52 protein-coding genes and 1 riboswitch (1 of these 53 cut by a window edge) are annotated in these 57,671 nt (G+C 39.8%); of the genes, 22 read left to right on the top strand and 30 right to left on the bottom strand.

The window, feature by feature from the left end:
- The first annotated feature begins 76 nt into the window (after positions 1-76).
- Positions 77-730, top strand: coding sequence for a bifunctional tRNA pseudouridine(32) synthase/23S rRNA pseudouridine(746) synthase RluA (gene rluA / locus ACTH6U_RS08450; RefSeq protein WP_294106804.1), 654 nt, complete (start codon positions 77-79; stop codon positions 728-730).
- A 217-nt stretch (positions 731-947) separates the two neighbouring features.
- Here rluA and djlA read toward each other — a convergent pair whose 3' ends face one another.
- On the bottom strand, positions 948-1,763 hold the full coding sequence (gene djlA / locus ACTH6U_RS08455; protein WP_294106802.1) for a co-chaperone DjlA: 816 nt from the start codon (positions 1,761-1,763) through the stop codon (positions 948-950).
- A gap of 222 nt (positions 1,764-1,985) precedes the next feature.
- Between djlA and lptD the strand changes: the two genes are divergently transcribed.
- The 6 genes from lptD to apaH all read left to right on the top strand — a co-directional run bounded on the left by lptD (position 1,986) and on the right by apaH (position 8,728).
- Positions 1,986-4,334: an LPS assembly protein LptD gene (gene lptD / locus ACTH6U_RS08460; RefSeq protein WP_441832045.1), complete on the top strand. Its 2,349-nt coding sequence runs from the start codon at positions 1,986-1,988 to the stop codon at positions 4,332-4,334.
- Between the two features lie 68 nt (positions 4,335-4,402).
- Complete coding sequence (gene surA / locus ACTH6U_RS08465; RefSeq protein WP_294106800.1) at positions 4,403-5,719, top strand: peptidylprolyl isomerase SurA; 1,317 nt, start codon at positions 4,403-4,405, stop codon at positions 5,717-5,719.
- On the top strand, positions 5,703-6,695 hold the full coding sequence (gene pdxA, locus ACTH6U_RS08470; protein WP_441832007.1) for a 4-hydroxythreonine-4-phosphate dehydrogenase PdxA: 993 nt from the start codon (positions 5,703-5,705) through the stop codon (positions 6,693-6,695). Before surA ends, pdxA begins: the two co-directional genes overlap by 17 nt.
- Positions 6,692-7,501 (top strand): 16S rRNA (adenine(1518)-N(6)/adenine(1519)-N(6))-dimethyltransferase RsmA, encoded by an 810-nt coding sequence (gene rsmA / locus ACTH6U_RS08475; protein WP_294106796.1) that lies wholly within the window; start codon positions 6,692-6,694, stop codon positions 7,499-7,501. Before pdxA ends, rsmA begins: the two co-directional genes overlap by 4 nt.
- A 19-nt stretch (positions 7,502-7,520) precedes the next feature.
- Positions 7,521-7,898, top strand: coding sequence for a Co2+/Mg2+ efflux protein ApaG (apaG, locus tag ACTH6U_RS08480; RefSeq protein ID WP_294106794.1), 378 nt, complete (start codon positions 7,521-7,523; stop codon positions 7,896-7,898).
- 2 nt (positions 7,899-7,900) lie between these two features.
- On the top strand, positions 7,901-8,728 hold the full coding sequence (gene apaH / locus ACTH6U_RS08485; protein ID WP_441832008.1) for a bis(5'-nucleosyl)-tetraphosphatase (symmetrical) ApaH: 828 nt from the start codon (positions 7,901-7,903) through the stop codon (positions 8,726-8,728).
- Between the two features lie 111 nt (positions 8,729-8,839).
- Here the strand turns inward: apaH and folA are convergent, their stop codons facing one another.
- Positions 8,840-9,334 carry a type 3 dihydrofolate reductase gene (folA, locus tag ACTH6U_RS08490; RefSeq protein WP_294106791.1) on the bottom strand — a complete coding sequence of 165 codons (495 nt, stop codon included), beginning with the start codon at positions 9,332-9,334 and terminating at the stop codon, positions 8,840-8,842.
- A gap of 172 nt (positions 9,335-9,506) precedes the next feature.
- Between folA and ACTH6U_RS08495 the strand changes: the two genes are divergently transcribed.
- The gene (locus tag ACTH6U_RS08495) at positions 9,507-10,121 is read left to right on the top strand and encodes a LysE family translocator (protein ID WP_294106789.1); all 615 of its coding nucleotides are present in this window, start codon (positions 9,507-9,509) and stop codon (positions 10,119-10,121) included.
- A gap of 134 nt (positions 10,122-10,255) precedes the next feature.
- Here the strand turns inward: ACTH6U_RS08495 and ftsP are convergent, their stop codons facing one another.
- The 7 genes from ftsP to nudF form a co-directional block, all read right to left on the bottom strand.
- A complete protein-coding gene (gene ftsP / locus ACTH6U_RS08500; RefSeq protein WP_441832009.1) occupies positions 10,256-11,662 on the bottom strand; it encodes a cell division protein FtsP in 1,407 nt (468 codons plus the stop codon).
- 429 nt (positions 11,663-12,091) lie between these two features.
- Positions 12,092-12,820: a 1-acylglycerol-3-phosphate O-acyltransferase gene (locus tag ACTH6U_RS08505; RefSeq protein ID WP_294106785.1), complete on the bottom strand. Its 729-nt coding sequence runs from the start codon at positions 12,818-12,820 to the stop codon at positions 12,092-12,094.
- 158 nt (positions 12,821-12,978) lie between these two features.
- Complete coding sequence (parC, locus tag ACTH6U_RS08510; RefSeq protein WP_434719941.1) at positions 12,979-15,228, bottom strand: DNA topoisomerase IV subunit A; 2,250 nt, start codon at positions 15,226-15,228, stop codon at positions 12,979-12,981.
- Between the two features lie 39 nt (positions 15,229-15,267).
- On the bottom strand, positions 15,268-17,163 hold the full coding sequence (gene parE / locus ACTH6U_RS08515) for a DNA topoisomerase IV subunit B (RefSeq protein WP_294106781.1): 1,896 nt from the start codon (positions 17,161-17,163) through the stop codon (positions 15,268-15,270).
- Between the two features lie 147 nt (positions 17,164-17,310).
- Positions 17,311-17,892, bottom strand: a complete 582-nt coding sequence (gene yqiA / locus ACTH6U_RS08520) for an esterase YqiA (RefSeq protein WP_294106779.1) — start codon at positions 17,890-17,892, stop codon at positions 17,311-17,313.
- 7 nt (positions 17,893-17,899) lie between these two features.
- Positions 17,900-18,739, bottom strand: coding sequence for a 3',5'-cyclic-AMP phosphodiesterase (gene cpdA, locus ACTH6U_RS08525; protein ID WP_294106777.1), 840 nt, complete (start codon positions 18,737-18,739; stop codon positions 17,900-17,902).
- A 251-nt stretch (positions 18,740-18,990) separates the two neighbouring features.
- Positions 18,991-19,629 (bottom strand): ADP-ribose diphosphatase, encoded by a 639-nt coding sequence (gene nudF / locus ACTH6U_RS08530; RefSeq protein WP_294106776.1) that lies wholly within the window; start codon positions 19,627-19,629, stop codon positions 18,991-18,993.
- 330 nt (positions 19,630-19,959) lie between these two features.
- Between nudF and tolC the strand changes: the two genes are divergently transcribed.
- The 3 genes from tolC to ACTH6U_RS08545 all read left to right on the top strand — a co-directional run bounded on the left by tolC (position 19,960) and on the right by ACTH6U_RS08545 (position 23,617).
- Complete coding sequence (gene tolC, locus ACTH6U_RS08535; RefSeq protein ID WP_294106774.1) at positions 19,960-21,345, top strand: outer membrane channel protein TolC; 1,386 nt, start codon at positions 19,960-19,962, stop codon at positions 21,343-21,345.
- 403 nt (positions 21,346-21,748) lie between these two features.
- Positions 21,749-22,450: a DUF1190 family protein gene (locus ACTH6U_RS08540; protein ID WP_336430461.1), complete on the top strand. Its 702-nt coding sequence runs from the start codon at positions 21,749-21,751 to the stop codon at positions 22,448-22,450.
- A gap of 6 nt (positions 22,451-22,456) precedes the next feature.
- Positions 22,457-23,617, top strand: a complete 1,161-nt coding sequence (locus tag ACTH6U_RS08545) for a glutathionylspermidine synthase family protein (RefSeq protein ID WP_441829324.1) — start codon at positions 22,457-22,459, stop codon at positions 23,615-23,617.
- Positions 23,618-23,942: 325 nt separating this feature from the next.
- On the opposite strand, the gene ygiD is transcribed toward ACTH6U_RS08545, so the two are convergent.
- Entirely contained in the window at positions 23,943-24,746 is an 804-nt protein-coding gene (gene ygiD, locus ACTH6U_RS08550) for a 4,5-DOPA dioxygenase extradiol (RefSeq protein ID WP_441832010.1), read from the bottom strand.
- A gap of 165 nt (positions 24,747-24,911) precedes the next feature.
- The gene (gene ribB / locus ACTH6U_RS08555; RefSeq protein ID WP_441832011.1) at positions 24,912-25,565 is read right to left on the bottom strand and encodes a 3,4-dihydroxy-2-butanone-4-phosphate synthase; all 654 of its coding nucleotides are present in this window, start codon (positions 25,563-25,565) and stop codon (positions 24,912-24,914) included.
- Between the two features lie 156 nt (positions 25,566-25,721).
- Positions 25,722-25,873: riboswitch (FMN riboswitch) on the bottom strand.
- 211 nt (positions 25,874-26,084) lie between these two features.
- Between ribB and ubiK the strand changes: the two genes are divergently transcribed.
- Positions 26,085-26,354 carry a ubiquinone biosynthesis accessory factor UbiK gene (gene ubiK, locus ACTH6U_RS08560; protein ID WP_294106764.1) on the top strand — a complete coding sequence of 90 codons (270 nt, stop codon included), beginning with the start codon at positions 26,085-26,087 and terminating at the stop codon, positions 26,352-26,354.
- 478 nt (positions 26,355-26,832) lie between these two features.
- Entirely contained in the window at positions 26,833-28,236 is a 1,404-nt protein-coding gene (locus tag ACTH6U_RS08565) for a cytochrome-c peroxidase (protein WP_294106762.1), read from the top strand.
- 189 nt (positions 28,237-28,425) lie between these two features.
- On the opposite strand, the gene hldE is transcribed toward ACTH6U_RS08565, so the two are convergent.
- From hldE to ACTH6U_RS08580, 3 genes are all read right to left on the bottom strand, one after another.
- A complete protein-coding gene (gene hldE, locus ACTH6U_RS08570; RefSeq protein ID WP_294106760.1) occupies positions 28,426-29,853 on the bottom strand; it encodes a bifunctional D-glycero-beta-D-manno-heptose-7-phosphate kinase/D-glycero-beta-D-manno-heptose 1-phosphate adenylyltransferase HldE in 1,428 nt (475 codons plus the stop codon).
- A gap of 108 nt (positions 29,854-29,961) precedes the next feature.
- On the bottom strand, positions 29,962-32,814 hold the full coding sequence (glnE, locus tag ACTH6U_RS08575) for a bifunctional [glutamate--ammonia ligase]-adenylyl-L-tyrosine phosphorylase/[glutamate--ammonia-ligase] adenylyltransferase (RefSeq protein WP_441832012.1): 2,853 nt from the start codon (positions 32,812-32,814) through the stop codon (positions 29,962-29,964).
- Positions 32,815-32,826: 12 nt separating this feature from the next.
- A complete protein-coding gene (locus tag ACTH6U_RS08580; RefSeq protein ID WP_294106756.1) occupies positions 32,827-33,789 on the bottom strand; it encodes a CYTH domain-containing protein in 963 nt (320 codons plus the stop codon).
- Between the two features lie 272 nt (positions 33,790-34,061).
- Here ACTH6U_RS08580 and ACTH6U_RS08585 point away from each other — a divergent pair, with 272 nt between their 5' ends.
- The gene (locus tag ACTH6U_RS08585) at positions 34,062-34,679 is read left to right on the top strand and encodes a TIGR04211 family SH3 domain-containing protein (protein WP_294106754.1); all 618 of its coding nucleotides are present in this window, start codon (positions 34,062-34,064) and stop codon (positions 34,677-34,679) included.
- Positions 34,680-34,683: 4 nt separating this feature from the next.
- A complete protein-coding gene (locus tag ACTH6U_RS08590; RefSeq protein ID WP_441832013.1) occupies positions 34,684-35,928 on the top strand; it encodes a multifunctional CCA addition/repair protein in 1,245 nt (414 codons plus the stop codon).
- Positions 35,929-35,968: 40 nt separating this feature from the next.
- Here the strand turns inward: ACTH6U_RS08590 and folB are convergent, their stop codons facing one another.
- Entirely contained in the window at positions 35,969-36,328 is a 360-nt protein-coding gene (gene folB, locus ACTH6U_RS08595; protein ID WP_294106748.1) for a bifunctional dihydroneopterin aldolase/7,8-dihydroneopterin epimerase, read from the bottom strand.
- Between the two features lie 107 nt (positions 36,329-36,435).
- Here folB and plsY point away from each other — a divergent pair, with 107 nt between their 5' ends.
- The gene (gene plsY / locus ACTH6U_RS08600; RefSeq protein WP_441832014.1) at positions 36,436-37,092 is read left to right on the top strand and encodes a glycerol-3-phosphate 1-O-acyltransferase PlsY; all 657 of its coding nucleotides are present in this window, start codon (positions 36,436-36,438) and stop codon (positions 37,090-37,092) included.
- A gap of 415 nt (positions 37,093-37,507) precedes the next feature.
- Positions 37,508-39,040, top strand: a complete 1,533-nt coding sequence (locus ACTH6U_RS08605; protein ID WP_441832015.1) for a methyl-accepting chemotaxis protein — start codon at positions 37,508-37,510, stop codon at positions 39,038-39,040.
- 83 nt (positions 39,041-39,123) lie between these two features.
- On the opposite strand, the gene tsaD is transcribed toward ACTH6U_RS08605, so the two are convergent.
- Positions 39,124-40,143 (bottom strand): tRNA (adenosine(37)-N6)-threonylcarbamoyltransferase complex transferase subunit TsaD, encoded by a 1,020-nt coding sequence (gene tsaD / locus ACTH6U_RS08610; RefSeq protein WP_294106741.1) that lies wholly within the window; start codon positions 40,141-40,143, stop codon positions 39,124-39,126.
- 330 nt (positions 40,144-40,473) lie between these two features.
- Here tsaD and rpsU point away from each other — a divergent pair, with 330 nt between their 5' ends.
- The 4 genes from rpsU to rpoD all read left to right on the top strand — a co-directional run bounded on the left by rpsU (position 40,474) and on the right by rpoD (position 44,587).
- The gene (rpsU, locus tag ACTH6U_RS08615) at positions 40,474-40,689 is read left to right on the top strand and encodes a 30S ribosomal protein S21 (RefSeq protein WP_001144069.1); all 216 of its coding nucleotides are present in this window, start codon (positions 40,474-40,476) and stop codon (positions 40,687-40,689) included.
- 122 nt (positions 40,690-40,811) lie between these two features.
- Positions 40,812-42,557, top strand: a complete 1,746-nt coding sequence (dnaG, locus tag ACTH6U_RS08620; RefSeq protein WP_434719934.1) for a DNA primase — start codon at positions 40,812-40,814, stop codon at positions 42,555-42,557.
- 64 nt (positions 42,558-42,621) lie between these two features.
- Complete coding sequence (locus ACTH6U_RS08625) at positions 42,622-42,789, top strand: hypothetical protein (protein ID WP_294106725.1); 168 nt, start codon at positions 42,622-42,624, stop codon at positions 42,787-42,789.
- Complete coding sequence (gene rpoD / locus ACTH6U_RS08630; RefSeq protein WP_294106723.1) at positions 42,740-44,587, top strand: RNA polymerase sigma factor RpoD; 1,848 nt, start codon at positions 42,740-42,742, stop codon at positions 44,585-44,587. Before ACTH6U_RS08625 ends, rpoD begins: the two co-directional genes overlap by 50 nt.
- Positions 44,588-44,675: 88 nt before the next feature.
- Here the strand turns inward: rpoD and ACTH6U_RS08635 are convergent, their stop codons facing one another.
- From ACTH6U_RS08635 to ACTH6U_RS08645, 3 genes are all read right to left on the bottom strand, one after another.
- Positions 44,676-46,136 carry an MFS transporter gene (locus ACTH6U_RS08635; RefSeq protein WP_441832016.1) on the bottom strand — a complete coding sequence of 487 codons (1,461 nt, stop codon included), beginning with the start codon at positions 46,134-46,136 and terminating at the stop codon, positions 44,676-44,678.
- Between the two features lie 152 nt (positions 46,137-46,288).
- Complete coding sequence (locus tag ACTH6U_RS08640; RefSeq protein ID WP_434719932.1) at positions 46,289-46,687, bottom strand: hypothetical protein; 399 nt, start codon at positions 46,685-46,687, stop codon at positions 46,289-46,291.
- Positions 46,677-48,020: an MFS transporter gene (locus tag ACTH6U_RS08645; RefSeq protein ID WP_441832017.1), complete on the bottom strand. Its 1,344-nt coding sequence runs from the start codon at positions 48,018-48,020 to the stop codon at positions 46,677-46,679. Before ACTH6U_RS08645 ends, ACTH6U_RS08640 begins: the two co-directional genes overlap by 11 nt.
- 97 nt (positions 48,021-48,117) lie before the next feature.
- On the opposite strand from ACTH6U_RS08645, the gene ACTH6U_RS08650 reads away from it, so the two are divergent.
- Positions 48,118-49,014, top strand: coding sequence for a LysR family transcriptional regulator (locus tag ACTH6U_RS08650; RefSeq protein ID WP_441832018.1), 897 nt, complete (start codon positions 48,118-48,120; stop codon positions 49,012-49,014).
- Between the two features lie 50 nt (positions 49,015-49,064).
- Here ACTH6U_RS08650 and ACTH6U_RS08655 read toward each other — a convergent pair whose 3' ends face one another.
- The 11 genes from ACTH6U_RS08655 to ACTH6U_RS08705 all read right to left on the bottom strand — a co-directional run.
- Positions 49,065-50,360, bottom strand: coding sequence for an MFS transporter (locus ACTH6U_RS08655; RefSeq protein WP_294106714.1), 1,296 nt, complete (start codon positions 50,358-50,360; stop codon positions 49,065-49,067).
- 84 nt (positions 50,361-50,444) lie between these two features.
- Positions 50,445-50,909 carry a RidA family protein gene (locus ACTH6U_RS08660; RefSeq protein ID WP_434719929.1) on the bottom strand — a complete coding sequence of 155 codons (465 nt, stop codon included), beginning with the start codon at positions 50,907-50,909 and terminating at the stop codon, positions 50,445-50,447.
- 9 nt (positions 50,910-50,918) lie between these two features.
- Positions 50,919-52,079: a M20 family metallopeptidase gene (locus ACTH6U_RS08665; protein WP_441832019.1), complete on the bottom strand. Its 1,161-nt coding sequence runs from the start codon at positions 52,077-52,079 to the stop codon at positions 50,919-50,921.
- Between the two features lie 15 nt (positions 52,080-52,094).
- Entirely contained in the window at positions 52,095-53,162 is a 1,068-nt protein-coding gene (locus tag ACTH6U_RS08670; protein ID WP_441832020.1) for an alanine racemase, read from the bottom strand.
- Between the two features lie 11 nt (positions 53,163-53,173).
- Positions 53,174-53,833, bottom strand: a complete 660-nt coding sequence (locus ACTH6U_RS08675) for a helix-turn-helix transcriptional regulator (protein WP_294106707.1) — start codon at positions 53,831-53,833, stop codon at positions 53,174-53,176.
- A gap of 542 nt (positions 53,834-54,375) precedes the next feature.
- Positions 54,376-54,675 (bottom strand): HdeA/HdeB family chaperone, encoded by a 300-nt coding sequence (locus ACTH6U_RS08680; protein WP_294106705.1) that lies wholly within the window; start codon positions 54,673-54,675, stop codon positions 54,376-54,378.
- Positions 54,676-54,857: 182 nt separating this feature from the next.
- Positions 54,858-55,079, bottom strand: a complete 222-nt coding sequence (locus ACTH6U_RS08685; RefSeq protein ID WP_294106703.1) for a HEAT repeat domain-containing protein — start codon at positions 55,077-55,079, stop codon at positions 54,858-54,860.
- 206 nt (positions 55,080-55,285) lie between these two features.
- The gene (locus tag ACTH6U_RS08690) at positions 55,286-55,876 is read right to left on the bottom strand and encodes an ATP-binding cassette domain-containing protein (RefSeq protein ID WP_441832046.1); all 591 of its coding nucleotides are present in this window, start codon (positions 55,874-55,876) and stop codon (positions 55,286-55,288) included.
- 14 nt (positions 55,877-55,890) lie between these two features.
- Positions 55,891-56,667, bottom strand: coding sequence for an ATP-binding cassette domain-containing protein (locus ACTH6U_RS08695; RefSeq protein ID WP_294106701.1), 777 nt, complete (start codon positions 56,665-56,667; stop codon positions 55,891-55,893).
- The gene (locus tag ACTH6U_RS08700) at positions 56,661-57,473 is read right to left on the bottom strand and encodes an ABC transporter permease (protein WP_336430380.1); all 813 of its coding nucleotides are present in this window, start codon (positions 57,471-57,473) and stop codon (positions 56,661-56,663) included. Before ACTH6U_RS08700 ends, ACTH6U_RS08695 begins: the two co-directional genes overlap by 7 nt.
- Positions 57,470-57,671, bottom strand: partial view of an ABC transporter permease gene (locus tag ACTH6U_RS08705; RefSeq protein WP_336430376.1) — the 3' portion only. Its footprint extends 767 nt past the window's final position; the window shows 202 of its 969 coding nt (coding positions 768-969); its start codon lies off the right edge, out of view — the gene reads right to left on this strand; its stop codon occupies positions 57,470-57,472. The genes ACTH6U_RS08700 and ACTH6U_RS08705 overlap by 4 nt, the downstream gene beginning before the upstream one ends.

The raw sequence follows: 57,671 nt of genomic DNA on the forward strand, positions 1-57,671 counted from the left end.
GAGCATACACAAGTATGTGACCCAAGGGGCTGAGTGAAGCCAACACCCCTACAACTTGAAGTATGACGGGTATTTTATGATGTTACCTTATGATCCACCGACCGATCCTTGGCTCTATGTCCTCTACCAGGACGACCACATCATCGTTGTCAACAAACCAAGCGATCTACTCTCTGTGCCAGGTAAAGCGCCTGAGCACTTTGACAGTATTATGAGCCGAGTACAGCGTGATTATCCGACTGCTGAATCTGTTCATCGCTTAGACATGGCTACGAGCGGTGTCATGGTCGTTGCTCTTCATAAAGCGGCTGAGCGGGAACTTAAGCGTCAATTTAGAGAAAGGGAACCCAAAAAGCACTATATCGCTAGGGTGTGGGGCCATTTAGAAAAAGAAGAAGGATTGATTGATTTACCGTTGATTTGCGACTGGCCAAACAGACCAAAGCAAAAAGTGTGTTTCGAAACAGGAAAATCAGCGCAAACGGAATATCAAGTATTAGAATATGAAGAACAAGCTACTCGCGTAAGATTATCACCAATTACAGGCCGTTCACATCAGCTACGTGTTCACATGTTAGCGTTGGGACATCCTATCTTAGGGGATAGATTTTATGCTCACGATGAAGCTAAAGCATTAGCTCCTCGTTTACAGCTTCACGCACAAGCGCTTTATATCACTCATCCTGATTATGGCACGCCGATGCATTTTAGCTGCGAGCCAGATTTTTAATTCTATTCAATCGATTGATTATGCACTATATAATCAAAGCCGTAGCTAGATACTACGGCTTGATGAGCATTATTTATATCAATATATTTTTCGTAACCATACGCACCAAAAACACCCCGTGTTATCGCTCGGCTACTCAGGGAGCCTGAAAAAATATGTGCCCCGAATAACCGAGTGAAGCCAACAACACTTCGGCACGAAATATGATGGGTATGAATTATTTGAAGCCACGCTCTTTCTTCACAAGATCATAAGCTGCTTGAATTGATTGCGCTTTTTGCTTAGCTATTTCCATCATTTCCGGTGGTAAACCTTTTGCGACTAATTTATCTGGATGATGTTCAGTCATCAGCTTACGGTAGGCGCGTTTAATTTTTGTTGGATCGTCACTCGGAGACACGCCAAGCACTTTACAAGCATCTTCAAGGGTAGGTCCACTTGATTGCTGATAATAGCCACCTGATTGCTGCTGCGAATAACCCTGACCAAATTGACGGCCACTTTGGATCATATCGAGGAACTGTTCAAACTGAACTTTTGAAATACCCAATTCTTCGGCAATAATAAACAGCACTTTTCTTTCATTCGGATGCAAGTTGCCATCCGCGAAAGCAGCTTGCAATTGAATTTCCAGAAACATCTGAATCAAGTCAAATCGACCGTAACATGCCATACGTAATTGCTTGAGGACATCTCTCAATGGAAAGTCTGGTGATTTACCTTCTCTAAAAGCCTGTTGAGCAGCTTTTCGTGTCTCACCATGAAGTTGCATTCTATCCATTAAATTTGTAGCGAGCTGTATATCAGTCTCGGTTACACGCCCTTTTGACTTGGTTAAATGACCAAGAATTTGAAAGGTGCTCGCAAAGAAAATAATCTGCCTGTCACGCTTATTCATGCCACCCGAAAATTTACGTTGTGCGGATGCTTTATCAAATCCGTGCCCAATAATTAAACCAACTAAAGCGCCCCAAAACCCTAAACCAGAGACGATTGCCAGTATGACACCAATAATTTTGCCCCAATAGTGCATATATCCCTCAATTCTTCAATGCTCAGAATGCAATTTTGCATTATCATACTATTCATTTTGCTGTTATGCATAACAACTATGTTCATAAACTATGTTCATAACGACTATGTTCTAACTACCCACACGTAAAGTTTATGATTATACTGGCGCAAAGTAATTGGCTAAGTTAGTCTTTGAGCGTTTGCCGACTATGCCTACTCTGACGGAACCGCATATTTAATGATGAAGAAAAGTTACCCAACAATACTTGCCACCATGGTGTGGGCGGCAATTTATAGTCAGCAAGCCTATGCTGACCTCGCTGAGCAATGCATGCTGGGCGTGCCGGTTTATACTAAACCAATTATTAAAGGCGATCCCAACACCTTGCCTATTCAAATAACAGCAGAAGATGTTCAAGGTGAATATCCAAACTTTGTTGAATATAAAGGCGATGTTGATATACAACAGGGAAATCAGACATTAACCGCTGATAACGTTAAGCTCACACAAACTCAAGCAACAGGTGCTGAACCTGTTCGTGAAGTCACTGCGACGGGTAATGTTCATTATGATGACCCGCAAATTATCCTAAAAGGCCCTTCAGCTTGGTCTAATTTGGATAATAAAAATACTGATGTAAATGATGGTAACTACATGATGGTAGGCCGTCAGGGTCGCGGTGACGCAAAAAAAATGAAAATGCGTGGAGAAAACCGCTATTCCATCATGGAAAACGGGACTTTCACCACCTGCTTACCGGGAACCAATAGTTGGAGCATCAAAGGTTCTGAAGTCATTATCGACCGTGAAGAAGAAGTTGCAGAAATTTGGCATGCACGTTTCCGTGTAGGTGATGTACCGATTTTTTATAGCCCATACATGCAATTGCCAATTGGAAATAAACGCCGCTCCGGTTTCTTAATTCCAACAGGAAGTTATTCCTCTAATGATGGATTAGAGTTTTCTCTGCCTTATTATTGGAATATTGCACCTAACTACGATGCCACTATCACACCTCAGTTTATGACTCACCGAGGTGTTAAACTCAATAATGAATTCCGTTATTTAGTTGCGCCGGGGACAGGAACGGTTGCATTCGACTTCATCAACCATGATCGTGCCTATATTAAAGATAAAGAAAGTAACAAACGTGATGCTCGAGATAGTAATGACCGTTGGCTATTTTATTGGAATCATTCAGGTACCTATAACCAGCATTGGAACTTCAATGCTGACTACACCAAAGTGAGTGATCCTCAATACTTTACTGATTTTAGTTCTCAGTATGGTAGTACCACTGACGGCTATGCGACACAAAAATTCAGTACAGGCTATTCGGATACTAACTGGAATGCTAAATTAACTCATAAACAATTCCAAATTTTTGTTGATGACCCTAACCGACGTGCTTATAAAGCCGAGCCACAGCTGGATTTAAACTTTTATAAAAATAACTTAGGGGCATTTGATGTTCATACCTATGCACAAGCAGCGCGCTTTACGAGCGTAGGTAAAAATAACCCTGATGCGACGCGTTTACATCTTGAACCTGAGGTAAATTTACCTTTATCAAATGGTTGGGCGAATATGAACAATAGCTTCAAATTGTTCGCCACGCATTATGACCAAGATATTCCTAGCACTAATAAAGATAGCAACTTAGAAAAAAATATCACTCGTGTCCTACCAATGTTTAAAAGTGACGCGAAAGTTGTTTTCGAAAGAGATCTTTACCAAGGCAGTGATTACGTACAAACATTAGAGCCTCGCGTTCAATATTTGTATATTCCGTATAAAGATCAAGACAACATCAATAACTTCGACTCCTCATTATTACAGTCGGATTATAGCGGTTTATTCCGTGATAGAATTTATAGTGGTCTTGACCGTATTGCATCAGCAAATCAGTTTACAACTGGTGTAACAACCCGCCTGTATGATGATGCACTTGCGGAACGTTTTAATTTCTCTGTTGGGCAAATTTACTACTTCGAGCGCCCTCGCGCTGGTGATACTAACCGCCCAATTGATGATAAAAGTAATACGGGTTCACTACTGTGGGCCACTGACACAATGTGGCGTATTGACGAAAACTGGGGCATTCGTGGTGGATTGCAATATGACCGCCGCCTAGGTAATGTCACTATGGGTAATGCGGTAACTGAATATCGTTTCGACGCAGATCGCTTAATTCAATTGAATTATCGTTTTGTGGATCGTGATTATATTCAAGCTACCGTACTCAAAAAAGACACACTACCTGAGTACCAGCAAGGTATTTCACAAATTGGTACAGTTGTTAGTTGGCCGTTAAGTGAGCGTTGGGGCTTTGTTGGTTCATATTATTACGATACAAAACAACAACAATCTGCAAGTCAGCTTGTTGGACTGCAATACAATACATGCTGTTGGGCAGTCAATCTTGGCTATGAACGTAAAATTGTAGGTTGGCAAAATGATAAGCTCAACAGTGAATATGATAATAAATGGTCAATCAATGTTGAACTTAGAGGCCTAAATAACAATCATAGTTTAGGTAGTCAGGAAATGTTAAGTAAAGGTATTATGCCTTATCAACGTGCTTTCTGATAAAAGACAATTTGAATATCACGATTACCCCGCTTTTGCGGAATCAAAATCAATTTTATAGGACCATTATGAAGAATTGGAGAACGCTTATCCTGGGGCTGATGTTCACAAGCTCTGCTACTTTAGCTGCGCCACAGCAAATGGATAAAGTGGCTGCGGTCGTCAATAACGGAGTTGTGCTGGAAAGCGACGTCCAGAATATGATCAACACGGTTAAATTGAACGCACGCGGTGCTGGCCAACAAGTTCCTGATGATCAAGCTCTTCGTCATCAAATCGTTGAACGTCTGGTGATGGATAACATCATGTTGCAAATGGCAAACCAAATGCAAATCAACATCCCAGAAGAAGCGGTTAATGCGACGATTGCAGATATTGCGCGCCAAAACAACATCACCGTTGAGCAAATGCAAAAACGCTTAGTAGCTGATGGCATCAATATGGCTCAGTATCGTAGTGAAATTCGTAAAGAGATGCTGATTTCAGAAGTTCGTAATAACGAAGTTCGTCGCCGTGTGACCATTTTGCCACAAGAAGTTGATTCTCTTGCTGAACAAATGAATTCACAAGCCAACTACGAACAAGGCATGAATCTAAGCCATATCTTGATTCCATTACCTGAAAACCCAACCCAAGAACAGCTACAAAAAGCGGAAGCTTTAGTGAATAAAATTTTAGCTGAACTGAAAAAAGGCGGTGACTTCGGTAAGCTCGCTATTGCCTATTCAGCAGACCCACAAGCGCTCAAAGGCGGTAATATGGGTTGGTCACGTTTACAAGAACTCCCAGTTGTATTCGCTGAACAACTGAAAAATGCTAAAAAATCTGACATTGTAGGCCCTATCCGTTCTGGTGTGGGGTATCACATATTGCGTGTTAATGACATCAGCGGTGGTAATCAACCCATTTCAGTCACTGAAGTGAAAGCTCGCCATATCTTGATTAAATCATCACCAATTATGGATGATACGCAAGCAAGACAAAAACTGGTGCAAATTTCACAAGATATCCGTAGTGGAAAAATTTCATTTGAAGATGCAGCGAAAGAAAACTCAGAAGATCCGGGTAGTGCACTGAAAGGTGGTGAATTAGGTTGGAATATGCCTGATGTATACGACCCTGCATTTCGTGATGCGTTGATGAAACTGAATAAAGGTGAGCTAAGCCAACCTGTTCCTTCAAACTTTGGCTGGCATTTAATTCAGTTAGAAGATACGCGTAATGTTGATAAAACAGATGCAGCGAAAAAAGATCAAGCCTATCGTTTACTGTTCAATCGCAAGTTTAATGAAGAAGCACAAACTTGGATGCAAGAGCAAAGAGCCTCTGCTTATGTAAACGTCATCGATGGTCGTGATAGCCAAAAAGATGAAAAAACTAATTAAGCCAATTGTTATAACCCCCGGTGAACCTGCCGGGGTCGGTCCTGACTTACTCATTCATCTCGCTCAAATGCAGTGGGATGTTGAGTTAGTCGCTTGTGCTGACCCAGATTTACTTCTCACTAGAGCTAAACTTCTTAACTTACCTTTAGTACTAAAAAATTATTCCGCGAATATATGCTCAGAGCCACAAGCCCCCGGAAGTTTATCGATTGTTCCTGTTCGCTTAAACGCTACAGTCACGCCCGGTATCTTAGATGTACAAAACGGTGACTATGTCGTTCAAACATTAGCAAGAGCTGCTGATGGCTGTTTAAGCGGTGAGTTCTCCGCCATTGTGACAGGTCCAGTACATAAAGGAATAATCAATGACGCAGGTATTCCTTTTAGTGGCCATACTGAGTTTTTCGCACAAAGAAGTCATTGCGACCGCGTCGTTATGATGCTTGCCACGCAAGAACTACGTGTTGCATTAGCCACAACACACCTCCCATTAAAAGAGGTGTCTGATGCTATCAGCGAGCAAAGCTTGCAAGAAGTTATTACAATTTTGCATCATGATTTACAATCCAAATTTGGTATTAAAAATCCCAATATCTATGTTTGCGGCCTCAATCCTCATGCAGGAGAAGGCGGCCACATGGGCACAGAAGAAATTGATACCATCATACCCGCACTCGAAAACTTGAGAAAAAAAGGAATAAACCTCATAGGTCCACTTCCTGCTGATACATTATTTCAGCCCAAGTATTTAAATGACGCAGATGCCGTACTGGCGATGTATCACGATCAAGGCCTTCCTGTGCTAAAATACCAAGGTTTCGGCAGAGCGGTGAATATCACCCTAGGCCTGCCGTTTATCCGTACTTCTGTCGACCACGGCACAGCGCTAGAATTAGCAGGTACGGGTCATGCCGATGCGGGAAGTTTTATCACCGCATTGAAGTTAGCTATCCAGATGACACATAAGAATTCATGAATAATAGAGTCCACCAAGGGCACTTTGCCCGTAAACGTTTTGGTCAAAACTTTTTAACTGACCAATTTATTATCGACAGTATTGTAGATGCAATGAATCCGCAACACGGCCAGTCTGTTGTCGAAATTGGCCCCGGCCTAGGCGCATTAACAGAGCCTGTTGGTAGCCGAATGGATAAAATGACGGTCATTGAAATTGACCGTGATCTTGCTGCCCGTTTACACGTACACCCACAGCTTAAAGATAAGCTAACGATCATCCAGCAAGATGCGATGAAAGTCGATTTTAGCGAGTTAGCTAAAGAAGCTGGGCAACCACTGCGTGTATTTGGCAATCTGCCGTACAATATTTCTACACCATTAATGTTTCATTTATTCACTTTTACCGACTCCATTGCCGATATGAGTTTCATGTTACAAAAAGAAGTGGTGAATAGATTAGTTGCAGGTCCAGGTAGCAAGGCATTTGGTCGTCTGAGCGTAATGGCTCAATATTATTGCCATGTAATGCCTGTCTTGGAAGTACCACCAACTGCTTTTACACCCGCACCGAAAGTAGATTCAGCCATCGTTAAGCTTATTCCACATCGTGAAATTCCATATCCTGTTAAGGATATTAAATTTTTAAGCCGTGTTACAACGCAGGCATTCAATCAGCGCCGTAAAACAATCCGTAATAGCTTAGGTGATATATTCACAGTTGAAGAGCTCACTATGCTAGGTATTGATCCAGGCACTCGCGCTGAAAATATCTCTGTTGAAGCTTATTGTAAAATGGCAAATTATCTTTCTAATCGTTCAGTATAGAATATTGAAGGAGGGCACTATGCTTAATGAACCGAATGTGAGCATCAAAGTTCAAAGTGTCTATATAGAGAGTCAATCTCAGCCGGAAGTTGCCCGTTATGTTTTTGCGTATACCATTTGCATCCGCAACTTAGGCCGAGAAACAATACAACTGATGAGCCGTTACTGGCTCATTACTAATAGTGATGGCCATAAAACTGAAGTTCAAGGTGAAGGCGTTATCGGTGAACAACCGATTATCCATCCTGGGACTGAATATCGTTATACTAGTGGTGCTGTGCTTGAAACACCAATGGGTACAATGGAAGGTTATTACGTCATGATTAGCGGTCGGGGTGATAATTTTCATGTCGATATCCCTGCTTTCCGCCTCGCTATACCAACGCTGATTAATTAATTATGTCTACATATATTATTGGTGATATTCACGGTTGCTATCGTGAACTACGCGATTTACTTGAAAGTGTTAATTTCGATCCACAACAAGATACAGTATGGTTAACAGGCGACTTAGTTGCCCGTGGACCGGAATCTCTTCAAGTATTGCGCTATGTTAAAAGTCTGGGTACATCTGCTCGCATAGTCCTTGGCAATCATGATCTTCACCTATTGGGGATCTTCTGTAAAATTAGTCGTAATAAACCCAAAGATAATCTTGATGAATTATTAAATGCACCAGATATCGATGAGTTGATTAATTGGTTACGCCGCCAACCTCTGTTACAGATTGATGAAGAGAAAAAAATAGTCATGACCCATGCAGGTATTACACCTCAATGGGACATAGGCACAGCACGTATGTGCGCAAGGGAAGTTGAGGCTGTATTATCCAGTGACGCTTACCCACTCTTTATTGACTCTATGTATGGCGACATGCCAAACAATTGGTCAGACAGCCTTATGGGCTTAGCACGTTTGCGTTTTAGTACTAATGCATTAACGCGTATGCGTTACTGCTTTCCAAACGGACAGCTTGATATGGTCTGTAAAGAAACACCAGATAGAGCCCCCTCTCCACTTAAACCGTGGTTTGCACTACCGAGTAAGATCCCTGAAGATTACGCGATCTTTTTTGGTCATTGGGCTTCGCTAGAAGGAAAATTCGCACCTGAGCACATCTATCCAATGGATACAGGCTGTTGCTGGGGAAGCGATTTAACCTTATTTCACTGGGAAACCAAACAGTTTCACAGACAACAATCATATCAAAAACGTCGTAAAGAATAAGTTAACTCGCTAATATTTAAATGTAATCAGTAAATATTGAGTTAAAAAGCAATAAAAAATGGAGCTAAATGCTCCATTTTTATATTCAATAATTAACTGATCAAATTAATACTAAACTCTTTTATTCAATATCTCAAAACAAACGCCATGCGTATTGTTTTCATCAGCTTCATGAAATTCCGTGAATTCTGAGTCCCACTCATCAGGTTCATAAATAGGAAAATGAGTATCACCGATAACTTCCGCATCTACATGTGTCAGATAAAGTTTGTTTGCGAGTGGAAGAAATTGTTGATATACCTTACCACCACCGATAACCATCACTTCGTCGGCGCCTTCAACGGCCTGAGCAGCTGCGAGAGCTTCTTCAACCGATGTTACCCAAATAACACTGCTATCCGCACCAGGTTGGCTACTTAATACAATATTAACACGCTGTGGTAATGGACGACCAATTGACTCATAAGTAACACGCCCCATGATCACTGGTTTATTTAAAGTATTACGTTTAAACCAAGCCAGATCGCCAGGTAAATTCCAAGGCATTGCTTTTTCCATGCCGATAACCTGATCGATCGCCAATGCTGCGATTAAGCTAATATTCATCTAATCACCTTAGAAGCTAAATATAAAAATTGTGCACACTATACGGAAACAGAATTGCTACGTCGACTAAATTTAAACTTCCTTAAACAAGAACCAATAACTTATACTCGGACAATAAAATTTAATAGTCAGAATAACATTAAAAAACAAATCATAACAAAGAGATCGTAAAATGTACGAAACCACTATCATGATTGCCACTATTGCAACCCTTGGCATGCTTTCTCCAGGCCCTGATTTTTTCTTGATCATTAAAAATGCAGCTCGCTATCAGCGTTCTGCCGCACTAATGACAGCACTAGGTATTATCGTTGCGATTGCATTACACATGACTTACTGCGTCGCAGGGCTCGCCGTATTAATAACCACAACACCTTGGCTATTTAATATTTTAAAATATGCAGGTGCTGTCTATTTAATTTGGATTGGCATTAAAAGTTTACTACCTCAATCAGGTCAGCATGTTGACTTAAATAATACTCAACATGAAATAGTCTCATTTAAGAAAGCCTTTATGCAGGGATTTCTATGTAATGTATTGAATCCTAAAGCTACACTGTTTTTTCTGGCAATTTTTACGCAGGTATTAAGCGTTGACTCAACCTTTAATGAAAAACTTTGGTTTGCCTTTATTATTTGGGGCTTGGGTGCTATCTATTGGCCAATACTGGTATTTCTTATCCAAAGCGCACCAGTTCGCAGAGGTTTATCTAAAGTGCAAAAATATGTCGATAGAGTACTGGGCGTAATTTTAATTGCATTCGGAATTCGTGTCGCCCTGAGCTAATGACGATATTTAGCTAATCAAAAGTAACCACTAGCAGTAAGCTCGCGACTAGATCATTTGATCGCTAATTAACCAAAATTAAAACGAATAAAAGCAGGCATTTCGCCTGCTTTTATTTTGTAATACGTATCTTGTTACTCTTGCGGCGTCACAACAAGTTGACCCACTGATCCTAAATCCGCTTTTTCCAAGTTTTGACTATAGAATAAAAATGGAAAATGATTATAAGATGGCTGCATCATTTGAACCAATAATTCAGTTCGTCCATCAACCCAAACTGTGTCTTTCCAACCAAAATCTTCTGGTTGAGTTGGCTGACCATTACGATTAATCACTTTAAAACGTACACCTTCAATATGAAATGCTTGAGGTACACTACTCGTCACAGTCCAACGCTCCCAGCTACCTTGACGGCTGGTGATATCCACTCGGTTGGTGTCAATCGTCACATTATTAATACCATATGGTTCATCAAGACGAATATCACGATTAGTAATCGACGATGTAACCTGCGTTTTATCATCCACGAGCTGCGTAGGTAAACCATCTGTGACTAATGACATTAAACCCGTTGCTTTAATCGTTAAAACATTCGTTGAAATTAATGAAGACGATGGTTCAAACAGCCCTTTGACTCTATCCATAAAGGTTGCCGACTCACCAGCCGTGATTGTTAGCTCTTGCGTTTTTGCCATATCAATCAATACTTCTCTACGCTCCCCTGGCGCGAGAGGTAATTCTTGAATATTTACTGGAGCCGTCAAAAATCCTTGGTCTGACGCTATCATCGCAAACGGCCTACCATCACTGATTTTCATCACATAGCGTCTAGAATTCGAGGCATTAAGTAACCTTAAACGGATCCAACCACGGGAAACTTCAAGGTAGGGATCTTGAACACCATTGACTAATAATGAATCACCAATAAAGCCATTTTCATCAGCCTGATATTCAGGCACACCAAAGTTATCTAATCGTTTATCTTGAATAATGATAGGAAAATCATCAACGCCATAATGTTTTGGTAAGCGTAAATTTTTACTCGATTCATCGTCAACTATCCACATGCCAAGTAGACCATTATGAATCTGCTCTCCCATCTTTCCTTGGGTGTTCGCATGATACCAAAGTGTGGCTGCATTTTGACGAATAGGGATCACCGGCGACCAATCCGCATTGGGTGAAATCAGTCTAGCCGCACCACCAACTTGCGTCCCCGTGATTTGTAAACCACTGATCGTCATTGATACAGCATCAGGCAACCTATTACTGTAAATCAGTTTTAGATCATCGCCATCTTTTACTCTAATTGTTGGTCCAGGTGATGACCCATTAACTCCCCATACATCAGCAGAATACTTGCCATCAAAAGACCAATGTATTTTCTGTAATGTTAAAAATAGAGGCTGACCTGAGCGAGATTCTAATAATGGTGGAACCGGAAGTAGGGTTGTTCCATTAGCACTAGCATTACTAGGCACATAAGACATACACAAAGCCATCCCTGCAATAAGAAGGGACTGACACCGACTGAATGACATAAATTCTCCGCTAAACAAAAATTCCAGCGCTTATTATTATTAGATATTTTAAATTACAAGCCATTTATATGGCTAATTTTAGGTTAGCGCCAGCAATATCACGCCTTAGACGCAATGATTTTATACTGAAATAAAATTTGGTGTCATGATATCGCGAAAAAAGATTAAACTCTAAAAATATCTTTGCAAATAATTAAAATTTAACTAATTGGAATATAAATAATAAGGGTATTTAGGTAAAACAATTGAGGCTGACAAGAGGAAAAATTGAAGTTGTCCCAATAAACAGACAAAAAACATGATCCCAACCATTAAAATGGTCATTTAGAAATGTTTATTATTTAACGAGTTAGACTCTTAATAAGTAAAGTTGCAGATGGAAAGCAAAACAAAACTCACCCACCAACAACTTTAAATACGATTGCTATCTTATTGCTTATTCAACTCAGCAACTTCCCTATCTAGCTCTTTTATCTTAGCTTCCATCAAGCGATGACAATATTCGGATAATTCTCTCACTTGCTCGCGAGTGTATTTTGACGTGTCTATTGGATCGAGCATTTCAACAATGACATAACCATTATTCCAACGATTAAGTTTAATCTTTCCTTCTGTGCTAGAAACACAAACAGGAACAATAGGCACACCTGCTGCTATTGCTGCATGAAAGGCACCCGTTTTAAACGGCAATAAACCGCGACCACGGCTACGAGTGCCTTCGGGAAACATCCAAACTGATATTTTACGTTTAATAATTTGATCTGAAACCTGTGAAATCGTATTATGCGCCTTTGATCGGTTTCCTCGGTCAATAAGGATATTGCCCGTGATCCAATATAAAAAACCAAAAAACGGAATAAATAATAGACTACGCTTACCTACCGTTACCGTTCTTGGTTGAACCCCATTAGACATGGTTACCATATCGTAATTATTTTGGTGATTACCAATATAAATACTGGGCCCATAATTTTTCGCCGCTGGAGGTATACGGTCTACCAGTTTAATGCCTAACACTTTATGCAGTTTTCCAAACAAATGTGAAAAGGTCATCACATGTTTTGGATTACGAGGGCTAAGTAAACAATAAATTCCGCCAACAACACAGACCAATATTGTATATATCAAAACCAAAATCGCTCGAATAAGCGCTAACATACTCTTCCTCAAATCGTTAAAACTCCCTCAAAGCTATTCAGCCTACACAGATACATTGCGAACGTATTTTACGCCCCGAATCACCTATTTTAATGTTCATCGGGGTAGTTTTAATCTCCGCGTGTCGCTGTTTAAACAACTTAGGGATATTATTAATTTTAGTCTACAGAATCAATCTCGATCCGCTCTATATTATGAAGCCCGCGTGGTAGAGATGTTCCTTTACGTCCACGCTCTGAACGATATTTCTGTAAATCTTCTGGCTTAAATTTCAGTTTTCGCTTGCCATAATAAAGCGTCATCGAACCTTGACTAGGTAAAACCATCAGCCAAGTCAATAGATCTTCGCCACTTGCAGCCTGAGAACCCGTAATATTGATTATCTTATTACCTTTACCCTTTGAAAGCTGCGGCAAATCGGCAACTGGGAATATCAACATACGCCCAGCTTTGGTAATTGCCAACAAGAGATCTTCTTGTTCGTTATGCAGCTCAATAGGTGAGAGAACTTTTGCATTTTCAGGTAATGATATTAAAGCCTTACCGGTTTTATTTTTAGTCACCAAATCGCTAAAGGTACAGATAAAACCGTAACCCGCATCGGATGCCATTAAATATTTTTGCTCTTCAGGCGCCATTAGAACATGCTCAATAGACGCGCCTGGTGGCAATGTAAGTTTACCGGTTAGAGGCTCGCCTTGGCTACGTGCTGACGGTAATTCCAACGGGTCAATCGCGTAGCTACGCCCTGTAGTATCAAGGAACACTGCAGCTTGATTAGTTTTTCCTCGGGCCGCCTCTTTAAAGCCATCTCCTGCTTTATAACTCAGGTTAGTAGGCTCAATATCATGCCCTTTTGCACTACGCACCCAGCCCATATCAGATAACACGACAGTAATTGGCTCTGACGGTAGAATTTCGTGCTCACTCATCGCTTTCGCTTCTTCACGCTCGTGCAATGGTGAACGTCGGTCATCACCATATATTTTTGCATCAGCCTGAATTTCTTTTTTGATAAGTGTATTCAGCTTACGTTCGGAACCTAAAATACTTTGTAGTTCATCGCGTTCTTTCGCGAGTTCATCTTGCTCACCACGAATTTTCATTTCTTCGAGTTTAGCTAAATGACGGAGTTTTATCTCCAGGATCGCTTCCGCCTGTGTATCGGAAATATTAAAACGCGACATTAAAACAGGCTTCGGTTCATCTTCTGCACGAATGATTTCAATGACTTCATCAATATTGAGATAAGCAATTAATAAACCATCTAAAATATGCAGGCGTCTTAAGACTTTTTCTAATCGATGGCTTAAACGATTTCGAACGGTTTGGCGCCGATAAACTATCCATTCGTTCAGGATCTCAACCAATCCTTTTACTGATGGTCGATGATCTAAACCAATCATATTCAGATTGACGCGATAACTTCTTTCTAAATCGGTCGTTGCAAACAAGTGAGTCATCACTTGCTCTAAGTCAACGCGATTACTTCGAGGAACAATCACTAAACGTGTTGGGTTCTCATGATTAGATTCATCACGTAAATCCTCCACCATAGGTAATTTTTTCGAACGAATTTGGCTTGCGATTTGTTCTAAGATTTTAGCGCCGGAAACCTGATGAGGTAATGCGGTAATAACTGCATTACCATCCTCTTTTTCCCAAATTGCGCGCATACGCACAGAGCCTTTCCCCGTTTGATAAATCTTTCGAAGATCATGAGGAGAAGAAATAATCTCCGCTTCGGTTGGGTAATCAGGCCCCGGAACAAACGTCATAACATCATCAAGCGTTAAGGTTGGTTTTTCCAGCAAAGCAATAACAGCATTAGCGACTTCTCGCGCATTGTGTGGTGGAATATCTGTCGCCATTCCCACCGCAATACCCGTCGTACCATTAAGTAGAATATTTGGTAAACGCGCTGGCAACATTTTAGGCTCATTTAATGTGCCATCAAAGTTAGGCACCCAATCAACCGTGCCATGAGCAAGTTCACTCAACAACGTTTCTGCATATTTAGATAAGCGAGATTCGGTATAACGCATGGCAGCAAATGATTTAGGATCATCCGGTGCCCCCCAGTTACCTTGCCCATCAACTAATGGATAACGATAAGAGAATGGCTGAGCCATCAAAACCATAGCTTCATAGCAGGCACTATCACCATGAGGGTGATATTTACCTAATACGTCCCCGACGGTTCTCGCCGATTTTTTATATTTTGCCGCATTGCTCAGTCCGAGTTCAGACATCGCATACACGATACGACGCTGGACAGGTTTTAGTCCATCGCCAATAAAGGGTAACGCCCTATCCATGATGACGTACATCGAATAGTTCAGATAGGCGCTCTCAGTAAAGGCGTGGAGCGGTAAGCGCTCTACGCCATCATGAGTAATTTCACTCATTGAATACGTTCCTTACTCTTTCTCATCACATGGAGGATGTTAAACATCAATTTCTGCCATATCGCCTTTTTCTTGCAACCAATTACGGCGGTCTTCAGAACGTTTTTTCGCCAAAAGCATATCCATAACAGCAAGAGTTTCTGGATAATTTTCATCATCGATGACTAGCTGAACAAGGCGACGCGTATTTGGATCTAGCGTCGTTTCACGTAGCTGAAGTGGGTTCATTTCCCCCAAGCCTTTAAAACGTTGTACGTTTGGTTTGCCTCTTTTACGGCTTAACTTGTCAAGAATTGCATTTTTTTCGCTTTCATCTAAAGCGTAGTGTGTCTCTTTACCCAAGTCGATACGATATAACGGAGGCATTGCCATATAGACATGCCCTGCTTTCACTAACGCAAGGAAATGGCGCACAAATAATGCACACAGTAGTGTCGCAATATGTAATCCATCGGAGTCCGCATCCGCAAGAATACAGACTTTACCGTAGCGAAGCTGGCTAAGATCTTCACTATCAGGGTCCATACCAATGGCTACTGAGATATCATGGACTTCTTGTGAAGCTAATACCTCATCAGAAGAGACTTCCCAAGTGTTTAAAATTTTACCGCGCAACGGCATAATAGCTTGATATTCACGATCACGAGCCTGTTTAGCAGAGCCACCAGCAGAGTCCCCTTCCACAAGAAACAACTCTGTCATGCTTAAATCTTGCGAACTACAATCCGCTAATTTGCCCGGTAAAGCTGGACCGCTAGTTAATTTCTTACGAACCACTTTTTTCGCAGCACGCATACGGCGTTGTGCGCTGGATATTGCCATTTCAGCTAACTGTTCTGCAACTTGAACGTTTTGATTCAACCACAGACTAAAAGCATCTTTGAGAACACCGGAAACAAAGGCCGCACACTGGCGAGAAGAGAGACGCTCTTTCGTTTGCCCAGCAAATTGCGGGTCTTGCATTTTAACTGAAAGAACGTAAGCGCAGCGTTCCCAAATATCATCCGCCGATAATTTAACGCCCCGAGGTAAGATATTGCGAAATTCACAAAACTCACGCATCGCATCAAGTAAGCCTTGGCGCAAGCCATTAACGTGAGTTCCCCCTTGAGCAGTTGGGATTAAATTAACATAACTTTCAGTAAGTAATTCGCCACCTTCTGGTAGCCATAACAATGCCCATTGAGCGGCTTCCGTTTCACTAGAAAAATCACCTGTAAACGGTTTTTCTGGCAATGTTTCTAGTCCATCGACTGACTCCATTAAATAATCAGTCAATCCATCCGTATAGCACCAGCTTTGCTCAGTATTATTGAGCTGATCCTTAAACGTAATTTTCACGCCAGGGCATAAAACTGCTTTTGCTTTTAGGTTGTGCATTAAACGCGAAACTGAAAATTTAGGACTATCAAAATAGCTAACATCTGGCCAAAAACGCACGCTAGTACCCGTGTTACGTTTGCCACAGGTCCCTATAACATGCAGTTCTTCTACTTTGTCGCCATTTTCAAAAGCAATTTGATGAATTTGTCCATCACGGCGTACTTTAACTTCAATACGTTTTGATAATGCATTTACAACAGAGATACCAACCCCATGTAATCCACCTGAAAACTGGTAATTTTTGTTTGAAAACTTACCACCGGCATGAAGCTGGCTTAAAATAAGCTCAACAGCAGAAACTTTCATTTCGGGGTGAATATCAACAGGCATACCACGCCCGTCATCAATAACTTCTAATGATTGGTCGGGATATAAAATAACCTCGATGTGCCCCGCATGACCTGCTAAGGCTTCATCGACACTGTTATCAATTACTTCTTGTGCCAAATGATTCGGTCGACTGGTGTCAGTATACATACCAGGACGACGACGAACAGGCTCCAAACCACTGAGAACTTCAATGTCCTCTGCGTTATAACTAGATTGAGTCATATTGTCATTCTGCGGTAATAGGTGATTAGTTGAATTATACTCGCCATACACCAAGTTGCATGTATCTTGAATCATTAGGTCTATATATGTTAAACAATTCAACTAGTAAGTTACTGTTGATAATAACAGTGTATATGCGTTTTGACACTATTTCTCTGCTAAATCCAGAAAATGTATCATTTGAGGGAAGTAAGCTTCAAAACCAACAAATGCATGATTACCGCCAGATTCAACTGTTTGTTTACTCTTAGAAAGATAGGCAACAGCTTCACGATAATCGAGTACTTCATCACCCATCTGCTGTAATAACCAAATCAAATTAGGCGATCTTAGCTGCTCAATATGCAGGGACTTTAACTCATCTATGTGCTTAGATTCCAGTAGATATTTTTCTTGTGTATAAGGATTCGTGTTCTCCCCTAAATAATCTTGCAGTAGATCAAAAGGGCGAACGGCTGGATTAACTAAGACGGCAGGCAGTTGATAACGCTCAGAAAACCAAATAGAAAAATATCCCCCAAGGGACGAACCCACTAAACCTATTTTCTCATGCTGATGCTGCATAATAATATCATTTAAGACAACTTCAGCTTGCTTTGGGTAATTGGGTAATTGCGGCACAATCATATTGATATGTGGATAATTTTTTTCAACCCATTGTTTTAGGCTACTCGCCTTAACCGACTGAGGTGAACTATTAAAACCATGTATATAAAGTAGTGTCGACATAAGCTAATTAGTAACCATCTGAATTTAAGTCAGGGTTAAACTCTCTTGTCTCTAAACGATGAACAACGGTATTAACCTGCCTTTTACCTTGCGCATCTACCGTCAATTCAAGATAGCGCCAACCCGGCGCAACAGTATCCAATGCAAAATTAGTGCAATGTGGCTTAAACTGCACACAAGTAGATGGCGTAGCCAACAAGCGAATACCATGCCAATATTCATCCATCTCTTGGTGAATATGCCCACACAGCATTGCTTTAACATTTGAATATTTTTTTAAATAATCAGCTAAAGTATGTGAATTTCGAAGACTATGTTGATCAAGCCATGTACAGCCTGAAGATAGCGGGTGATGATGCAACATGATAATCGTTGTACGTTCTGGCTCATTATCTAAACAACACTTCATCCACTCCAATTGCTGTTCGGATAACTCACCGTGTGCAACATCTTGTAGTTGGCTATCAAGCATCAAAATCTGCCATTCTTTATCAATCAAAATTTGCTTTGCACTCGATATACCAGCCACTCTTAGGGATTCAACCATTGCTGGTGGATAATCATGATTGCCGGGTAACCAAACGCAAGGCGCAGATATTCTTTCAATACCCGTCGCAAAATGTTGATAAGCTTTCGGAGATTGATCTTGGACTAAGTCCCCTGTTGCCACAATGAGGTCAATAGGTAGATTTTGTTCTATAATAGCATCAAGTACCGCTTGATAACTTCGGTAAGTGTTAATCCCTAAAAGGGTATTTTCCGTATCAGCAAAAAGATGCGTATCAGTAACCTGTAAAATTCTCACGACTTTCGAGTTCTTTGCAGTCACTTCAAGCTGGCTGTCCAAAAGTATTCCTTTTCCTTAAATATTATTTATACCCTAACTTATTCTATTCACTATAACTATTCTAAATAATTTAAGTTGTAAGAAGGCAGCAAATGAAGCTATCCCAAGGAGCATACATCAGTATGTGACTTGTGTTGCTGAAAACGGCCAACGAACTTACAGCTTGAAGTATGACGAGTAATTTGAAGTATGACGAGTAATTAGTTAAATATCTGCCAATTAGCACACACTTCCCTAAGATTAATTGTTATTTAAAACAGATTCATCCATTTTTCATAAAGTTTTTGATAATTGAGCTGTAACCACTGAATTGCGATTACCGTTGCTGCGTTATCAATCGTACCATTTTCAACCCACTGATAAGCTTGCTCACGGCTGACCACGTGTACTCGAATATCTTCATTTTCAGTCTTCAAGCCATGAATACCGTTAGCTTTAGTACTATCTACCTCACCGATATAAACATGCATACGCTCGGTAGTGCCGCCTGGACTAGAAAGATAGCTAAGCGCTTTTTCAGCGCGCCCTATTGTTAAACCGGCTTCTTCAATAGATTCACGGCGAATGACATCTTCTGCTGATTCATTCAGTTCAATCATACCGGCCACTGCTTCAAGTAGCCAAGGTGTCTCACTCGTCTCGATGGCAGGCAAACGAATTTGCTCAATTAAAACAACACTATCAGTTTTAGGGTCATAGGGTAAAACAACGCCTGCGTGCCCGCGTTCGAAAACTTCCCGTGTTATCTCATTACTCCATGAACCTTCAAATAATCGATGGCGAAAACGATATTCAGTCATTTGAAAAAAACCATTAAATAATTTACGCTTAGATATTATCTCAATATCTTTTTTACCATATTTAACAGGTGATTCTGTTTTATCTACCATCATGTTCTCCTGAGATCTTAATTTCCTGATTAAGGAAAAATTGTGGATTAAAACAGTTTTTGAGGTTTTTTAACCTCAAATGAGGTAATGTTTAAACTATTAAGACAAAATGGCACAAAAGGCTACCGTTATCATAAGCGATCCTCTGTTACAATGAGCGCCATTATTCATATATATGAGCAACAATAAGCCTATTTATTATTGTCTCTAAAACTGTTGATATTATAGGAGTAATAATTAACTCCTATAATATCAGTAGCAACTATCAAACATCATGATAGATTTAGACAACAGGCTCAACATAATTTGCTGTTTAATCAAGGAATCCAAATGAAGAAACTGCTTCCCCTCTTTATTGCAATGAGTTTTGTGGGTCTCAGTGCCAATAGCTATTCAGAAGATTTACTACAGGTTTACCAAAAATCGAAAGAAAGTAACCCTGAGCTCAGAAAAACATTAGCAGAACGTAACCAAGCTTTTGAGAAAATCAATGAAGCGCGTAGCCCATTATTACCGCAATTAGGCTTAGGTGCTGGTGCTACCTATGGTAGCGGCTATCGTGATGCAAGAAATACAGAGAGTAATGGTCTAAATGCATCATTAAAATTATCTCAAACCGTTTTTGATATGTCTAAATGGCGTCAACTGACCCTGCAAGAAAAAACAGCAGGCATTTCTGATGTAACTTATCAAACTGGTCAACAACAACTTATTTTAGATACAGCAACCGCGTATTTTAACGTGTTGAAAGCTATTGATGCTTTATCTTATATTGAAGCAAATAAAGAAGCTGTTTATCGCCAATTAGATCAAACAACTCAACGCTTTAATGTCGGTTTAGCAGCAATTACTGACGTGCAAAACGCCCGTGCTAACTATGATAGCGTTATCGCTCAAGAAGTTGCTGGCCGTAATGACTTAGAAAATGCGGTAGAAAAATTACGCCAAGTCAGTGGTGTTTATTACGTGCAACTTGCATCACTGAATATCGATCGTTTTAAAACAACTGATCCTGATAACGTTGATGTGATTTTAAAAGAAGCAGAAGAACGTAACCTTAGTTTGCTCAGTGCGCGTTTAGCGCAAGATGTTTCACGTGAAAATATTCGTTTAGCTGAAACAGGCCATATGCCAACGGTAAGTCTTGATGCTTCAACGAGTGTCACCAATACGAATAACCACGGTAGCGGCTACGACAACTTATCTAATAGCGCACGAAACAGTTATAACGGTCAAAATAGTATCGGCTTAACCTTGAGTGTACCTATTTATTCAGGCGGCGCGACTAGCTCACAAGTTGAACAAGCACAGTACGGTTTCCAAGGTGCAAGTGAGCAACTTGAAAGCATTTATCGTAATGTTATTCAGCTCGTCCGTTCATCTTATAACAACATTTCATCATCTATCAGTAGCATCAACGCCTATAAACAGGTGGTTGTTTCTGCTCAGAGCTCTTTAGATGCAATGGAAGCCAGTTATCAAGTGGGAACCCGTACGATTGTTGATGTATTAACAGCGACGACTGCGCTTTATCAAGCAAAACAAAGTCTATCTAACGCACGTTACGACTACATGATTAACCAACTGAATATTGAATTTGCTCGCGGTACATTGAACGAAGAAGATATTGCTCGTCTCAATGCAAGCTTAGGCAAAGAAATTTCAACTGCGCCAAATAGTATTATTCGTAATATTGATGCGCCAAAAATTCAATAATCTTGAATTAATGAAAAATAACCCGCTAAATTTGCGGGTTATTTTTTATCTGAAATCCATCACATACTATCTAATACGATAAAAATGCAGTAAAAATCGTGTTTTAACGATATTAGATCCGTTACCTTAGTTTTCAACCACTCTTTTTATAAAATTCAGCCAATTCCCAACTAGCTAATCATCTCGACACATCAAAACTCAGTATTGATTAATTAACTGATTTAAAACAAAAATAATAAATTCATTAGCCGAGTTATGAGAATTAAACACTAAAAAATGGCATAAATTTATAAAAATGATAACTTCGCCCTATTTATACTATATTTCTGCTTTAATTTTCAGCGTATTTCACCTATCCTAGAGTGAGGAAATTAACATCTTACTTTTATTCAGGGCAATTACCATGACCATGAAGCGCACCAAAAATATTAATCAAAACGCCTTCCGTAAGTCTTGGCGTTCATATCGTTTAGCGCCTGTCGCTGTAGCGGTCAGTGCTGTATTTATGCTTTCCGCCTGTGAAGAAAGCGACGAAACAGTATCTCTGTATACTAACGCTCAAGATTGTAGCCAAGCAAATCCATCGCAAGCTGAGCAATGTACAATTGCTTATAACAATGCTTTGCAAGAAGCAGCAAAAACCGCGCCTAAATATGCAACTCAAGCAGACTGTATTGCTGAGTTTGGTGAATCAATGTGTACCCAAGCCCCCGCTCAAGCAGGTATCGCAGGAACTAGCTCAACAAATGGCGAGCAAACTGCACAAGCTCAAAGTGGTGGCGGCAGCATGTGGATGCCATTAATGATGGGCTACATGATGGGTCGTATGATGGGCGGTGGCGCTGCATCTCAACCACTATTTAGTTCCAAAAACCCAGCGAGCCCAGCCAATGGTAAATTTGTTGACTCAACAGGTAAAAGCTATGGTTCTGCAACTGCCGGTGGCCGTTCAATCAGTGTACCAAAAACAGCTATGGCACCTAAACCGCCAACAACTTCAACAGTCACTCGTGGTGGGTTTGGTGATAGCGTGAATAAGCAAGCAATGGCTCAACGTTCTTCTTCATCTTCAAAATCAACCTCTTCCCGTTCAATGGGTGGTTGATAAGTAATGAAACGCGTCCCTATTGTTGAGCGCCCTAATTGGCGTGAAAAAGCGTCTGAGTTTGGTTTTGAATTTCACACTATGTATGGCGAACCATACTGGTCTGAAGATGCCTACTATCAATTCACCACCGCTCAAATTGAAGAGCTTGAAGATGCAACCACTGAGTTACATCAAATGTGCTTGAAAGTTGTTGAGCGCGTGGTTGAAAGCGATGAACTACTTGCTCGTTTTCAAATTCCTAAGCATTGCTGGGAGTTCGTACGTAGCTCTTGGAAAAGTGAGCAACCATCACTGTACTCAAGACTTGATCTCGCCTATGACGGTGTAAATCCACCTAAATTGCTTGAGAACAATGCAGATACGCCAACCTCTTTGTATGAATCTGCATTTTTTCAATGGATCTGGTTAGAAGATCAAATTGAAGCCGGAAAACTGCCTGAAAACGCCGATCAATTTAACAGTATTCAAGAACAGTTGATCGAACGCTTTACTCAGTTAAAAGATCAATACGGTTTTCGTCTTCTGCATATGTCTTGTTGCCGTGATACGGATGAAGACAGAGGCACCGTACAATACTTGCAAGATTGTGCTAATGAAGCAGGCGTCGCGACTGAATTTTTATATATTGATGAAATTGGTCTTGGCGAAAAAGGTGAGTTCTCCGATACACAAGATCAGGTTATCAGTAACCTGTTCAAGTTATATCCTTGGGAATTTATGCTAAGAGAAATTTTCTCAACCAAATTGCAAGATGCTGGCGTTCGCTGGTTAGAACCTGCATGGAAGAGTATTATTTCCAATAAAGCGCTATTACCGATGCTATGGGAAATGTTCCCAGATCACCCTAACTTGCTAGCAGCTTATTTCGCTGATGGCAGTAAACCTGAACTCGATAGTTATGTCATTAAGCCACTTTTTTCTCGTGAAGGGGCTAATATCAAAATTATCGAACACGGCAAAGAAATTGCAGCTGCCGATGGTCCATATGGTGAAGAAGGTATGATTATTCAGCAATTCCATCCACTTCCTCAATTTGAAGGTAGTTATACTTTAGTCGGAAGCTGGCTCGTGAATGATCAAGCCGCAGGGATCTGTATTCGTGAAGATAAAGAATTGATCACTCAAGATTTATCGCGTTTTTACCCGCACACGATCATCGACTAAGACTCAAGCAATAAATATCCCTAGCCCAAAAAACAGAATAGATCTGTATTTGGGCTTTTTTATGCACTTTTGCCCGTTTTGTCTCACATCCCTAAATAATTCGAGATACGAGTTAGAACCACATACAGATATCTTAAAGAAAGTTTTCTTGTTTTTTTAGACTTTCCATCTAAAAAGTTCGAAGCGTTCCCTAAATAATTCGAGTTACAGGTAGGCGGCAAGCGAAGCTATCCCGATGAGCATACATAAGTATGTGATTCGGGTAGCTTTGTGTAGCCAACACCCCTGTAGCTCGAAGTATGACGGGAACTATCTAAACAAAGAATTAGCCGATAACAACAGACATCATACTCAACGACCCCGAAACCACCCCCTCGATAGGAACTGAAATAGGCTCACTGCCATCCCATGCGCCTAAAATTGGTAGAATCGGTAAAAAATGCTCTGGCGATGGATTAGACAACTTACCATCTTCACGATCTAAAGCTTTGCTCAATGGATGTGGTTTTTCATGGCTATTCAAATTATCATAAACAAACCGTTCAAATGTAAGTGCCCAAGGATAAGGTTCGGCAGCTGAATTTTGCCAATTCATCGCTCTTAAATTATGCACCACATTACCACTCCCCATAATTAGCACACCTTCATCTCTTAGGCTTGAGAGCTTTTGACCTAACTCATGGTGCCACGCAGCGGGCTTCGAGCCATCAATACTCAATTGCACAACTGGGATGTCCGCTTGCGGATACATACGGACTAAAATTTCCCACGTTCCATGATCTAAACCCCATTCAGTTTTATCTAAAAAAATATCTTGTGGAGCTAATATCTCTGCTACTCGCTTAGCCAGTTCAGGAGAGCCTGGCGCAGGATACTGAATTTGATAGAGCTCATCAGGAAAGCCACCAAAATCATGAATTGTTTTAGGTTTTTGCATTGCCGTAATAGCAGTTCCATTGGTATACCAGTGCGCCGAAATCACCAAAATAGCGTTTGGTCTTGGTAACGTTTTGCCCAATTCTTCCCATGCTTTGGTGTATGGATTATCTGCAACCGCATTCATTGGGCTACCGTGACCAATAAAAACAGCAGGCATTCTATTTGTGTGTTCAGAGGTATTGATTGACATGATAATTAAACTCCACTCAAAAGTGATTCTATTATCAGCATACGCTTTTTAGCGTGAAACACAGTGGGGTAATTATGAGTATGATCATCAAAAAAATTGAAAAGGCCACAAAGGTGTGCAACTTCATGGCCTAGCGCTATATGCTTAACGTATTAACTGACTAACTTATCCTGCTTTTTTAGCCATTTGCTCACGGTAATTAACGAGATCTTCAATCGTCACAACCGTTAAACCGTGCTCTCTTCCGAAAGCAACAACTTCAGGTGTGCGAGCCATTGAACCATCTTCATTCGTCAATTCACACAAGACACCCGCCGGTTTGAAACCTGCCATTGTTGCCAAATCAATTGATGCTTCCGTATGACCGCGGCGCGCCAACACACCACCTTCACGTCCACGTAATGGAAATACGTGTCCAGGGCGGTTAATATCTGCCGGCACTGCATTGTCTGCGATAGCGGTATGGATAGTCGTGGTACGATCCGCCGCAGAAACGCCCGTTGTAACCCCTTTCGCAGCTTCAATCGTGACAGTAAATGCAGTTTGGTTTTGGCTAGTGTTATTTTCCACCATCATAGGGATATCAAGTTGTTTGCGACGTTCTTCGGTAATACATAAGCAAACAATCCCGCTGCTATAGCGAATAGTAAATGCCATTTGTTCCGTCGTCATTGTTTCGGCAGCAAAAATAAGGTCGCCTTCGTTCTCACGATCTTCATCATCAAGAACAAGAATACCCTTACCTTGGCGTAGTGCTTCTATAGCATTTTCAACACGTTCGTTCGGGTTACCGAATTCTGAAAGTAGCGTCTGATTCATGGTAAAAACCTCTTAAAAATGTAAATTATTTAGTTACCAGAATCAGGGCAGTCTTAGGAGTACGAGAAATGATGAATAGATAAATGAGCCATCGCCATTTATAAATTCAGGTATGCAGAACAATATTGTGCTAAATAGCACAAACATGCAGATACAGTTAATTCTCTCCCATCCGGACTATAACCGTCGGCTCCAGATTTACACTGGATCTGCTGACCTTTACCACCAAAATGATAAAGCGCTCGCGGGCTTCATGCTCGATGCATGTTACCGCCGGTGGGGACTTACACCCCGCCCTGAGATAAACGCAATTAATATAGCGCCAATATTTCGACTGTGCAACGATGAAAATCAATATTGGAGAACTACTCACATTTTTCGTCAATAAAAATGAATGACTTAGTCGATAATGAGCGAAACCAGAACTATGATGCGTAAAGGGAATAAAGAGGTTTATTGATTGCCCTGCAAGTATTAAACTACTGAAAACCTTTTTACTAAAAATTTAAGGACCCGCGAATGCTCGATCCGAAAAAACTTGAACAAGTTGCACGTCAAATCCAAGGCGCTTTACCACAAGGTGTCCGTGATTTAGGTGAAGACTTTGATAAAAAACTACGCTCACTATTACAATCACAACTTGGCAAACTTGATTTAGTCAGTAGAGAAGAATTCGATATTCAGACTCAAGTTTTATTGCGTACTCGTGAAAAACTCATGCAAATGGAACAGCGCGTTAGTGCACTGGAAGCACGTTTTAATGACGATAACGTGACCGAAGAAAAGTAAGCTCATTAATTGACGGGTAAAGTGATTTCAATTAATGAGTCACTTTATTTGAAAAATTCAAATAGATATTTAGCTATAAAACTATTTAAGCTATATTCATATGTATTTGAGGGTTTATAAAATATAAAGAAAAATATTTTTTCTCTTTTTAATTATCTTAAAAAATAACGTCTATATTGAGATTACATTTCGTGCCGTAATTCCCATTAAGCCTCAGATAATAAAAACACTAAAAAACAAATAATAATCAATTTGTTAGCTGTAATTTAAAATATCTCTTTATTATCTATTTAATCCTTATAATCTGTATTCACAATATTATTTTTTTAATCAATAGGTAAAAGCTATTTTATCAATCGATTAAACCAATGGCTATCTTTGATAAAAATCAAATCTAATTATATTAATTTATCCATTATAGGGTGTTGTCTATAAATTAATTAAAAATAATTAACCGCAATATCTCAAGGATAGTGTAATGAAAAAACTTACTCGTATTACGGTTGCCATCGTATTTTTGCTTTTATTTGGTTATTTCGGATTATCGGGCTATGTCTGGTATCATGATAATCAACGAAAGCTTAATAACGACATTCCCGCTTCAACGCTAGCGGAAAATACTCAAATCCTAAACTTTTTTAATGAAAAAGGATGTGATTACTGCCATACCCCGTCAACTGAATTACCCGCCTATGCATCGTTCCCAATCGCTAAACAATTAATGGATTATGATATTCAACTTGGCTATAAATCCTTTAATCTTGAAACTGCTCGCGCAGCACTAATATCTGGGACAGCGGTTCCACAAAGTGAGCTAAATAAAATTGAATGGGTTATGCAAAATCATACAATGCCCCCTACTCGCTATGTCGCTCTTCACTGGGCAAGCAGTGTAAGTGATGAGGAACGCGCTAATTTACTTAGCTGGATAGCAAACCAGCGCAAACAGTATTATGCAAGTGCGGATACGGCAAAAGAGCACCTTAATGAACCCATTCAGCCCATTCCACAATCAATCGAAGTAGACGAACAAAAAGTTGCTCTTGGCTTTCGTCTTTATCATGACTCACGCTTATCAGGAGACAGCACAATATCCTGCGCGCACTGCCATGCATTGAATGCAGGGGGAGTTGATGGTCGTAAAACATCCATTGGTGTTGGTGGCGCAGTAGGACCAATCAATGCACCAACCGTCTTTAACTCCACATTTAATGTTGAACAATTTTGGGATGGAAGAGCACCTACCTTACAAGTACAAGCTGGTGGCCCACCATTAAATCCAATTGAGATGGCATCTAAATCTTGGGATGAAATCATAAGTAAATTAGATAAAGATACCGTTTTAAAACAAGATTTTAATATCGTTTATCCTGAAGGATTTACGGGAGATACCATCACTGATGCGATTGCTGAATTTGAAAAAACATTAATTACGCCGAACTCCCCATTTGATAACTGGCTACGGGGTGATGAAAATGCGTTAACTGCTCAACAAAAACAAGGTTATCAGCTATTTAAGGAAAATAAATGTGCAACATGCCATGGTGGTGTGATCCTTGGCGGCCGCTCTTTTGAACCTCTCGGTCTGAAAAAAGACTTTGAATTTGGTGAATTACACCCGGCAGATATTGGTCGTATGAATGTGACCTCAGATGAGCGGGACAAGCTTCGCCAAAAAGTCCCTACTTTGCGTAATATTGCCTTAACAGCACCTTACTTTCACCGTGGTGATGTCGCCACAATGGATGAAGCTGTCAAATTAATGCTACGTTATCAAGTTGGTACTGAACTGCCTCAAAAAGATGTCGATGACATTGTGTCCTTCCTTGAGAGCCTAACGGGTGTATATACCCCGTATGTGCAACAAAGTAAAGCACACTAGCCTTTGATACTCATTAAATAATGTATAGCACCACAAACCATCAGCGTGGTGCTATTTTTTAAATTGTCATTAGTCATTTCTATCATCGTCTTTTCCATGGCGTAATTTTGGTTACACGCAAAAAAAAGCCCAATTTTGGCATCACACCAAGATTAGGCTCTATTAACAACCATAATTAATCCAAATTAATTAGCTTGTTTTCATGATGTTTTTAATAATATTTGTGGTGGAAATACCATCTTCAAAATTAAGTACCATAACCTCACCACCTGCTGCCCAAACCTCTACACTACCCGCGATATCTTCTGGGCGGTAATCACCACCTTTGACTAAAATATCAGGCAAAATTTCAGCAATTAAACGTTGTGGGGTATCTTCTTCAAACGGTACAACCCAATCGACGGCACCGAGAGCACCAAGTACAATCATACGCTGCTCTAATGGGTTAACCGGACGCGTTTCACCTTTCAAACGACGGGTTGAAGCATCACTGTTAACCGCCACAATTAACCTATCACCGAGCTTACGGGCATTGGCTAAATAAGAAACATGACCAGCGTGAAGAATATCAAAGCAGCCATTTGTCATAACTACGCGCTCACCACGCTGCCTTGCATTTGCAACCGCGAGCTTTAATTGATTTTCATCCATCACACCAAAACCGTTATCCGCTCGACCTCTGATGGCATTTTCAAGCTCAATAGGTGAAACCGTTGAAGTACCGAGTTTACCCACCACAACACCCGCTGCCGCATTGGCTAATGCGCAGGCCTCATGCAATGGGCGGCCTGAAGCGATTGATGCCGCTAATACGCCAATAACCGTATCGCCAGCACCAGTTACATCAAAGACTTCTTGTGCTTCTGTTGGCAGGTGTAAAGGCGCTTCGTCACGACGAATTAGACTCATGCCTTGTTCAGAGCGAGTAATTAACAATGCGGTCAAATCTAAAGATTCAAGCAATTGCATGCCTTTTTCTTCCACATCTTGATTATCTTTACAGCGACCCACAATTGCCTCGAACTCAGTCATATTAGGCGTCAATAATGTGGCACCGCGGTAGCGCTCAAAATTATTTCCTTTCGGATCAATCAAGACAGGCACACCCGCTTTATTCGCTAACGCTATCATTTTTTCAACTTGCGTTAGTGCGCCTTTCGCATAATCAGAAAGCACTAGCGCGCCAATATGCGGTAACGCTTGTTCAATGCGCTCTAACATTGGCTGAGCGTCTACGTTTTCAAAACCTTCTTCAAAATCCAATCGAATTAATTGTTGGTTACGCGATAAAACACGCAATTTAGTAATGGTTGGATGAGTAGGAATAGCCACAAAGTCACAACGAACTTTGACTGTGTTTAAGGTCTCAGTTAGTGCTTTTGCCGCATCATCAATGCCAGTCAGCCCAACAAGGCGTGAATTTGCACCTAATGAAGCAATATTCATCGCTACGTTTGCCGCGCCGCCAGGACGCTCTTCAACCATTGTCACTTTAACAACCGGAACAGGAGCTTCTGGTGAGATCCGATTAGTCGGCCCATGCCAATAACGGTCTAACATGACATCACCAACAACTAGTACACCTGCTTGTTTATAATCAGGAAGTGTTACTTTCATCCCGTACTCCAGTTTTAAAAGAAATCTGATAATGAATAGCGCCAATATTAGCATATTGGATAATATCAGCTACAACTCAAATTGTTTAGGATATTAACCCGTCATACCTCAAGATATTGGCCCTAAATAGCGAGCCCAACTCTCAAGCACTAATTTTCTTTCATTTGAAAAACGGCCAATATCTACACGACTAGGAAGCGATTGCAACGATAAATGGTGAAGCTCATCACGTAGGGTGACATAGGCATGCGTTAATGCATCCGCTTCATCTTGAGGCATCAAATCATTTTTCGCCATTAACTCAAAAATACGTACATTATCTGACCACTTCGTTAAGACATCCTTCTTTGATGCAAAACGTAATACCAAATATTGTGCGATAAACTCAATATCCGTAATGCCGCCTGGGTCTGCTTTTAAATCAAATAAACTCTGTTCATGGCTGCCTAAATGCTGATGCATTTTCAAGCGCATATCACGCACTTGTTGGCGTAATACATCGGGGTCACGCACGGTACAAAGTGTTTCATGACGAATTTGATTAAATTTTTGCTGTAGCTGCGTATCCCCAAATACCATTCGCGCACGGATCAAAGCTTGATGCTCCCACGTCCATGCTTCATGTTGTTGATATTCGCCAAAAGATTGGATAGTACTCACCAACATACCTGACTCGCCAGAAGGTCTTAAACGTGCATCAACCTCATATAAAACACCCGAAGTCGTTCTAGTACTAAAAAGATGAATTATTCGTTGCGCGACACGTAAATAAAACTGCCATGCATCGATAGAGCGTTCCCCGTTAGTCACGACGTTTATTGGGCAATCAAAAATGAAAACTAAATCAAGATCAGAACTATAACCCAGCTCCCATCCCCCAAGTTTCCCATAACCTAATACCGCAAAACCATATTGTTTTTCATCTTGTTGCAATAAATGAGCTGGTTCGCCGTAGCGTTTTGCCATTTTCTGCCATGCTTGATGCACAACAGCATCAATAATAGCTTCTGCCAAATAAGTCAGATGATCGCTTACTTTCATCACAGGTAAAACGCCAGAAATATCTTCTGCTGCAATGCGCAAAAGTTGAGCCTGCTTAAATTGGCGTAATGCCTCGAGCTGCTGTTCTTCATCATCTTCTGGCACACGCATTAAATATTGACGCAATTCATCACGATAAGATGTTAAAGGTAAAGGTTGATATAAAGATTGAGGATCAAGAAGTTCATCGAGTAATAATGGATGCTGAGCCAATTGTTCGGCTATCATTGGTGAAGCCGCACATAAGCGGATCACATGAGTTAGCACCTCATCAAACTCAAGCATCAGTTCAAGGTAAGTGGTTCTACTAACAATACTGAGTAGCAATGGAGTCATCCGCTCAATGACCTGCCCTGCATCATCTCTCTCACCCACTTTTGCGAGCAATTTTGGCATCAATTCATCAAGCACATCACGCCCTCTCGGGCCTATTGTGCGTTTATTCAAATCATGACGAAACATCAAAATGGCATGAATAATTTTTTGTGCAATCTCTTCATCTGCTGACGGCAAATATGTTGCAAGTTCTTCTTTAGATAATTCACTTTGCCAAAGGGTGATATAAATTTCATCACAAGTATTGGTATCGTCGGCTTCATCATCTTGACCGATTTGCTCAGTAAAAATATGATGCACTGCGGCCATTTTTTGCGTCAAAGCTTGATAAAATGCGTGCCAATCGGTAAAACCCATTCCCCACGCAATTCGAGTTTGATTCAAATTATCGTCTGGTAAGGTTTGTGTTTGTTGATCGTCAATACTTTGCAGCAAATTTTCAACACGACGCAAGAAAATGTAGCTATCTTCTAAGATAACTACCTGTTCATCGGGTAAAAGAGTTAAATCACGAATAGCTTGTAATGTAGCAAATAAAGATTGGGATTGTAAAACAGGTTCTCGGCCACCCCGTATCAACTGAAATACTTGAGAAATAAATTCAACTTCACGGATACCACCTGCGCCTAATTTAATATTATTCACTAAACCACGGCGTCTGACTTCCCGTTCAATCATATTTTTCATATTACGCAAAGATTGAATAACACTGAAATCAATATAGCGACGGTAAACAAAAGGGCGTAATAACTTACGTAAGCTATCCGCATAATGCAGGCTATCAGGCCCCATAATGCGTGCTTTAACCATCGCATAACGTTCCCAGTCTCTCCCCTGCTCTTGGTAGTAATCTTCAAGTGCAGAAAAGCTGAACACCAGTGGCCCGCTATCACCAAACGGACGCAAGCGCATATCGACTCGATAAACAAAGCCCTGAGCAGTCACTTGATCTAACACACGAATAAGCTTTTGACCTAATCGCGTAAAAAACTGTGCATTATCAAGTTCTTTACGTCCCCCTCGCGTCACTCCATTTTCTGGATAAGCAAAGATTAAATCAATGTCAGATGAAAAATTAAGCTCTCGCCCACCCAGTTTACCCATTCCAAGAACGAGTAAAATTTGCGGATAACCTTCACTATCACAAGGTGTACCCCACGATTGGCAGCACTCGTGATACAACCTGTCTCTAGCCGCGACGATTAAAGCTTCGGCGAGTTCACTAAGCTGTTGAATTGTCTCTTTTTGCGAACATGTTTCTAATGTTTGCATCCAGGCAATACGCACCAATACTTGATGACGAAAAGTGCGTAATACCTGCATTAGATGTTCTTCATTCGAAACAGATAATACATCCTCTTTCAACCAATCGGCATAATGTTGCCACTCATCTGCTTGAGGTGGTTGAACACGAATTTGTAGCAAAAAACGTGAATGAGCCAGTACCTGTTTAAGCGCAAAATCACTAAACGATAAAAAGTGAAGTTCTTGCTCACTGAGCGGCAGTAACTCGCTCGCTTGTTCTGTTAACTGACTTAAAATACGTTGACTATTATTTTGCAGCAACTGAGGAAAAGGATGCATTTCATCAATACCTTATGGAACATCTGAATAAGTTAAGGCGATCAACCATTGTATAAATGCTAATTTACATTTTAGCCAAGGACTACTATAGCAAAAGGTATCGGCACTCATACTTTCATCAGCCACATTTAAGCGCAGTTGCTCAAGGGGAGTGTCATGAATAAAGTGCGGAGCTGAATTTTGATAATGAATTAAAAAAGCCTGAACAAAACGTAAAAACTCTTCTAACCCTTGCCTTGCATGATTACCATCCGCTAACCAATAAGTTTCATGCTGTTGGCACAGCAACTGCATGCGTGTTAATGACTGTTCTAATGGTTGTTGTTCATAATCAAACACTGCGTCAGGCGGAGTTAATGGCGCAACTTCGGGAGAAAGCAGCGAATAACCACGAGCCGCTTTACTGATTGAAGAAAGATGCAGGCCATCAATATCTGCCAACTTTTTAGCTAAATTAAGCACATCGGCGACAAAACCTTTTTTCAGTTCTAGTTCAAACTCTTGTATAGGAAGATCTTTCGAACCGGCAGATATAGTGCCTTGGTCAAAAACAATTTCAATTTCACTGTCTTCAAAAGTAGTTAACCACTTTTCACGTACAAAATTAGTGCTAAATAAAATCTCTAGTTGTGTTTGTAACGCTTGAATATCTGTGTCTTCTGGCCAGATCTCAGCCGGAAAAGCGGCCAGATCAAGTTCAGGGGAATCTATATCAATATTATATTCAGGACGCTGATGTAACCCACTAATAGCCTGACCGGCTGTCTTAATAGTCATTTCATAGTGTCCATCATAGCCACGAATTCGCAGCCCCATATCCCATTGACGTAATTGCCTTTCTTTCGTATCAAAATAAATATTTGTCAATTTACTGGGTTCGATATGCTGATGAGAAAGTGCCGATACACACTGGCGAACAGCATCAATAGCAGAACTCTTTGCATCTAGTTTGAGTTCAACTTCTATATGGCTCATATATTTCCTTATTTGACAATTTCACTGCCTTCATATTACCCCAATCAGAGTTGCCTGAGAAAACAAACTGCACAGAAACCAAAAATTCTACACTTTCACCTTCTTGTAGAGGGTTATATTGATATCCGTACTAAAAAATGTCTTATTTAGTGAGTTAAGATAGTTCTCATTCTTTACAAACATTTAGTGTTAAGCATTTGCACACGCACACTTAACTCATTAGTATTTGAATAATATAAAATCCATTCACCTAAAAAAAGATACTAAACACCATGCGAAAAATTCCATTATTATTAATTTCAATCATGGGGCTAGGCCTATCAGTTAGCGCTCACGCAGCAGAAAAGCGTTATGTATCAGATGAGTTATCAACTTATGTCCATAGTGGCCCAGGGACTAAATATCGCATTGTTGGTACGCTCAATGCTGGAGAACCTGTTGAACTTATCTCAACAGATGACAAATTTGCTCAAGTCAAAGATGAAAAAGGGAGAACAGTTTGGCTTCCTATTGAGCAATTAAATAATACGCCGAGTATGAAAATACGTATTCCAGAACTTGAAGCTGAAAATCAAAAACTTCGTCAACAATTAGATAATATCGATAATACTTGGAATACGCGTACTGCCAATATGCAGCAAAGCGTTGCCGATAACGATAGCATCGTTAAACAGTTAAAAGCTGAAAATGAAAAATTAAAAAACGAGTTAATTAAAGCAGGCAAAAAGCTCGAAATTGTCGAAGTTAACCTTGATGACCGTCGTCGCGAACTGATCTTACAGTGGTTTATGTATGGCGGTGGCGTTGCAGGTGTTGGCCTTATTTTTGGTTTGATTTTACCTCATATTATTCCACGTCGTAAAAAACGTCATGACCGTTGGATGAATTAAGATAATGAAAGTTTATCTCGTTGGTGGTGCAGTACGAGACCAACTACTTGGGTTGCCTATTTCAGATAGAGATTATGTGGTGGTCGGCACCACACCTGAAGCTATGTTAGCGCAAGGGTTTCAGCAAGTCGGAAAAGATTTTCCTGTTTTTTTGCACCCAAAAACGCATGAAGAGTATGCGTTAGCAAGAACAGAGCGGAAAATTGGCACAGGTTATACCGGATTTAGTTGCTATAGCGCACCAGATGTCACTATTGAAGATGATTTGTTACGTCGAGATCTGACAATTAATGCGATTGCGCAAGACGACTCAGGTAAACTTGTTGATCCCTATCATGGCGTTGATGATTTAAACAATCGTCTACTACGCCACGTTTCAGCGGCTTTTGCTGAAGATCCATTACGTGTATTACGCGTCGCTCGCTTTGCAGCACGTTACCAAGAACAAGGGTTTAGCATTGCGCCAGAAACTATGGCGTTAATGCAATCGATCACTATTTCAGGTGAGTTATCGTACTTAACTGCCGAACGAGTCTGGACAGAAACACAAAAGGCATTAATGTCGAACTCACCTCAAGTGTACTTTGATGTTTTACGCCAATGTGGTGCTCTTGCGGTCCTTTTTCCTGAAATAGATAACCTGTTTGGCGTTCCTGCGCCGGAAAAATGGCATCCTGAGATTGACACAGGAATTCATACACTAATGGTGATGAAAATAGTGGCAAGTTTATCTCAAGATATCGATATCCGTTTTGCCGCGCTATGCCATGACGTGGGTAAAGCGCTAACGCCTAAAAATATCTGGCCGAGCCATCCAAATCACGGTGAAGCAGGTATCCCGCTAATCGAGCAGCTTTGCGAAAGGTTAAAAGTGCCCACCAATGCGCGTGATCTTGCCCGCCTTAGCGCGCGCTATCATGATAAAGTCCATGTTATCGATAAGCTGAGCGCGGTTAACTTAATTCAGTTGTTTGATGGCTTAGATAGTTGGCGAAAACCTGAACGCGTGTTGCAATTAAGTATCATCAGTGAGGCCGATGCTCGAGGAAGAAAAGGCCTTGAGCAACAAGCTTACCCACAAGCTGAGTTTCTACGCCAAGCCTTTAACGTTGCACAAAGTGTCAATGTAAAACCGATTGTTGAGCAAGGTTTCCAAGGTCCGCAGATTAGAGATGAATTAACGCGTCAGCGAATTGAAAAAGTTGCAAACTGGCAGCAACAGCAGCAAATATTAAAAATGAAGCTATAGCGCTTGGCGATACTGGCGGTAGAATGCCGCCAGTCATTTTTTAAGCCGTTTTCGTGCCTCTTTCGATTATAACCCCAACTTGAAGTGCCCGAGCGACAGCACCCGGTTTGGCGACTTTAATTCGAACCCAAGGACATTGAAATTGATTAAGCAAAAGTTGAGCAACTTCTTCAGCAACTCGTTCTACTAGTCCGAATTTATTTTTCCCAACATGATTAATTATCGCATTGCTAACTTGCGCATAATCTAGACAGTATTCTACATTATCGCTCATTGACGCGCGTTTATTATCCCATCCCATTTCGATATCGAGCACTAGCTTTTGTTCAATATCTTGTTCCCAGTCATATACACCAATGGTGGTAATGATTGATAATTGTTCAATAAATACGATATCCATCACGTCATTTTCTCGTTTCTATGCTGAATTGATACCACTTCTGGAAAAATATGCGTATTATCCAAGACTGAAGTGAATATATGGCCTTAACCGTTTTGGAGTTAGCTATGAGTGCAACCGCGCTTGGCATGATAATCTTCGCCTACCTTTGTGGATCAGTTTCCAGTGCGATACTGATCTGCCGTTTAGCAAGACTACCTGATCCGAGTCAACACGGCTCAGGAAATCCTGGTGCAACTAACGTATTACGTATCGGTGGTAAAGCTGCCGCTGCCGCAGTACTTATTTGCGACGTGTTAAAAGGGATGATACCTGTTTGGCTAGCTTACTATTTAAATGTGCAACCATTCTATCTTGGCTTTGTCGCAATTGCAGCCTGCCTAGGCCATATTTATCCGGTTTTCTTTCATTTTAAAGGTGGTAAGGGCGTTGCAACAGCATTCGGCTCAATCGCTGCCATTGGCTGGGATCTCTCAGGCTTGATTGCGGGAACTTGGCTACTAACGGTTCTTCTTAGCGGTTATTCATCACTGGGAGCTATCGTAAGCGCACTGCTAGCCCCTTTCTATGTTTGGTGGTTCAAACCAGAGTTCACCTTCCCTGTGGCGATGCTTTCTTGTTTAGTTCTCGTACGTCACCACGCCAATATACAGCGTTTATGGCGCGGACAAGAAAGTCGTATTTGGCAAAAATTGAAAAATAAAAAGCAAAAAACAAACAAAGAAATTGCTCAAGAAGTCAAAGATCAGGAACAAGACGATTAATTCTCGGAATTGGGCTGAGCTTTCAGCCTAATTTTTAACGCCTATTGCCCATGTTATTTTCCCATCCTTTTTCCTCTCTACAAAAAGTCATGAAGAACAAAAGTGATATATCTACCCTTAAAACTGTATGAACAGCAGATCGTGCTATCGCACCTATTTATCATAGGTAGCGCACATTTTTAAAAAAAAGTTAAATAATTGCAAATTTATTACTAATGAATATTTACAAGCTGTCGACTATATAGAAGCAAAATAAAACCATACCCTAAATAATTCGAGTTACAGATAGTCGGAAAATGAATGTTCCTGATGAATTTTACGTCAATCTCTGACCATGAAGTCCAAAGGACGTCCTTTAGCGAGAACCGACACTCTGTTACTTCAAAAATGGTGGGTATAACATAATGGTAATAACATGAGCAGAACTCTTTATATCACTCAAAACGAACATATCTTAGATGAAGATATAACATTAATGACGACAAGTGACTTACAAGGAAACATAGTCCATGCCAATGATTTCTTTGTTCAAGTTAGTGGTTATGAATTAAACGAATTACTCCATAAACCTCACAATATTATTCGCCATCCTGATATGCCAAAAGAAGCATTTGCTGATATGTGGTCAACTTTAAAAAAAGGAGAACCATGGACTGGCATCGTCAAAAACAGACGTAAAAATGGTGACCATTATTGGGTAAGAGCAAACATCATTCCCATGGAAAGGCAGGGTGTAATTACAGGCTATATGTCAATTCGAATCCGCGCTACTCGCCAAGAAATCGCCGCCGTAGAACCGCTTTATGCCGCCATGTGTGACAATAGATGCAGTAAAAAAATCTACAAAGGTATTGTACTGGCCAAAAATAGATTATTTCATTGTTCAACCATATCCACTCGTTGGCGAATTCGCTTGTTAATGGCTTTATTGTTTATTGTGTGGATTTCGATGGCAGCAGCCATTGGGATGCGCGAGATGCCCTTAATCACCTCGAGCATTTGTACATTCTTGACGCTAATAATCGGTAGTTTGGCTCTTGAACGAATAATCGCAAAACCTATCGAAAATATCACAGCACAAGCACTCAATGTGGCAAAAGGTGAACGCAATAGTATTGACCATATGAATCGTGTAGATGAAATAGGCCTACTTTTACGTGCAATTGGTCAACTTGGCTTAATTTGTCGTTGGCTAATCAATGATGTTTCTGAACAGGTCGATAATGTACGTAAAGGCAGCGAATCCATTGTCAGTGATTGCGGTAAACTCGATAGCCACACACTAAAAACGGTAGGTTATATGCAGCAAACGGTCGCCACCATGAATCAAATGACGGTATCCGTTAAAATGAATGCTGATAATACAACTCAGGTAGATAAGCTTTCAAATCAAACCAGTGAAACCGCTCTCAGCGGTGGCGCTATCATGGAAGAAGTCGTCAATACCATGGATGATATTGTACATAGCACCAGTAAAATAAACTCGATTACGGATGTGATTAAAGATATTGCTTTTCAAACCAATATACTGGCTCTTAATGCTGCTGTAGAGGCCGCACGAGCCGGAGAACAAGGGAGAGGCTTTGCTGTCGTCGCCAAAGAAGTTCGCAGCCTTGCCAGCCGAAGTGCTAGTGCGGTTAACGATATTCGAGAACTGATTACCGATTGCGAAAAGAAAGTTAACTCAGGAAAGGTACAAGTCAATACCGCAGGCAGCACAATGAAAGATATTGTGAATCAAGTGCAAAATGTTACCCAGCTAATTACCCATATTAGTCATGCGACTTCTGAACAAGCCGCAGGATTATCAGACATTACACAAGCCGTTAGTGAGTTGGAATCCATTACTCAGCAAAGTACGATGTTAGTAGAGCAAAGTACTCAGACATCCAATATGGTCAAAAATCGTGCTATTCGCCTTGAAGATGCAGTGACGATTTTACATTAATCACACATTCAATTTTTGTAACTAAAAATTTGTCATTAAAAAAGAGCTGATTTCAGCTCTTTTATTCAAAAATGAATTACGTCTTATTTTTCGAGAGGAGGAAGTTCAGCGAGAGGCCAACGTGGGCGCACGGTCACCGCAAGTCCTGTCGTTGAACCGCCTTTAAGACGGATCAAACCGGCCAATGCAATCATTGCGCCATTATCAGTACAAAACTCAGGGCGTGCATAGAAAACTTCGCCTCCACGTTGTTTAAGTACAGTTTCCATTTTTGCACGTAAAGCACGATTTGCACTTACGCCGCCAGCCATAACCAAACGCTTGAATCCTGTTTGTTCAAGTGCACGCTTACATTTAATTGCTAATGTATCAACGACAGCGTCTTCAAATGCTCTCGCAATATCAGCGCGTGTTTGCGGGTCATCGGCATTATTACGAATAGTATTTGCGGCAAATGTTTTTAATCCTGAAAAACTAAAATCAAGACCTGGTCTGTCTGTCATTGGTCGTGGGAATACAAATCGCCCTTCTACACCTTGTTGCGCCATACGCGACAACACTGGCCCGCCAGGATAATCTAATCCAAGAAGTTTGGCCGTTTTATCAAAAGCTTCACCGGCAGCATCATCAATCGATTCGCCCAGTAACTCATATTCACCAATTCCAGTCACACTAATAAGCTGGGTATGACCACCTGAAACGAGTAGTGCAACAAAAGGAAATTCTGGCGTTTTATCTTCAAGCATTGGCGCCAATAAATGACCTTCCATATGATGAACTGCCACCGCAGGCACATTCCATGCAAATGCTAAAGAACGCCCAACAGTTGCGCCAACCATCAATGCACCGACAAGTCCAGGACCTGCGGTATAAGCCACCGCATCGATATCAGCACGCGTTAAATTGGCTTCTTTAAGTGCAGCTTGGATTAACGGCACTGTTTTACGAATATGATCGCGAGAAGCCAATTCAGGAACAACACCACCGTAGTCTGCGTGGACTTTAATTTGGCTGTATAATTGATTAGCTAACAGACCTAGTTTATCATCATAGATTGCGATCCCGGTTTCATCGCAAGAAGTTTCAATACCTAAAACGCGCATGACACTACCCTTGTATATTACATCTGTTCGAGTTTATCATTAAATTTGGACTATCGTGTAATTAATGTTGGCATAAAGGCTGACTTTCCCTGTTGTATAGTCTATAATCAACACCCTGTAATAAAAATTTCGTGTGGCTAATTCTCATTATTATTTGGTTTTGCTTGTTTTTTCAACGAAACAGCAGAAAAACAGATAATCTTGCGTGATTCAATTTTATACGGCACTTTACAAACCCGTACTCATTGAAGTAAAATTCCGCACCATTTTAAATGAAGGCTGGTGAACCAATACCAGCAACAAACCGATTTCTATTGAGGTGAGAGGCACATGCCGGTAATTAAAGTACGTGAAAACGAGCCATTCGACGTTGCACTACGTCGTTTCAAACGTTCTTGTGAAAAAGCAGGAGTTTTAGCAGAAGTTCGTCGTCGTGAATTCTATGAAAAACCAACGACTGAGCGTAAACGCGCTAAAGCATCTGCAGTTAAGCGTCATGCTAAGAAACTGGCTCGCGAAAACGCACGCCGTACTCGCCTGTATTAGTATCTCTCGGTCGCGATACTAATCGCAACCATTACAGGCAGTATTAGTAAGCAGTTAAAGGCCGTGCTTTCCGAAAGGAAGCGCGGCTTATTATCGTTCATCAACAGGCGAAAAAGAGGCTTATGGCTGGACGAATTCCGCGTTCATTTATCAATGACTTGTTAGCAAGAACAGATATCATTGATTTAATCGATGCAAAAGTCCCGTTAAAAAAACAGGGTAAAAACCATCACGCTTGCTGTCCGTTCCACAATGAAAAAACACCATCATTTACTGTTAATGGTGAAAGACAATTTTATTATTGTTTTGGTTGTGGTGCTCATGGTAATGCCATCGATTTCTTAATGAATTACGACAAACTTGATTTTGTCGAAGCAATAGAAGAGTTGTCATCATCACACGGTCTTGATGTTCCATACGAAACAGGAACAGGAGCAAGCCAAATTGAACTACATCAACGACAAAATCTTTATCAGTTGATGGAGAAAATAAATCAGTTTTACTGCGCTGCCTTAAATCATCCAACGGCAAATAAAGCCAAAGATTATTTAAGCCAACGTGGTTTAAGTGCAGATATTATTGCGCATTTTTCCATAGGTTTTGCCCCTCCGGGCTGGGATAATTTGCTCAAAAAATTTGCAGTTAATCCCGAAAGCCGTCAGCAACTTGATGCTGCTGGCATGTTAGTGACTAATGATAAAGGCCGCACATATGATCGTTTTAGAGAACGAGTCATGTTCCCAATCAGGGATAGACGTGGTCGTGTTATCGCTTTTGGTGGTCGTGTATTAGGTGACGCATTACCTAAATACTTAAACTCACCAGAAACTGACATATTTCATAAAGGCCGCCAATTATTTGGTCTATATGAAGCAACAAAAAATAGTAATGAACTAACAAAGTTACTTGTCGTCGAAGGCTATATGGACGTTGTGGCACTTGCTCAGTATGACATCCGCTATGCGGTCGCCTCACTAGGCACTTCAACAACGTCAGAACATATCCAATTATTATATCGCTCAACGGACACTGTAATTTGCTGTTATGACGGAGACCGAGCAGGAAGAGAAGCTGCATGGCGCGCCCTTGAAACGGCACTTCCTTATCTAAGTGATGGTCGCCAACTACGTTTTATGTTTTTACCTGATGGCGAAGACCCTGATACATTGGTACGTAAAGAAGGTAAAGAGGCTTTTGAGCAGCGAATGCAAAATGCCCATACCTTATCAACGTTCTTATTTGATTCACTGGTTCCTCAGGTTGATTTAACCATACCTGAAGGGAGAGCAAAATTTAGTAAACTTGCTATCCCATTGATAAAGCAGATACCAGGTGAAACTCTGCGCCTTTATATGGCCCAAGAATTAGGAAATTTTATTGGTATACCGGATATTTCTCAAGTTCTTGCTATGATTGATAGAGAGACTACTGAGCAACCAAACTATCAGGCGCCAACATTAAAACCAACAACAATGCGAATATTAATCGCACTGTTGGTACAAAATCCGAACCTTTCGGAACTTGTTCCCTCATTAGAGGGAATAGCCCATATACAAATGCCGGGGCTTTCACTATTTCAGGAATTGGTTGATGTTTGCCGTTCCAACCCCGGAATGACCACAGGGCAACTGCTAGAGCGCTATCGCGATAATAAATATGCATCACAGCTTGAAAAACTAGCAACTTGGAACGATATAGAGATAGAGGAGATAGCGGAAAATACATTTATAGATGCGCTAAACCATCTATTTAATAGCGCACTCGATGAACGTTTCAACTATCTAATAGCAAAAGAACGAACACAAAAACTGACCTCGGAAGAGCGTAAAGAAGTCAGCTTGATAACGCTTTCTCGAATGAAAACGTAAATATAACCCAGAATTAGTATACTAAACGGCTTAAGTGCCGCATAAAACAAGGCTGATGCCTTAAATGCTACGAAATATAAAGGGCGTAGCAAACAATAAAAATTCCCTTTGTATGTTCTTGTTGGCCGATAGTTTCGCCGACCGACACCAATCTAAATACTCAGAAGTGTGGATACCGTCTTATGGAGCAAAACCCGCAGTCGCAGCTAAAGTTACTCGTAACCAAGGGTAAAGAGCAAGGTTATTTAACCTATGCTGAGGTCAACGACCATCTGCCGGAAGATATCGTCGATTCAGATCAAATTGAAGATATCATCCAGATGATTAATGACATGGGCATCCAGGTCATGGAAGAAGCACCTGATGCTGATGATTTAATTTTGGCTGAAAATACTTCCGATACTGATGAAGATGCAGCAGAAGCTGCTGCACAAGTGTTGTCCAGTGTTGAAAGTGAAATTGGCCGTACAACTGACCCTGTACGCATGTATATGCGTGAAATGGGTACTGTCGAACTCCTCACCCGTGAAGGTGAAATCGACATCGCAAAACGTATTGAAGATGGTATCAATCAGGTTCAGTGTTCTGTTGCTGAATACCCTGAGGCCATCACTTATCTACTTGAACAATACGACCGTGTTGAGGCAGGAGAAAGCCGTTTATCAGATTTGATTACAGGCTTTGTCGACCCAAATGCTGAAGAGGATTTCGCTCCGACCGCAACACATGTTGGCTCTGAATTACCAAAAGAAGAGCTTGACAAAGATGATAATGAAGATGAAGACGAGGAAGATGAGGAAGATAGCGAAGATGATAACAGCATCGATCCTGAATTAGCTCGTCAAAAGTTCTCTGATCTTCGTATTCAATATGAAAAAACACGTCAACATATCAAGCAATATGGCCGTAGTGATGCAAAAACAGCCGCAGCCATTCAAGAGTTGTCTGATGTTTTCAAAGAGTTCCGTTTAGTACCTAAGCAGTTTGACTATTTGGTCAACAATATGCGTGAAATGATGGATAGAGTGCGTTTGCAAGAACGTACCATCATGAAATTCTGTGTTGAACAATGCAAAATGCCTAAGAAAAATTTCATCACGTTATTTAGTGGTAATGAAACCAGCGAGACTTGGTTGACTGCTGCCAAAGCAATGAACAAGCCGTGGTCCGAAAAACTGCTAGAAGTTGAAGAAGAAATTTTACGTTGCTTACAGAGACTACGCCAAGTTGAAGAAGAAACGGGTCTAACTATTGAACAAGTCAAAGATATCAACCGTCGCATGTCTATCGGTGAAGCGAAAGCGCGCCGTGCGAAAAAAGAGATGGTTGAAGCAAACTTACGTCTGGTTATTTCGATTGCGAAAAAATACACCAACCGTGGCTTACAGTTCCTTGACTTGATTCAAGAAGGTAATATCGGCTTGATGAAAGCGGTTGATAAATTTGAATACCGCCGTGGTTATAAGTTCTCAACTTATGCAACTTGGTGGATACGTCAGGCTATCACTCGCTCCATTGCGGATCAGGCTCGCACAATTCGTATTCCGGTTCATATGATTGAAACTATCAATAAATTGAACCGTATCTCTCGCCAAATGCTGCAAGAAATGGGCCGTGAGCCATCGCCAGAGGAACTGGCTGAGCGCATGTTAATGCCTGAAGATAAAATTCGTAAAGTGCTGAAAATTGCTAAAGAACCTATCTCCATGGAAACACCAATTGGTGATGATGAAGATTCACACTTAGGCGATTTCATTGAAGATACGACTTTAGAATTACCTTTAGACTCTGCTACGTCAGAAAGCTTACGTTCAGCGACTCATGAAGTATTAGCAGGTTTAACTGCTCGTGAAGCGAAAGTGCTACGTATGCGTTTTGGTATCGATATGAACACTGACCACACCCTTGAGGAAGTGGGTAAACAGTTCGACGTTACCCGTGAACGTATCCGTCAGATTGAAGCGAAAGCATTGCGTAAATTGCGTCACCCAAGCCGCTCAGAAGTTCTGCGTAGCTTCCTTGACGAATAATTAATTCGCAAATTTGCTCGTTGATATAAACACCTGCTTCGGCAGGTGTTTTTTTATTTACCGCACTAAATCATAATGACTAACTGTATTATTGAACTATTTTGCGCCTTGTCATTAAACTTAAGCTCGCCAAAATCACCACTGCCCCCCCCAACATCGCCACATTAAAACCCGAGGTAAAAGCACTACGAATGGTATTTTCAATTAATATAGATGAAGTGATTGGTACGCCATTAATCATTTGCTCAAGCTCTTTCTCTGTAAATACGGCCGCTAATTGATTGTCGTTCAGTAGCCTATCCACCGCACGATGAGTCATCAATGTACCAAGTAATGCAATACCAAGTGTCATCCCTGTCTGCCTGAGCGCATTCATCACCGCAGAAGCAATGCCTGAGTAAGCTTTTTCTACGCTAGCCATTACAAGCGAGCTAATCGCTGGTGTTGCCATACCCATTCCCGCCCCCAAGATAAAGAGCATTAGAGCTATAGGAATATAAGGCGTATCAAAATTAACCTGAGTTAGCATCATTGACGCTATTGCTATTAAAACAAAGCCCATCATCATCAAATTTCTGACACTAAAAAATTTCGATAGCTTACCAAAGGAAAATGAAAAAAGTGCCATGGCAATAAACTCTGGTGCCATTCTAAGGCCCGCTTCCAACGCTCCCCAACCCTGTCCTTTTTGTAAGAAAAGTACAATAAAAAAAACATTGCTGTAAGTCGCAAAACCTAGTGAAAATGAAGCCATATTGTATTGAAAGAAAAAGGTATTCTGCTTAAATAAAAATATGGGTAACAGTGGCTTAGCCACTTTTCCTTCAATAAAAATGAAACATAGTGATGCAATGACACCAAGCGTTAAACCACTTAATGTTAAATAATTTCCCCAGCCTTTATCTCCAGCTTCAATTAAAGCAAAAGTGATCCCTCCCAGTGCAAAGATGCTAAGTATTTGACCTATCGGATCAAAAGCGGCTTTATCAGGATCACTACTTTCCTTAATACCTAACCAACCTACAAGCAATGTAATACATCCTATCGGTATATTAATCAAAAATAGAGTTGTCCAATCCAAGGTATCGACTAAAAAACCACCGAGTATCGGCCCTATAATTAATGACAGCGCACTCACTGCTGACCAAATACCAATAATTTTTATCCTTTCTATATCATTGGTGAAAGCTTGGGTAATAATTGATAATGCCCCCGGAATTAATGCTGCCGCCGCAATACCTTGAATTATCCGCCCACCTATAAGCGTAGATGACGTAGTTGAAAATGCGCATATTGCAGAACCGAGTGTAAAAATGGCAACACCAATCAACCACACTTTTTTTCTCCCATAGCGGTCGCTAATAGGACCCACAGATAAAATCAGCGCTGATAAGCACAATGCATACGAATCAATAATCCATTGCAATAATGACATATTCGCATTCAAATCTTGCCCTATTGCAGGTAAAGCGACATTCACAATGCTGATATCTAAGGTCGCCATAAAAGTACCCAGACAAACTGCAAAGATCAAAAAAATACGTTTCATATTATGTTGTCCATCTTAGTAGATAAATGGCATCATAACACTCGACCGACCGACGGTCAATCACAAATGAGAATAAATATCATTTATTTTATCAGGAAAATAAAAACGGCTCATAAAAGCCGTTTATCGTCTATTGATAGATACTCTTTAGCTTATTTATTTAAAACTGGTGTTTCATGTAAATAAACCCAATCACATCGTTCAGATTCAACCTTGATACAGACAACCGATGTGCGAAGGGTATTGGTATTGTCAGTTTGTTGCTGCTCCTGATATTGAATCCAGCAATAGTTTTCAAGCTCATATAGAGGAGTGATATTTTGTAGCGTGATTTTTAGCGTTGGCTTTCCTCCTCTATTTTGGCTAAATAATGCGGTGACTTCAGCCAATCCAATACGCATACCGCTTATAGTGACCATCTTAAAATCATTATCGAAGCTCTCTAAAAGCTGATTTAAGCTTTCTTCTTTATTATTTCCGGTGAAAACATCTTCAATCAAAATATGTAAGTCAATCACACTTTGTAGTGCTTTATTCATTTTAGCATTCATTGTTTTTTCCTCTTAAAACTGAAATTAATGATAATAGGCCGAGTATCGACGCGATAAAAAAGGTGTATTGATAGCGCATTAATTCTGTTGATGCAGAAGAAAAACTAAAAATGGATATCAAGACCACTGTGCCCACACTAAATGCGACTTGTCGATTAATGTTCCAAAGAACACTGCCTTGTAATAAATCTTTATCAGCAAAATCGATTAATGAGCTTATTTGAGCGGTATTTGCACTGATCCCCCCACCCATTCCCATTAATAAATAAGCAAGAATAAGGGTGCTTAAATCTGTGGAACTCGACACTAGAAATAAAAAAAATATACCGACACTGTGTAAAAGAATACCAATAACAAATAGGCTTTTCTTTCCCATACGATGGTAAAGATATCCACCACTTATCATCGATACCAGCGCTCCAGCAGCGTATATCAACATGAATAACCCTGTCTCGCCGGCATTAAAACCAAGATTTATCTGTAAATTAAAAATATTCAGCAAATTTACCCCAGTAAAAATACCGGGCACGGCGTAATAAACAATAAAGGCATTTCGCAAATTATAATTTTTTAACAATTGAAGATTAAGAATAGGCGCTTGGCATTTTTTGGCATATTGAATATAAAAAAACAGCATAGCACCCGAAAAAACAAAACTACTCAACGCCAAAATAAGACTGTGGTAGTCATTATAAAAAGAAAATGATAATAATAAACTTAATAAACTTAAGCTGACGATCAGTAAACCAAACATATCTGGTTTTTCTCTTTCTTGTCGTTCGCTATTTTTAATCCATTCCCACGCTAAAGAAGCCGCTAATAATGAAAAAGGCAAATTAGAATAAAAAATCCAACGCCACGATAATGAATCAATAATAATCCCACCAAGTGCAGGTGAAAAAGCTGGTGCTATTAGTGCGACTGTCATAATCATAGTGGAAATACGATGACGCTCATTTCCTGGGAATAATGCAAAAACTAATGCCTGTCCAACAGGTATTAATAATCCCCCCGCCATTCCTTGAATAAAACGCCAGAAAATCAAACTATATATAGAATCACTCATACCGCAAAGCCAAACACTGATAGAAAATAGTAGCATTGAGTAACACATTAGTTTTTGATTACCGAGCCGACCCGCTAACCATAAGCTTATCGGCATAATCAGCACTAAACCCAAAATATACGCATTTGATACCCAAGCAACCATTGACTGGCTAGTTGAAAATGCCCCAGCAATGTCAGGCAGTGCAATAGCTGACATAAAAATATTAATACAATCAATAAAGAAGCCGATCAGAAACACTGTTGCGATTTTATATCGATAAGACATAACTACCTCCGGCGCAAAGAATAGGGTTTAGCCCTTTCTTTGTCGATGCAAGAGAAGTAAAATCATTGTTTAATATAAGCAAACAATTGAACAGATTATGCAAAAAAATCTTAAGCAGATAATGAGTTTTCTACAGGTCGTAGATTCGGGGTCATTTACCAAAGCAGCTGATATATTAGGTTTGAGCCGTTCAATGGTCAGTATTGATATTAAACAGTTAGAAACAGAGCTTAATGTGAGTTTATTGACGCGCAATACTCGTAATATTGCACTGACAGAGGTAGGAAAATACTTTTACGATGATTTCAAACGTATTCAGCTACAAATTGATGAAGCTTTTGAAAGAAGCCAAAATTTAGGCACTAGTGTGACTGGTTTATTACGCTTTTCATCAACCAATGAATTTGGACAACGATTTATCTTGCCATTACTTCCCCAATTTTGCCGCCTTTATCCTAAATTACGTCTACAATATTCATTTAATTCATCCCTTGATGACTTAGTCACTGAGAAACTAGATTTAGCAATAAGACTTGGTAACTTAAAAAACTCATCGCTTAAAACGCGTAAAATTGGCGATTATTCTATTTATCTCGTTGCAACACCTCAATTTATTGAAAAATATTCAATCAACAGTATTACTGATTTAGCTGATATTCCGTGGATCACTCACAGCTTATTAAATTGGCAAGATACACAATACTTTTTACAAAATAATAGAGGTGAAAAAATCCCTTTACCCATAATTAAAAGTCAGTATGAATCTAATTCTGCTGCCGTTATTCATCAAATGGTATTGTCTTCTTTAGGTGTTGCAATTTGCCCCGCTTGGTTAATTGGGGAAGATATTAAGCATAAACGGTTGACTCATTTATTCCCTGAACTCCACTTGCCTTCACAAAATATTCAATTGCTTTATCCAAATACCGTCGCATTACCTGCTAAAACACGTGCATTTATTGATTTTTTGGTTAGCCATCTTGCCATTAAATAAAACAGCCACCTAAACAAGATGGCTGTTTTAAAAAATATAGAGCTATACCACTAAATAGATTGCAACTTCATTTCTGCTGGATCTTTAATTGGCTCATTAACAAAGAAAAAATAAACCAGTGATGCTAGAAATGCGACAACAGCACAAACAACTAGTGCCAATGTAAATGAATGCGTTTTATCAACAATCATACCTGTAATAATAGGAGCAAAAGATCCACCAATGAATCCGCCAAAATTCTGAATACCACTCACCGAGGTAATCAAGCGTGAAGGTACTGATACTAAAATCAATCCCCAAGCCGAGGTACCCGCAAAGTGGATTGAGAATAATGCTAAACTAATACAAGCAACAGCTGACGCAGTACTTTCAGTATATGCTGCCGGCAATGTAAACATTGCTGCAAAAAGAAGCCCTAAACAAATCATCCATTTACGACTTTTCATTTTATCGGCACCGCGCTTAACAACCCAGTCAGCTACAACACCGTTAACTAACATTCCTAATGCACCGAACAAGAAAGGAATAGCCGCCACCCAACCTGTTTTTTCTAGACTCAATCCTCGAGAGTTTTCAAGATAAGCAGGTAGCCATGTTAGATATAACCAAACCATATAACCAACACCATTAAAACCAATAATCATGCCCCATAAAGAACGCTGCTTAAATAAGGATGCCCATTCTTTAAATGTCACTTTATTTGTTGATGACGGCGGAGCACCATCATTTAAATAATTCAGCTCTTCTTCAGTTAAATCTAATTGTTCACGATTACGATAAAAAATAAACCAAAGAATAGAAAGGATAATCCCGCTAATACCAATAATAATAAACATGGTACGCCAACCAAATGCAAGCATCAAAGCAATAAGCAATGGAGGTGCTAATGCTTGTGCCAGCGTTGAGGACATGTTTACAATACCCATTGGTAATCCACGTTCACGAATATTGTACCAATCATTAACGACTTTTACGCCTGTTGGTAAATGTGGTGCTTCACCAACTCCTAAAACTACGCGAGCAATAACCAAGTGGGTAAATGAAGATAAAAAGCCCGTCACTGTCTGCGCAAGTGACCATAAAAATAAACCAAAGCCATAGATTTTTTTAACCCCAAAACGCTCCATGACCATACCTATCGGTAATTGACAAAGCGCATAACCGAAAGAGAAAACGGATAACAATAACCCCATTTGGGTTGCACTAAAACCAAGTTCTTTACTAATAGTAGAATTAGCTATTGAAAGTGAGGCTCTATCAAGAAAGTTAATAATGCCTGCTATCAATAAGAATGTCAGCGCAATAAATTGCCAACGCTTTAATCTTTTACTCGCGTGTAGTGACATAGTTAAGTACCTTTAAGACGTAATCGGACCCTGCGGAATTTAATAACATTCCGCAGATTTATATTTTTAATATATTTTCTTTTATTATTCAGGTTTAATTTTTATTATGAGTTCAATTTCAACTGGTGTATCAAAAGGTAACGTATTGGTTCCTATTGCTGAACGCGCATGCTTTCCTTTTTCACCTAATATTTCGATTAAAAAATCAGATGCTCCATTCATCACATAGGGTTGATCTTTAAATTCAGTCGTACTTTGAACAAAGCCAAGTAACTTAATACATTCATCAATTCTATCTAAATCACCTAAATAATCTTTCAGTGAGGAGAATATATTAATAATGCATTGTTTGGCGGCTTCATGCCCTTGTTCTAGTGTGAGCTCTTTTCCTAACGAACCTTTATAAATTAAATTCCCATTTTTTTTACAATCGTGGCCTGATGTATAAATTAAATCACCACATTGTTTAATTGAAACATAAGAAAACTTAGGTTTCCCTGGCATTGCTAATATAATCCCTTTTTCTTTTAATTTTTGTTCAATAATCATTAACACATCCTATTTATTTAATATATCTTTTGCTAAGTCATAATATATTTCAGCTGCAAGATATAACTCTTTAATTTCAACAAATTCATCTTTAATATGAGCCTGAGCCAAACCACCCGGCCCCATAATCAATGTTGGGATATTACTCGTTACCGAAAAAAATGGTGCTTCACAAGTAGCTTCAAATATTTGTGGTTGCGCATCTCGTTTTGTAAATCGACTTACTGCATCAAGGGCTAATACTGTTAATTCATGATCTTTTGAAATATCAGATGCAGGTATAAATAAATAATTATCGAGTTCGTATTCAATTAATTCTTGCTCATTATAATCAGCAATTGCTTGGTGAATTTTTTGTTCTATTTCCTGCTGATTTTCGCCAGGTATTAACCTCCTATCAATCTCTATATCGCAATGTTGTGGAACAATATTTGGAGCAGTTCCCCCTTTAATTGTAGTAATAATCATTGAAGCATTACCTAATAATGGATGTTCAATCTCTTCAACTAAATAGCGATGATGTTCCAATGCTGGTAATATTTTAGCCATTTTAGCAATGGCGCTATCTGGATAACGTGTTTTAGCTGCATGCCCTGCAGTACCTTTTGTACTTAAGTTATAACGACTGACACCTTTATGAGCAATACACACATCGAGTGAGGTTGGCTCACCAATTATTGCATAGTCGGCTGTAATTCCATCTTTAATATAGTGCAGCATGCCGAGATTAATTCGTTCTTCATCAACATTAAAAATTAATGTTAACTCACCCGAAAATTGATCTTTATTACGCGTTAATAACGTAGCAGCATACATCATTGCTGCTACCCCTGACTTCATATCAGCAGCTCCACGACCAAACACTTTGCCGTCTTTAATTACGGGGTCAAACGGCTCACTACTCCAGCCACAACCACAAGGAACTACATCAATATGGCCATTAAATAAAAGATGCTTTCCTTTACCTGTTCCCTTTAAATGCGCAATAACATTCGGTCGACCTGGTGCAACCTCTTGGAGTTCAACCTCTATATTTTCCCGCTTAAAGTGAGTATAAATAAACTCAGCAACTTGTTGTTCTTCACCTGGTGGGTTTTCAGATTTGTTTCTAATTAAAGCACAAAGAAGCTCTAGCAACTCATTTTGTTGCTTATTGTTTAATTGATACATTTTACTCTCCGATAATTAATATCGTGCGTTTGGTATTATAATATGATCTAATTCGTTATTATTTAATGCATAAATTTTATTAGTTAAATTTGGAATTACACAGCTATGATTTGGAATAATATTTAATATATCACCAATTTTTAATTCTATTGTCTCTGGATCGTAACGAAGATATCCATGCTCTTCATTAAGCTTAACAAGCTTAATATTAGGTTCCTCAACAATGTAGCCATATCCAGCTTCAGCAGATTGATCTGATGTTAATGTTTTCGTTCCTGCATCTACTGTTGCATATCCTTTAATAGGAATACTCACAACTGATGTTCTAATCGTTAAAGCACAATCTTTGGGAGTATAAATACCCGCATATATTGCATTCATATCACCAAAAATAAAATTACCTGCTCGAGACTCAGTTATGCCTTTTAATTCTTCAGCATAAAAAGATGATAATGTTGAACCTCCAGATGTTCTTTGTATATCAATACCTATTGCTCTCAGTCTTTGTGCACATAATAATAATAAATCAGCTTCTGCTTTAGCGGCTTTACGTATTTCTGGTTCTGTTGTATATTGATAAATTGTACCTGCATAAGTAAATACACCAATAATATTCAAGCCCGTATATTTTTTAATTTTTAATGCAAAATTCTCTAAATCTTCCAGCTGAATACCTTCACGATGCGCACCGTAGTCAATGGCAATATAAATATCAATAATAAGGTTTTCGTTCGTTGCAGCGTTAGATAGTTGTTCCGCTCCTTGTAAGCTATCAACTATTGTTCTTATATTGGCTAATTTAGCTAACTGTACAAATTGCTGGCATTTTTCTACTCCGACCATTGGATACGCCAAAAGAATATTATTAATTCCCCCTTTAGCCATTACAGTCGCTTCCTGTAATGTGGCACAAGTAATGCCTTTTGCGCCACATTCAATTTCAAACTTTGCTAATTCAATAGATTTATGTGTTTTAACATGAGGCCAATGTTCAATACCTTGTAGTGTTAATTTATTTGTCATTCCTCGGACATTTTTTTCTAGTTGCTGTAAATCTAAAGCAACATAAGGTGTTATTGGCATAAATTCCTCTTTTATTCATTATCATTGTCTTCCCCCTTTAATTCAGCTAAATATGTGTAAAGGGTATATTTAGATATATTCAAAAATTCACAAATTTTCTCACCCGATTTTTTTATTAAAAAAGCACCTCTGATATCAAAAAATTTAATAGCATCCATTTTATCTTTTTTAGTCATGTTAATGACGGGAACTTTTATCACTTGAATACATTCTTGAATAAGATGATCCAAAATTTCATTTACATCAGTTACGAAAACTTCTTTTACTGTGTCTTGCTCAATGCTATTTCGCTGAGTAATCCCTTGAATTGCCTTTTCAGCAGCAATAAACTCAGAAATATCTTGATTAATACATAAAGCACCTACTACTTTTCCTTCATCGTTACGCAAGTAAATCGATGTTGAGCGTAACATTTTGCCATCTTTAGTTTGGGTAAAATAATTATATTTATCCCCATCAACATCAGTACCACGTAAAACTTCAAGACCTAAATTACTGCTAGGATCACCCACTTTACGTTTTGTCACATGGCCATTAATAATGGCAACAATACTACTTTCGAGCCCTTTACTGTGGTCATGCAACACCACCTCACAACTCTCACCAAATTGGCCTGCAACACCTTTCATTACAGCCAAAAACATTTCAAAATTGTCCTGAATAATCTTCATATGATACCAAACTTTTTTTTAGACTAACTGAATATTAGTTAGATTATTATAGGAGCTCAATCAAGACTTGACCATTTTGTGATCTATATCTTAATTATAGCTAACAAAAATTCTGCCTTACTTAAAAACAATGAAATCTAGCATTTTCAGTATAAATGCTAATTATATGATGATGAAAGAGTTTTTAAGGAAATTACTTTATTGTGAAATTAAAGAAGCGAATAGTTAATAACCAAACTTTTTGTTAGCTAACGCCTGAGCATATAGAATTTGAACTAAAGGATTAAAACTGTTTTTTCACTATTTTGAAAAAGCAGCTAAAAGTACATTGATTGGAAAGGATAAAGATTTTGAGGAAGAACAAAAAATATAGCAAACTAACTGGAAAAATTTAAGTTACAGACTCTCAAGAGCCAATAAAGTAAAACAAAAATTCTTATCATAAATAATCAGTCTTTGTATTATGCCCTACTATCTAGTGTTTGCTTTTGTACTAAACAAAAGCAAACATCTATTAAATTTACTTTAAAAATAATGCTTACTTATTTTTTTGACGCTAAATAATCTTGTAATGTGCCTTCAGGCTTTTTCTTACAGAATGCCACAATCTGAGGGGCTTCTGTGATACTTTGTTCAGTTAATGCGACATAATCACCGCCTTTAAACTGCGTTTCCTGATTAGTGACCCAGAGTGCTACAGGTGCCCAACTTTGTGGGTTCAAATTAATAAATTCCTGACAGGTCATCTTTTCAGGTGTGACACTACTCGTGTCAGCGGCCATAGCACTAAAAGAGAATGCTGCGGTCGCAGCCAAAATACTAGAAATAAAAATTTTCTTCATTGAAAACCTCTTGTGTGAATCAATAATAAATAATTATCTGGCTGTTTATTTTTATCACAATATTATTAAGTTTAATATACTCTTTTTTTGATGATTAAAATAAAGCAAAACAGTTTAACTCACTTTAAGATATTCAAATAAAGTCATTAACTCCCAATAATAAAAAACAATTTAAATAGGTATTATTTTTTAATAAAATACGATGATAGTTTACTTAATGATTTAATTGAAGATACAGCTACTTCTCTGTTCGGATCTTTACATAATTCAATCAATCGACTCACTGCATCTTGTTGCTCTAGCGTTGCCTCATAATCACCTAACGCTGATATTGCTTCGATCTTCACATCGTCATTACCCCGAAATGTCAATTCAAGTAGCGTTTTAATTATTTCTTCTTGCATATAATCACTTATTAATATCAATCTAGTAAAGACACAATATTATATTATATTAAGGGTAACATTTATGTATATTATGATATATAAACAGGGTGTTTATAATTAACTTACACTTAAAAGGTCTAACATTTGAAACATTCACCACACCTGATTATTTTAAGTGCATACTTAGTTTGGGTATAGAATAATGTTACAACCCTTTGATTACTCTAATTAGTTGTTATTACTGACGTACAGACTTTTTCGAGTAAAGCTTTATTGTGGCTAAAAATAATCATCGCAAGGGGTCGCTCTTGGGATAATTTAATTAATTGCTGCCAAATATCCTGCTGCAAGTGTGAATCTAATTGCGCAGTCACTTCATCGGCAATTAATATTTTAGTTCGCGGATCAAGTGCTCTTAATAGCGCAATACGTGCGAGTTCACCACCAGAAAGCTCATTAGGACGTCTTTCTAGCCATTCAGATTTAATTGAAAATAATGCAAGCCATTGTGCATCGGGTTTCCATGCATCATGTAAACTATCGCCGACTTTACGGTAAGGATTAAAGCTCTTCTCAGGATGCTGGGGAACCAGCTGTATCGGACAATAGCCATGCTGAGCTAATGGTTTACCTTCAAATAGAATAGTTCCTTGGGAAAGCGGTTGCCATTGCGCTAGAACACGCCCTAATGTGGTTTTACCAAATCCACTAGGGGCAGAAATACCGAGCCGCTCATTATTCGATAATGAAATACAAAGGTTATCCCAAAGCCGGTGACCACCTTGTTCAATACATAAATCCTGAACCTCTAGCATGTTATTCATTTTCATTATTTCATTGCCATAAACTGATGTTCAGGCAATGCATTCCATAGAGATTGCAGCCATTTTCCCCCACCGCCTTGCTTTAATTTTTGACTACTTAAAATATCTTCTAAGGTGCCATTGCGTAGCAAAGCAATGCGATCCGCAAAACGAACAGCCATGGCTAAGTCGTGAGTAACCCACAAAATACCTCGTCCTTCACGGCACAGTGATTTCATATTTTCCAGAAGCAAAATAGCATGTTCATCATCTAACCAAGACGATATTTCATCCGCTAAAATATATTGTGCTTTTGATAATGTGGCACTAGATGCCAAAACACGCTTCGCCATCCCTCCAGATAATTTACTTGGATAGCTATTCACTAAATTTGCTTGCAAATTATACTGTTGCAAGTGCTGAGCCACATCGTGCATTTTGATATGTTGTCCACTGAGCACTGCTGCACGCTCTAATTGAGGACCTATAGGGATGAGTGGATTTAATGCACTGACACCTTGCGGCACATAACACAAGGAGTTACCTCGATATAGTGGTTTCGTTTTTTCTGTTAATGCATTGCCATTCAACTCGATATTTCCATGACAACGCATATTATCAGGCAGTAATCCTAAAGCACTTTGTAAGAGGATACTTTTACCTTCGCCACTCCCTCCCACCAGCGCCACCATTTCACCGGGTAAGACATCCAATGAGATATCATTCAATAGAGGAGACCAACGCTTTTTGCTGAACCAGCCAAATTGTGCGACATCAACAGTCACATTATCAAACCTCAACATGCTCCCCCCCTTAACCACAGTTGTTGGGATGCCTTTGCAAACTGATCGAATAACAGCACTAAACCTATCAAAGCTAAACCGGGGAAGACCACCAGCCACCATGCGCCAGTGCTGAGATAACGTAGTGCATCTGACAACAAAATACCTAACGAAGGCTCATGGGGCGATAAACCGAATCCAAGGAAACTTAAAGCGGCACTATGCAATACTGCATGTGGAAACATTAATAACGTTCCTACCATCCATTGAGGCAAAATAGTGGGTAAGTAATGGTATCGGCAACGGTAAAAAGCACTATTTCCAATCCGTTTTGATAACATAATGTAGTCTGTTTGCTGCACACGAAGTAATTCCGAACGCAAAATTAACGTCAGTTTTGGCCAATGAGTCAATGCTACAGCCCAAATCACGCCTACTTTCCCGCCACCTAAAGTGAAGCAAATTAAAACTAATAACAATAAATGTGGTAAAGCGAGCAAAGCATCAATAACCCCACGTACGAGGTAATCAGTGGTTTTATTTAATGATGATAGCGCAGCCATGACGAGTGCGATAAAACCACTGGAGATTGCGGCAGTTAACCCTATTTGTAAACTGGTTGCCAGTCCTTGAAAAGTTCTATCAAATAAATCGCGCCCTAAATTATCAGTACCAAAAAAGTGCGCAAAAGAAGGCGCTTGCCGACGGTCGAGTAAATTCATTTCAATATCAGTGTGTAACAAATTGAATGCATACAACGCCAATATGACAAGCAGCAACAGTGAAATAAATAATCGAATTAACGCGCGATTAGGATTATAGGTCATGATGCTCGGATCACTCCCTTATTCACTTTCCTCAAAATGATATCGGCGGCAGTATTACTGAAAAAAATCACCGCAGCGCAGAGTAAAACGATCCCCATTAAAAGTGGGATATCGCCTCGTAATCCCGCATCAATTGTGGCTTGCCCTAAACCGGGATAAGCAAATACTTTTTCAGCCAAAAGCGCCCCGCTGAGTAAT

This window comes from Providencia sp., from assembly GCF_052096715.1.
Lineage (GTDB): Bacteria > Pseudomonadota > Gammaproteobacteria > Enterobacterales > Enterobacteriaceae > Providencia.

Bases quoted from the DNA above. Each gene is read 5' to 3' on its own strand.
- rluA (WP_294106804.1), top strand. From the start codon at position 77: ATGATGTTACCTTATGATCCACCGACCGATCCTTGGCTCTATGTCCTC.
- djlA (WP_294106802.1), bottom strand. From the start codon at position 1,763: ATGCACTATTGGGGCAAAATTATTGGTGTCATACTGGCAATCGTCTCT.
- lptD (WP_441832045.1), top strand. From the start codon at position 1,986: ATGAAGAAAAGTTACCCAACAATACTTGCCACCATGGTGTGGGCGGCA.
- surA (WP_294106800.1), top strand. From the start codon at position 4,403: ATGAAGAATTGGAGAACGCTTATCCTGGGGCTGATGTTCACAAGCTCT.
- pdxA (WP_441832007.1), top strand. From the start codon at position 5,703: ATGAAAAAACTAATTAAGCCAATTGTTATAACCCCCGGTGAACCTGCC.
- rsmA (WP_294106796.1), top strand. From the start codon at position 6,692: ATGAATAATAGAGTCCACCAAGGGCACTTTGCCCGTAAACGTTTTGGT.
- apaG (WP_294106794.1), top strand. From the start codon at position 7,521: ATGCTTAATGAACCGAATGTGAGCATCAAAGTTCAAAGTGTCTATATA.
- apaH (WP_441832008.1), top strand. From the start codon at position 7,901: ATGTCTACATATATTATTGGTGATATTCACGGTTGCTATCGTGAACTA.
- folA (WP_294106791.1), bottom strand. From the start codon at position 9,334: ATGAATATTAGCTTAATCGCAGCATTGGCGATCGATCAGGTTATCGGC.
- ACTH6U_RS08495 (WP_294106789.1), top strand. From the start codon at position 9,507: ATGTACGAAACCACTATCATGATTGCCACTATTGCAACCCTTGGCATG.
- ftsP (WP_441832009.1), bottom strand. From the start codon at position 11,662: ATGTCATTCAGTCGGTGTCAGTCCCTTCTTATTGCAGGGATGGCTTTG.
- ACTH6U_RS08505 (WP_294106785.1), bottom strand. From the start codon at position 12,820: ATGTTAGCGCTTATTCGAGCGATTTTGGTTTTGATATATACAATATTG.
- parC (WP_434719941.1), bottom strand. From the start codon at position 15,228: ATGAGTGAAATTACTCATGATGGCGTAGAGCGCTTACCGCTCCACGCC.
- parE (WP_294106781.1), bottom strand. From the start codon at position 17,163: ATGACTCAATCTAGTTATAACGCAGAGGACATTGAAGTTCTCAGTGGT.
- yqiA (WP_294106779.1), bottom strand. From the start codon at position 17,892: ATGTCGACACTACTTTATATACATGGTTTTAATAGTTCACCTCAGTCG.
- nudF (WP_294106776.1), bottom strand. From the start codon at position 19,629: ATGGTAGATAAAACAGAATCACCTGTTAAATATGGTAAAAAAGATATT.
- tolC (WP_294106774.1), top strand. From the start codon at position 19,960: ATGAAGAAACTGCTTCCCCTCTTTATTGCAATGAGTTTTGTGGGTCTC.
- ACTH6U_RS08540 (WP_336430461.1), top strand. From the start codon at position 21,749: ATGACCATGAAGCGCACCAAAAATATTAATCAAAACGCCTTCCGTAAG.
- ACTH6U_RS08545 (WP_441829324.1), top strand. From the start codon at position 22,457: ATGAAACGCGTCCCTATTGTTGAGCGCCCTAATTGGCGTGAAAAAGCG.
- ygiD (WP_441832010.1), bottom strand. From the start codon at position 24,746: ATGTCAATCAATACCTCTGAACACACAAATAGAATGCCTGCTGTTTTT.
- ribB (WP_441832011.1), bottom strand. From the start codon at position 25,565: ATGAATCAGACGCTACTTTCAGAATTCGGTAACCCGAACGAACGTGTT.
- ubiK (WP_294106764.1), top strand. From the start codon at position 26,085: ATGCTCGATCCGAAAAAACTTGAACAAGTTGCACGTCAAATCCAAGGC.
- ACTH6U_RS08565 (WP_294106762.1), top strand. From the start codon at position 26,833: ATGAAAAAACTTACTCGTATTACGGTTGCCATCGTATTTTTGCTTTTA.
- hldE (WP_294106760.1), bottom strand. From the start codon at position 29,853: ATGAAAGTAACACTTCCTGATTATAAACAAGCAGGTGTACTAGTTGTT.
- glnE (WP_441832012.1), bottom strand. From the start codon at position 32,814: ATGCATCCTTTTCCTCAGTTGCTGCAAAATAATAGTCAACGTATTTTA.
- ACTH6U_RS08580 (WP_294106756.1), bottom strand. From the start codon at position 33,789: ATGAGCCATATAGAAGTTGAACTCAAACTAGATGCAAAGAGTTCTGCT.
- ACTH6U_RS08585 (WP_294106754.1), top strand. From the start codon at position 34,062: ATGCGAAAAATTCCATTATTATTAATTTCAATCATGGGGCTAGGCCTA.
- ACTH6U_RS08590 (WP_441832013.1), top strand. From the start codon at position 34,684: ATGAAAGTTTATCTCGTTGGTGGTGCAGTACGAGACCAACTACTTGGG.
- folB (WP_294106748.1), bottom strand. From the start codon at position 36,328: ATGGATATCGTATTTATTGAACAATTATCAATCATTACCACCATTGGT.
- plsY (WP_441832014.1), top strand. From the start codon at position 36,436: ATGAGTGCAACCGCGCTTGGCATGATAATCTTCGCCTACCTTTGTGGA.
- ACTH6U_RS08605 (WP_441832015.1), top strand. From the start codon at position 37,508: ATGAGCAGAACTCTTTATATCACTCAAAACGAACATATCTTAGATGAA.
- tsaD (WP_294106741.1), bottom strand. From the start codon at position 40,143: ATGCGCGTTTTAGGTATTGAAACTTCTTGCGATGAAACCGGGATCGCA.
- rpsU (WP_001144069.1), top strand. From the start codon at position 40,474: ATGCCGGTAATTAAAGTACGTGAAAACGAGCCATTCGACGTTGCACTA.
- dnaG (WP_434719934.1), top strand. From the start codon at position 40,812: ATGGCTGGACGAATTCCGCGTTCATTTATCAATGACTTGTTAGCAAGA.
- ACTH6U_RS08625 (WP_294106725.1), top strand. From the start codon at position 42,622: ATGCTACGAAATATAAAGGGCGTAGCAAACAATAAAAATTCCCTTTGT.
- rpoD (WP_294106723.1), top strand. From the start codon at position 42,740: ATGGAGCAAAACCCGCAGTCGCAGCTAAAGTTACTCGTAACCAAGGGT.
- ACTH6U_RS08635 (WP_441832016.1), bottom strand. From the start codon at position 46,136: ATGAAACGTATTTTTTTGATCTTTGCAGTTTGTCTGGGTACTTTTATG.
- ACTH6U_RS08640 (WP_434719932.1), bottom strand. From the start codon at position 46,687: ATGAATGCTAAAATGAATAAAGCACTACAAAGTGTGATTGACTTACAT.
- ACTH6U_RS08645 (WP_441832017.1), bottom strand. From the start codon at position 48,020: ATGTCTTATCGATATAAAATCGCAACAGTGTTTCTGATCGGCTTCTTT.
- ACTH6U_RS08650 (WP_441832018.1), top strand. From the start codon at position 48,118: ATGCAAAAAAATCTTAAGCAGATAATGAGTTTTCTACAGGTCGTAGAT.
- ACTH6U_RS08655 (WP_294106714.1), bottom strand. From the start codon at position 50,360: ATGTCACTACACGCGAGTAAAAGATTAAAGCGTTGGCAATTTATTGCG.
- ACTH6U_RS08660 (WP_434719929.1), bottom strand. From the start codon at position 50,909: ATGATTATTGAACAAAAATTAAAAGAAAAAGGGATTATATTAGCAATG.
- ACTH6U_RS08665 (WP_441832019.1), bottom strand. From the start codon at position 52,079: ATGTATCAATTAAACAATAAGCAACAAAATGAGTTGCTAGAGCTTCTT.
- ACTH6U_RS08670 (WP_441832020.1), bottom strand. From the start codon at position 53,162: ATGCCAATAACACCTTATGTTGCTTTAGATTTACAGCAACTAGAAAAA.
- ACTH6U_RS08675 (WP_294106707.1), bottom strand. From the start codon at position 53,833: ATGAAGATTATTCAGGACAATTTTGAAATGTTTTTGGCTGTAATGAAA.
- ACTH6U_RS08680 (WP_294106705.1), bottom strand. From the start codon at position 54,675: ATGAAGAAAATTTTTATTTCTAGTATTTTGGCTGCGACCGCAGCATTC.
- ACTH6U_RS08685 (WP_294106703.1), bottom strand. From the start codon at position 55,079: ATGCAAGAAGAAATAATTAAAACGCTACTTGAATTGACATTTCGGGGT.
- ACTH6U_RS08690 (WP_441832046.1), bottom strand. From the start codon at position 55,876: ATGCTAGAGGTTCAGGATTTATGTATTGAACAAGGTGGTCACCGGCTT.
- ACTH6U_RS08695 (WP_294106701.1), bottom strand. From the start codon at position 56,667: ATGTTGAGGTTTGATAATGTGACTGTTGATGTCGCACAATTTGGCTGG.
- ACTH6U_RS08700 (WP_336430380.1), bottom strand. From the start codon at position 57,473: ATGACCTATAATCCTAATCGCGCGTTAATTCGATTATTTATTTCACTG.